The organism is Bacillus luti, from assembly GCF_009739945.1.
Taxonomy (GTDB): Bacteria; Bacillota; Bacilli; order Bacillales; family Bacillaceae_G; genus Bacillus_A; species Bacillus_A luti.
On record NZ_CP040336.1, the window covers coordinates 3,831,391 to 3,889,061 of the forward strand.

At 36.4% G+C, this 57,671-nt stretch carries 57 protein-coding genes, 1 tRNA gene and 2 other annotated features (2 of these 60 only partly in view); of the genes, 21 read left to right on the top strand and 37 right to left on the bottom strand.

The annotated features are described in order from the left end of the window. A protein-coding gene (locus tag EUC40_RS19440; RefSeq protein WP_156576307.1) for a CAP domain-containing protein crosses the window boundary here: on the top strand, positions 1–15 show its end. The gene continues 822 nt to the left of window position 1, outside the view; 15 of the gene's 837 nt are visible here — the last part of the coding sequence; its start codon lies beyond the left edge, outside the window; its stop codon occupies positions 13–15. 40 nt (positions 16–55) lie between these two features. Here EUC40_RS19440 and EUC40_RS19445 read toward each other — a convergent pair whose 3' ends face one another. The 11 genes from EUC40_RS19445 to inhA1 form a co-directional block, all read right to left on the bottom strand. Continuing rightward, positions 56–661 (bottom strand): DUF1648 domain-containing protein, encoded by a 606-nt coding sequence (locus EUC40_RS19445; protein ID WP_151625551.1) that lies wholly within the window; start codon positions 659–661, stop codon positions 56–58. 91 nt (positions 662–752) lie between these two features. Further along, entirely contained in the window at positions 753–1,676 is a 924-nt protein-coding gene (locus EUC40_RS19450) for an RluA family pseudouridine synthase (protein ID WP_156576308.1), read from the bottom strand. A gap of 98 nt (positions 1,677–1,774) precedes the next feature. Then, positions 1,775–2,191: a hypothetical protein gene (locus tag EUC40_RS19455; protein ID WP_000490298.1), complete on the bottom strand. Its 417-nt coding sequence runs from the start codon at positions 2,189–2,191 to the stop codon at positions 1,775–1,777. Positions 2,192–2,293: 102 nt separating this feature from the next. Beyond that, positions 2,294–4,486 (bottom strand): MMPL family transporter, encoded by a 2,193-nt coding sequence (locus EUC40_RS19460; RefSeq protein WP_156576309.1) that lies wholly within the window; start codon positions 4,484–4,486, stop codon positions 2,294–2,296. A 110-nt stretch (positions 4,487–4,596) separates the two neighbouring features. Next, a complete protein-coding gene (locus EUC40_RS19465; protein ID WP_071709915.1) occupies positions 4,597–5,244 on the bottom strand; it encodes a phosphatase PAP2 family protein in 648 nt (215 codons plus the stop codon). A gap of 59 nt (positions 5,245–5,303) precedes the next feature. Then, the gene (gene potD / locus EUC40_RS19470) at positions 5,304–6,353 is read right to left on the bottom strand and encodes a spermidine/putrescine ABC transporter substrate-binding protein PotD (RefSeq protein ID WP_000780035.1); all 1,050 of its coding nucleotides are present in this window, start codon (positions 6,351–6,353) and stop codon (positions 5,304–5,306) included. A gap of 38 nt (positions 6,354–6,391) precedes the next feature. Then, a complete protein-coding gene (gene potC / locus EUC40_RS19475) occupies positions 6,392–7,192 on the bottom strand; it encodes a spermidine/putrescine ABC transporter permease PotC (protein ID WP_071709916.1) in 801 nt (266 codons plus the stop codon). Positions 7,193–7,198: 6 nt separating this feature from the next. Beyond that, positions 7,199–8,047 (bottom strand): spermidine/putrescine ABC transporter permease PotB, encoded by an 849-nt coding sequence (potB, locus tag EUC40_RS19480; protein WP_071709917.1) that lies wholly within the window; start codon positions 8,045–8,047, stop codon positions 7,199–7,201. Further along, the gene (gene potA / locus EUC40_RS19485; RefSeq protein WP_071709918.1) at positions 8,044–9,027 is read right to left on the bottom strand and encodes a spermidine/putrescine ABC transporter ATP-binding protein PotA; all 984 of its coding nucleotides are present in this window, start codon (positions 9,025–9,027) and stop codon (positions 8,044–8,046) included. The genes potB and potA overlap by 4 nt, the downstream gene beginning before the upstream one ends. Positions 9,028–9,265: 238 nt before the next feature. Continuing rightward, positions 9,266–10,633, bottom strand: a complete 1,368-nt coding sequence (locus EUC40_RS19490) for an aldehyde dehydrogenase (protein WP_156576963.1) — start codon at positions 10,631–10,633, stop codon at positions 9,266–9,268. Between the two features lie 274 nt (positions 10,634–10,907). Continuing rightward, the gene (gene inhA1 / locus EUC40_RS19495) at positions 10,908–13,295 is read right to left on the bottom strand and encodes a M6 family metalloprotease immune inhibitor InhA1 (protein ID WP_156576310.1); all 2,388 of its coding nucleotides are present in this window, start codon (positions 13,293–13,295) and stop codon (positions 10,908–10,910) included. A 344-nt stretch (positions 13,296–13,639) separates the two neighbouring features. On the opposite strand from inhA1, the gene EUC40_RS19500 reads away from it, so the two are divergent. Continuing rightward, positions 13,640–13,774, top strand: a complete 135-nt coding sequence (locus EUC40_RS19500; RefSeq protein WP_000276216.1) for an anti-repressor SinI family protein — start codon at positions 13,640–13,642, stop codon at positions 13,772–13,774. Positions 13,775–13,864: 90 nt separating this feature from the next. After that, positions 13,865–14,188, top strand: a complete 324-nt coding sequence (locus tag EUC40_RS19505; RefSeq protein WP_000578876.1) for a helix-turn-helix domain-containing protein — start codon at positions 13,865–13,867, stop codon at positions 14,186–14,188. A 74-nt stretch (positions 14,189–14,262) separates the two neighbouring features. Here the strand turns inward: EUC40_RS19505 and EUC40_RS19510 are convergent, their stop codons facing one another. The 6 genes from EUC40_RS19510 to EUC40_RS19535 form a co-directional block, all read right to left on the bottom strand. Then, on the bottom strand, positions 14,263–14,856 hold the full coding sequence (locus EUC40_RS19510; RefSeq protein WP_156576311.1) for a CalY family protein: 594 nt from the start codon (positions 14,854–14,856) through the stop codon (positions 14,263–14,265). 289 nt (positions 14,857–15,145) lie between these two features. Beyond that, positions 15,146–15,982, bottom strand: coding sequence for a DUF4047 domain-containing protein (locus tag EUC40_RS19515; protein ID WP_156576312.1), 837 nt, complete (start codon positions 15,980–15,982; stop codon positions 15,146–15,148). 117 nt (positions 15,983–16,099) lie between these two features. After that, positions 16,100–16,687, bottom strand: coding sequence for a TasA family protein (locus EUC40_RS19520; RefSeq protein ID WP_071709923.1), 588 nt, complete (start codon positions 16,685–16,687; stop codon positions 16,100–16,102). Between the two features lie 62 nt (positions 16,688–16,749). Further along, on the bottom strand, positions 16,750–17,319 hold the full coding sequence (gene sipW, locus EUC40_RS19525; RefSeq protein WP_071709924.1) for a signal peptidase I SipW: 570 nt from the start codon (positions 17,317–17,319) through the stop codon (positions 16,750–16,752). 196 nt (positions 17,320–17,515) lie between these two features. Then, positions 17,516–18,802, bottom strand: coding sequence for a D-alanyl-D-alanine carboxypeptidase family protein (locus EUC40_RS19530; protein WP_156576313.1), 1,287 nt, complete (start codon positions 18,800–18,802; stop codon positions 17,516–17,518). A gap of 153 nt (positions 18,803–18,955) precedes the next feature. Then, complete coding sequence (locus EUC40_RS19535) at positions 18,956–19,183, bottom strand: hypothetical protein (RefSeq protein WP_000251865.1); 228 nt, start codon at positions 19,181–19,183, stop codon at positions 18,956–18,958. Between the two features lie 436 nt (positions 19,184–19,619). Between EUC40_RS19535 and EUC40_RS19540 the strand changes: the two genes are divergently transcribed. The 3 genes from EUC40_RS19540 (at position 19,620) to EUC40_RS19550 (ending at position 21,157) form a co-directional block, all read left to right on the top strand. Next, on the top strand, positions 19,620–20,375 hold the full coding sequence (locus tag EUC40_RS19540; protein ID WP_156576314.1) for a class I SAM-dependent methyltransferase: 756 nt from the start codon (positions 19,620–19,622) through the stop codon (positions 20,373–20,375). A 295-nt stretch (positions 20,376–20,670) separates the two neighbouring features. Continuing rightward, positions 20,671–20,895: a hypothetical protein gene (locus tag EUC40_RS19545; protein WP_156576315.1), complete on the top strand. Its 225-nt coding sequence runs from the start codon at positions 20,671–20,673 to the stop codon at positions 20,893–20,895. Between the two features lie 189 nt (positions 20,896–21,084). Next, a tRNA-Val gene (locus EUC40_RS19550) sits at positions 21,085–21,157 on the top strand. Positions 21,158–21,516: 359 nt separating this feature from the next. Here EUC40_RS19550 and EUC40_RS19555 read toward each other — a convergent pair. From EUC40_RS19555 to EUC40_RS19575, 5 genes are all read right to left on the bottom strand, one after another. Then, positions 21,517–22,818, bottom strand: coding sequence for a PDDEXK-like family protein (locus EUC40_RS19555; protein ID WP_156576316.1), 1,302 nt, complete (start codon positions 22,816–22,818; stop codon positions 21,517–21,519). A gap of 231 nt (positions 22,819–23,049) precedes the next feature. Next, positions 23,050–23,409, bottom strand: a complete 360-nt coding sequence (locus EUC40_RS19560) for a hypothetical protein (protein WP_156576317.1) — start codon at positions 23,407–23,409, stop codon at positions 23,050–23,052. A gap of 133 nt (positions 23,410–23,542) precedes the next feature. Further along, the gene (locus tag EUC40_RS19565; RefSeq protein WP_001178304.1) at positions 23,543–23,725 is read right to left on the bottom strand and encodes a DUF3976 domain-containing protein; all 183 of its coding nucleotides are present in this window, start codon (positions 23,723–23,725) and stop codon (positions 23,543–23,545) included. Positions 23,726–23,753: 28 nt separating this feature from the next. Next, entirely contained in the window at positions 23,754–24,131 is a 378-nt protein-coding gene (locus tag EUC40_RS19570; RefSeq protein WP_156576318.1) for a permease, read from the bottom strand. 2 nt (positions 24,132–24,133) lie between these two features. Next, complete coding sequence (locus EUC40_RS19575; RefSeq protein ID WP_000428506.1) at positions 24,134–24,343, bottom strand: helix-turn-helix transcriptional regulator; 210 nt, start codon at positions 24,341–24,343, stop codon at positions 24,134–24,136. Positions 24,344–25,149: 806 nt separating this feature from the next. Between EUC40_RS19575 and odhA the strand changes: the two genes are divergently transcribed. The 6 genes from odhA to EUC40_RS19605 all read left to right on the top strand — a co-directional run bounded on the left by odhA (position 25,150) and on the right by EUC40_RS19605 (position 35,638). After that, positions 25,150–28,017, top strand: coding sequence for a 2-oxoglutarate dehydrogenase E1 component (gene odhA, locus EUC40_RS19580; protein ID WP_156576319.1), 2,868 nt, complete (start codon positions 25,150–25,152; stop codon positions 28,015–28,017). A 131-nt stretch (positions 28,018–28,148) separates the two neighbouring features. Beyond that, positions 28,149–29,408 carry a 2-oxoglutarate dehydrogenase complex dihydrolipoyllysine-residue succinyltransferase gene (odhB, locus tag EUC40_RS19585; RefSeq protein ID WP_156576320.1) on the top strand — a complete coding sequence of 420 codons (1,260 nt, stop codon included), beginning with the start codon at positions 28,149–28,151 and terminating at the stop codon, positions 29,406–29,408. Between the two features lie 125 nt (positions 29,409–29,533). Continuing rightward, positions 29,534–31,453: a putative thiazole-containing bacteriocin maturation protein gene (locus EUC40_RS19590; protein WP_156576321.1), complete on the top strand. Its 1,920-nt coding sequence runs from the start codon at positions 29,534–29,536 to the stop codon at positions 31,451–31,453. Next, entirely contained in the window at positions 31,450–33,399 is a 1,950-nt protein-coding gene (locus EUC40_RS19595; RefSeq protein WP_156576322.1) for a TOMM precursor leader peptide-binding protein, read from the top strand. The genes EUC40_RS19590 and EUC40_RS19595 overlap by 4 nt, the downstream gene beginning before the upstream one ends. A 15-nt stretch (positions 33,400–33,414) precedes the next feature. Next, positions 33,415–34,956: a SagB family peptide dehydrogenase gene (locus EUC40_RS19600; RefSeq protein ID WP_156576323.1), complete on the top strand. Its 1,542-nt coding sequence runs from the start codon at positions 33,415–33,417 to the stop codon at positions 34,954–34,956. A 91-nt stretch (positions 34,957–35,047) separates the two neighbouring features. After that, a complete protein-coding gene (locus EUC40_RS19605) occupies positions 35,048–35,638 on the top strand; it encodes a class I SAM-dependent methyltransferase (RefSeq protein WP_071709936.1) in 591 nt (196 codons plus the stop codon). Positions 35,639–35,667: 29 nt separating this feature from the next. Here the strand turns inward: EUC40_RS19605 and EUC40_RS19610 are convergent, their stop codons facing one another. Further along, on the bottom strand, positions 35,668–36,078 hold the full coding sequence (locus EUC40_RS19610; protein WP_156576324.1) for a DUF3908 family protein: 411 nt from the start codon (positions 36,076–36,078) through the stop codon (positions 35,668–35,670). 158 nt (positions 36,079–36,236) lie between these two features. Then, entirely contained in the window at positions 36,237–37,571 is a 1,335-nt protein-coding gene (locus EUC40_RS19615; protein WP_156576325.1) for a CoA-disulfide reductase, read from the bottom strand. Positions 37,572–37,770: 199 nt separating this feature from the next. On the opposite strand from EUC40_RS19615, the gene EUC40_RS19620 reads away from it, so the two are divergent. Further along, on the top strand, positions 37,771–38,199 hold the full coding sequence (locus EUC40_RS19620) for a hypothetical protein (RefSeq protein WP_156576326.1): 429 nt from the start codon (positions 37,771–37,773) through the stop codon (positions 38,197–38,199). A gap of 77 nt (positions 38,200–38,276) precedes the next feature. Here the strand turns inward: EUC40_RS19620 and EUC40_RS19625 are convergent, their stop codons facing one another. Further along, entirely contained in the window at positions 38,277–39,062 is a 786-nt protein-coding gene (locus EUC40_RS19625) for a zinc-ribbon domain-containing protein (RefSeq protein WP_156576327.1), read from the bottom strand. Between the two features lie 201 nt (positions 39,063–39,263). Between EUC40_RS19625 and EUC40_RS19630 the strand changes: the two genes are divergently transcribed. Then, the gene (locus tag EUC40_RS19630) at positions 39,264–40,097 is read left to right on the top strand and encodes a hypothetical protein (RefSeq protein ID WP_156576328.1); all 834 of its coding nucleotides are present in this window, start codon (positions 39,264–39,266) and stop codon (positions 40,095–40,097) included. 14 nt (positions 40,098–40,111) lie between these two features. Here EUC40_RS19630 and EUC40_RS19635 read toward each other — a convergent pair whose 3' ends face one another. Continuing rightward, positions 40,112–40,795, bottom strand: a complete 684-nt coding sequence (locus EUC40_RS19635; RefSeq protein ID WP_156576329.1) for a DUF2278 family protein — start codon at positions 40,793–40,795, stop codon at positions 40,112–40,114. 248 nt (positions 40,796–41,043) lie between these two features. Here EUC40_RS19635 and EUC40_RS19640 point away from each other — a divergent pair, with 248 nt between their 5' ends. Then, complete coding sequence (locus tag EUC40_RS19640) at positions 41,044–42,159, top strand: RNA-guided endonuclease InsQ/TnpB family protein (RefSeq protein WP_156576330.1); 1,116 nt, start codon at positions 41,044–41,046, stop codon at positions 42,157–42,159. 263 nt (positions 42,160–42,422) lie between these two features. Here the strand turns inward: EUC40_RS19640 and EUC40_RS19645 are convergent, their stop codons facing one another. The 9 genes from EUC40_RS19645 to trpE form a co-directional block, all read right to left on the bottom strand. Continuing rightward, positions 42,423–43,922 carry an L-lactate permease gene (locus EUC40_RS19645; RefSeq protein WP_156576331.1) on the bottom strand — a complete coding sequence of 500 codons (1,500 nt, stop codon included), beginning with the start codon at positions 43,920–43,922 and terminating at the stop codon, positions 42,423–42,425. 113 nt (positions 43,923–44,035) lie between these two features. Next, a complete protein-coding gene (locus EUC40_RS19650; protein ID WP_156576332.1) occupies positions 44,036–44,395 on the bottom strand; it encodes a DUF4029 domain-containing protein in 360 nt (119 codons plus the stop codon). A 73-nt stretch (positions 44,396–44,468) separates the two neighbouring features. Beyond that, a complete protein-coding gene (gene trpA / locus EUC40_RS19655) occupies positions 44,469–45,245 on the bottom strand; it encodes a tryptophan synthase subunit alpha (protein ID WP_156576333.1) in 777 nt (258 codons plus the stop codon). Positions 45,246–45,248: 3 nt separating this feature from the next. After that, positions 45,249–46,442, bottom strand: coding sequence for a tryptophan synthase subunit beta (trpB, locus tag EUC40_RS19660; RefSeq protein WP_071709946.1), 1,194 nt, complete (start codon positions 46,440–46,442; stop codon positions 45,249–45,251). Then, positions 46,439–47,053, bottom strand: coding sequence for a phosphoribosylanthranilate isomerase (locus EUC40_RS19665; protein WP_156576334.1), 615 nt, complete (start codon positions 47,051–47,053; stop codon positions 46,439–46,441). Before EUC40_RS19665 ends, trpB begins: the two co-directional genes overlap by 4 nt. Then, positions 47,050–47,811 (bottom strand): indole-3-glycerol phosphate synthase TrpC, encoded by a 762-nt coding sequence (trpC, locus tag EUC40_RS19670; RefSeq protein WP_156576335.1) that lies wholly within the window; start codon positions 47,809–47,811, stop codon positions 47,050–47,052. Before trpC ends, EUC40_RS19665 begins: the two co-directional genes overlap by 4 nt. 1 nt (position 47,812) lies before the next feature. Then, positions 47,813–48,838, bottom strand: a complete 1,026-nt coding sequence (gene trpD, locus EUC40_RS19675; RefSeq protein ID WP_156576336.1) for an anthranilate phosphoribosyltransferase — start codon at positions 48,836–48,838, stop codon at positions 47,813–47,815. Next, the gene (locus EUC40_RS19680) at positions 48,835–49,422 is read right to left on the bottom strand and encodes an aminodeoxychorismate/anthranilate synthase component II (RefSeq protein ID WP_156576337.1); all 588 of its coding nucleotides are present in this window, start codon (positions 49,420–49,422) and stop codon (positions 48,835–48,837) included. The genes trpD and EUC40_RS19680 overlap by 4 nt, the downstream gene beginning before the upstream one ends. After that, positions 49,419–50,837 (bottom strand): anthranilate synthase component I, encoded by a 1,419-nt coding sequence (gene trpE / locus EUC40_RS19685; protein WP_156576338.1) that lies wholly within the window; start codon positions 50,835–50,837, stop codon positions 49,419–49,421. The genes EUC40_RS19680 and trpE overlap by 4 nt, the downstream gene beginning before the upstream one ends. Positions 50,838–50,889: 52 nt before the next feature. Next, positions 50,890–51,134, bottom strand: a binding site (T-box leader). Between the two features lie 42 nt (positions 51,135–51,176). Continuing rightward, positions 51,177–51,414: a binding site (T-box leader), on the bottom strand. A gap of 306 nt (positions 51,415–51,720) precedes the next feature. Between trpE and putP the strand changes: the two genes are divergently transcribed. Together putP and EUC40_RS19695 are read left to right on the top strand one after the other, a co-directional pair. Continuing rightward, positions 51,721–53,193: a sodium/proline symporter PutP gene (gene putP, locus EUC40_RS19690; RefSeq protein ID WP_156576339.1), complete on the top strand. Its 1,473-nt coding sequence runs from the start codon at positions 51,721–51,723 to the stop codon at positions 53,191–53,193. 163 nt (positions 53,194–53,356) lie between these two features. After that, a complete protein-coding gene (locus EUC40_RS19695; protein ID WP_156576340.1) occupies positions 53,357–53,752 on the top strand; it encodes an Ig-like domain-containing protein in 396 nt (131 codons plus the stop codon). Positions 53,753–53,776: 24 nt separating this feature from the next. Here EUC40_RS19695 and EUC40_RS19700 read toward each other — a convergent pair whose 3' ends face one another. After that, positions 53,777–54,172, bottom strand: a complete 396-nt coding sequence (locus tag EUC40_RS19700) for a PH domain-containing protein (protein ID WP_156576341.1) — start codon at positions 54,170–54,172, stop codon at positions 53,777–53,779. Between the two features lie 76 nt (positions 54,173–54,248). Continuing rightward, a complete protein-coding gene (locus EUC40_RS19705) occupies positions 54,249–55,160 on the bottom strand; it encodes a DMT family transporter (RefSeq protein ID WP_000808236.1) in 912 nt (303 codons plus the stop codon). Positions 55,161–55,362: 202 nt separating this feature from the next. Between EUC40_RS19705 and EUC40_RS19710 the strand changes: the two genes are divergently transcribed. The 4 genes from EUC40_RS19710 to EUC40_RS19725 all read left to right on the top strand — a co-directional run. Further along, positions 55,363–56,094, top strand: coding sequence for an alpha/beta hydrolase (locus EUC40_RS19710; RefSeq protein ID WP_071709955.1), 732 nt, complete (start codon positions 55,363–55,365; stop codon positions 56,092–56,094). 94 nt (positions 56,095–56,188) lie between these two features. Next, the gene (locus EUC40_RS19715) at positions 56,189–56,707 is read left to right on the top strand and encodes a YjcG family protein (protein WP_071709956.1); all 519 of its coding nucleotides are present in this window, start codon (positions 56,189–56,191) and stop codon (positions 56,705–56,707) included. A gap of 1 nt (position 56,708) precedes the next feature. Next, positions 56,709–57,131, top strand: coding sequence for a GNAT family N-acetyltransferase (locus tag EUC40_RS19720; protein WP_156576342.1), 423 nt, complete (start codon positions 56,709–56,711; stop codon positions 57,129–57,131). 100 nt (positions 57,132–57,231) lie between these two features. Next, positions 57,232–57,671, top strand: the beginning of a protein-coding gene (locus tag EUC40_RS19725) for an ATP-dependent helicase (RefSeq protein WP_156576343.1). It continues 1,627 nt past the right edge of the window; only the first 440 of its 2,067 coding nucleotides appear in the window; it begins with the start codon at positions 57,232–57,234; its stop codon lies beyond the right edge, outside the window.

The following is a 57,671-nucleotide window of genomic DNA, read 5'->3' on the forward strand; positions in this document are numbered from 1 at the left end:
TTTATTACGAAGTAAATAGATTAAAAGAGTCTTCTCATAACGAGAAGACTCTTTTTTAAGTTTCATAACTTTCTATTATATATGAGTATAAAATGTAGAACATAAACAAAATAGAACCACAGCTTATTACACTAAGTAACACATAAAATCCCCATCTCAAGTTCAAAAACAATGAAAATAATATACCACATGCCATTCCTTGAAAAATCCGCCTACTCACTAAACGAATCTTTTGTAATTTAATTGGATCTTTCTCCGTGCTCTTCACCTTTTTAAACTCTTTACTAAGCATAAAAAGAAACATACTAATCCCAATCGTTAGTCCTGTCTGAAAAGATATAATGCTTCCAAAATTAATAAAGAGAATGAGCATATGGATAAACAACATAAATAAAGTAATCGTTTTTATAAATCCACTTATAATGAAATGCTCTCTTTCATTAAACTTATATATATTATGTGAAATAATATACACGAATCCATGTAAGAAAATAATAAGACAAGGAATAAATAATACTACAACTTGTTTACTCATAAACTCGTTCGGCCCACCATTTTCATTCCAATGCACTGCCATACGGTTTGGTAAATATGGATAGAGGCATAGAGTAACTAAGAGACAAGCGCAACATATGCCTAGTATATATTTATATTTGACCAAGTGATTCTCACCTCTCTTTTCTCTTAACGGCTTCGCTTCTTTTAGAGAAATTCCTGCAAAAATCTACTTTTCTCAACTTTAAACTTACATTTTACGCATTCACTCTTTGAAATTCTTTCATCGTATTGTTTAATTTTGTAGGAAATGGTACATCAACTTCTATCTCTTCTTTCGTAATTGGATGTAGGAAATTAATTCTCATTGCATGTAACGCTTGCGCTGACATATATTTCGTTTGTCCACCATATAATACATCCCCAACTAACGGGTTACCATTATAGCTCATATGAACACGAATTTGATGTGTTCTACCGGTTTCTAATTGTAACGTGACGAATGTTATATCTTGCTTCTTAAAGTATTTTTCTACTTTATAGTAAGTGATAGCTGCATCTCCCTTTGGAGACACACGACGTCTCGTAGCATGATGTCGATCCCTTCCAATGGCTGCATCAATTGTTCCCTGCTTCTTTTTTACTTTCCCTTCAACAAGCGCCGCATACGTTCTCTTAATTTTCCGTTCCATTAATAAACGATCCATAATTGCACCCGCAATTCTATGTTTTGCGAATACAACACCACCTGTTGTATCTTTATCTAAGCGATGAATATGACGAACCTTCGTCTCTAAACCTTGCATTTGAAAATGAAAGGCAACAAGGTTTGCAAGTGTTCCCGTTCCACCTTTTTCAGCAGGATGCGTATCCATTTGCTCTGGTTTATTGACGATGAGTACGTGATCATCTTCAAATATTACATGTAACTCACCATATTCGGGATCTACACCGTACTCCTCCTCCATAAACATATGAACTTGCAATTTATCACCCTCTTTTAAAGGTTCATTCCATCTTCTCTGTTCCCCGTTAACAGTAACACCTTTTTCCATACGAAGCTGATGTAATAATTTTTTCGGTATTTCCCATTCTACTTTTAATAACGATTCGATACTTATACCATTCCATGTAGCTGGAACAGTCATTTCGCACCATTCGCCCTTTTTCTTTGTTTCCATATTGTATCACCTTATTTCTATTGATTCTCTCATTGTAACGGAAAACACACTTTGATGCACCGCCAAAAATAGAGGACAGTCTTATAGTAGACTGTCCCTCAAGCTCTAAGCCTTTTCATTTCTTGCAACACTTCTTCAGCTTTCTGTTCATACGTTAAATCTTTAAAGAAATCCGCCAATCGTTTATAGTCGTTATACGTATCTAATAAATCATCCATCTTTTCCACTTTCATCACTTGGTGTTTTTGCTTCATTTTTACTGGATAACGATAGCCTGATACTTCTTGTATTTTATAATACTCGTCCTCTACTTGAATAACCTTTACAAGTTCCTCTTCTTCTGCATCCATCGTGTACCCGTCAAATTCTCTAAGCAGTTCATAAATAATATGAGTCCATTCATCCTTTGGATAAAATCCTTTTTCTAACCGATAACCGACAATGCGATACATATGCCCATCGTTCTCAGCAAACTGTACTGTATCATTTAACTTAAACTTAAAATAACGAAACATTGCCTTCACCTACTTGTATGTATTGTTCTTATCACATACTATTTGCAAAATGTGGGCTTTGCTATTCATAAAAAAAACGCTCATCAATATGATGAGCGTTTTTCACGATGATTTTTCTCGTTTTTTTCGAAATGGTAGCCACCAGTTCCAGTCTCCAAACAACTTCATCAAGCTTGGTACGAGCATAAGGCGAATAATTGTTGCATCAAGAAATATCGCTAATGCAACACCCAGCCCCATTTGCCTTACTGGTAAAATATCAGTAAATGCGAACGCACCAGTTACAACAATCATAATTAAAGCAGCTGACGTTATAATTCTACTCGTTGAAACGAGGCCTTCTAACGTTGCTTGATCATTATCTCCTGTTTCTTCATAGAGCTCATGAATACGCGAAATAAGAAACACTTCATAATCCATGCTAAGCCCAAATACGAGGCCGAAAATGAAGATCGGTAATACAAAAAGAACAGGACTTGCTTCTAAACCAAAATGACCACCTTCAAATAACCAAACAACGATTCCAATTGTTGCGCTTAAACTAAGTATATTCATAATAATAGCCTTAATTGGAATGAGTATAGAGCGAAATGCAAATAATAATATAACAAAGGTCGATCCAAATATAACAGACATACCAATTACCACATTATCTTTAATTTCATCTTCCAATTCTTGTTGGAACGTGGTCATTCCGCCTAGATAGTACGTAACACCTGTTTCTTTATAATTCTTTTTAAAATCACGAACCCACTGTTTAGCAGTTTCCGTACGTGGTTTTGTTTTCAAAAAGACTTCTATCGTTGTCTTATTTTCTTTCGTGTATGCTTCAAACACAGGAGCTAGTTTCGCTGATTCTGGCGACTGCAATATTCCAGCAACTTGATCTGCTTTCATTCCCGTTAATCCGTCATATAAACTTCTTACTTCATGTACTTTTTTATCATCTTTTAACTTTAGAACAACTTCTTCTAGCTGTTCTAAACTTTCTTTTTCTTTCATATCTTTTTTCGTTTCTACTACTAACGTAACATCAGCGTGGGTTTTAACAGTTTTATTAAATGCTTCTTCATACTTTTCATATGCAATCCTTGTATCACTCTGTTTAGGTAAAGCTTCCACGTCAGGGAACTGCAAATTTGCAGTACGTAACGGCAATAAGCAAATAACAATAAATGTTGTAACAACAATAATCATTGCGATTGGATGTTTCATTACAAATTGCGCAAATGTGCGCCACGCCTTTGCCGGCGTATGTGCTACTTGATTTTTTTTTAATATTCGTTTACCGATTAACGATAATAGTGCTGGAAGAAGTGTGAGTGAGAATACAATACTCATAATCACAACAATCATTCCGCTAATGGCAACAGATTGAATATAATCTATCTTAAAGAAAAACAAACCAGACAGTCCGACAAATACACATAATCCCGAAAATACGATAGCGCGACCTGCTGTCTGATATGTAATTGCTATCGCTTCTTTTACCGTTCGTTTTGCAACTTCCTCTCGAAAGCGATTTACAAATAATAGAGCAAAATCAATAGATAGTGCAAGTCCAATCATCGGCGCAACATTTAATACGAAAATAGACAATTCTTTATCGATACCTATGAAATATAAAATGCCCATTGTGCTAATAACACTAAGTGCCCCATTTAAAATTGGTAAAATAGATGCCAAAAGACTACCAAATGAAAATAGTAATACGAGGAATGCAATTGGTAAGCCAATCATCTCTGCTACTTTCAAATCATTTTGCGTTCTTTCATTAATCTCTTGATTAATTTTAGGGAACCCTGTAGGTGTTACCTTTAGCGTCTTATTACTTTCTTTCTCTATTTTATCAGCGAATTGTAACGTCTGTTCCATTCGTTCTTTATTTGTTTTCCCGGAAAATAAAATCGTCGCATAACCGATATCCTTTTGTAACATTTCTTTATTTTGTATTGGGTGATGGAAAGATTCATACGTCTCTTTCTCTTGAATACTCTTTACAATTTTCTCTATTTCCTTTTCGAATTCCTCATGTGAAGCATTCTTATTTTTTTCAAAAACGAGTAGGAGTGTATCTTGAGACCTTTTAAAATCTTTATCTAAAATTTCTTTCGTTTTTTGATAGTCCCCTTCTGTTTGAAAACCATCACCGCCCAATACTCCTGGAAGCTTTGGAGCGAAAATACCGAGTGCTATTGCGAGTAATAGTAACGCCACAATTACCGTATAACGAAACTGGTATAAAAAAGAGCCTAACTTCCCCCACCTATCAACTTTATGTACATTTGTCTTCACACATTTTCACCTACTTTAAAGAATTCAACTTTCATTTATACTGTATCACATCTTCACACAAACAAAAAACGTCTAGAAAAACTATAATGATAGTTTTTCTAGACGTTTTTCTATCTCTCGTTATTAAGCCCAAGCCTCTCGGTGAGCAAACGATGAAAATAAATTGCTATGATGAGCAAAATACCACCGAAGCAGTAGCCCGCTAAAATATCAGTTGGGTAATGTACATTTAAAATGATTCGACTTAATCCAATCAATACGATTAATATACCTAGCAAAATCGTTATAACATATTTCCCCGTTACACTCTTCAAATTTGCAGCAATGATATAAGCAAGAAAACCGAATGTCATAATAGATAGCATTGCATGTCCACTAGGGAAACTATATCCAAGTGCATCTAGCGCTTCATTTAATGACGGACGATCTCTTTTCACAATTTCTTTAATCCCTTTATTAACAAGGTGTGTTACTAAAATACCTAATGGATACACAATCATCGCAGCATAATAACGCTTCTTCCAAAAAACGAGCAAACTTATAACAAGCGTAGTTATTATCCCAATCTCAGACCCCATCTTTGTAAAATATGAGAAAAATGTAAGTGAGCCTTCTGTCTGTAACCCTTTTACCAATCCACGGACATATGTATCCATCACTGTAACGCCACCTGTATGTACGCGCCAAGCAATAATACTAAATACAACAAGTAATAAACCGATACACATTACCTCATATTGATGTAACTTCTTCTTCAAACGATTTCCTCCTACTATGAAAAAATGCGATTTCTACGTTAGAAACCGCATTTCCTTACTTATTTACCTTTTGTTTTTAACTCTGTCCAATAACGATCGTAGTCTTTTAACTTATCGTCTACATCAACAAGCCATTCTGTACGATCTAATTCTTCTTTCGTTAAGAAGATCATATGGTTATCACGATATTCTTTACTGTGAAGAGGATGAGCTTTTTCATTCGGATTACTGTAACCAATTGACTCGTAGTTTTTCACACTTACTTTTTCATCTAATAAGTAGTTCATAAACTTCTCTGCAAGTTCCTTATGTTTCGCACCTTTTGGAATTGCTAACGTATCAGCCCAAATCGTGCCGCCTTCTTTTGGTACAACGTATCCTACATCTTTATTGTCTTTTGCAATAAATGCTGCGTCTCCAGACCATACAGTCCCAATCCAAGCATCTTCTGTAATGAATTTCTGTTTAATATTATCTGTATCGAATGCTAATAAGTTTGGAAGTAGCTTCTGTAAATCATTTGAAGCTGTCTTTAACTCTGCATCAACTTTCGTGCTATTTGAGAATCCATTCTTTTTAAGTCCCATTCCTAGAACTTCACGAGAATCGTTTAATAAAGTAACATGCCCTTTATATTTCTCATTCCATAAATCTGCCCAGCTTGTAGGTACTTCTTTCACATACTTTTTATTGTATGCAATGCCTGTTACACCCCAAGTATATACTAGAGAATACTTATTCTCTGGATCAAACGCAGGTGTTTTAAAGTTAGAAACAAGGTTCTCAATGTTCGGGATGTTCTTCTTGTCTAAAGGCTCTAGTAAGTCCATCTTCGCCATTGTTTTCACCATGTAATCAGATGGCTGAATTAAATCATACGTTGCGCCACCAGCTTGTAATTTTGCAAGCATTTCTTCATTACTTGCATATTTGTCATAATTGATTTTCACGTTATATTTCTTTTCAAAATCTTTTAAAACCTGCTCATCAAAGTTGTCAGCCCAACTATAAATATTTAATTCTTCTTTCTTCTCACCACAGCCCGCAAGTACACCTGCAACAAGGCCGAAGCTAATAGCTGCGCCAGCTAATGTCTTCACTAATTTCATCGGTTTATTACCTCCTCGTACTTTCTATATCATTCGTATTATAAAGGAAGGTGTCCTCCAGAGTTTTCTTCACCATCTGCACCTTTGTTACGGAAGATTTCAGATAAAACCATTAATCCTACGATAACAACAATTAAAATTGTAGAAAGAGCATTAATCTCAGGTGATACTCCGCGCTTAACCATACTGTAAATGTATAATGGCAATGTTGTTGATCCTGGTCCTGATACGAAGAAACTAATTACAAAATCATCAATTGATAATGTGAATGTTAATAACGCTGCCGAAACAACTCCCGGCGCAATTGCTGGAAATGTTACATAGCGAAACGTTTGCCACGGTGTTGCACCTAAATCATTTGCGGCCTCTTCTAAATCACGTCCCATACTAGACAGACGCGCTGCTAAAATAACAACAACAAATGAAATACTAAATGTAATATGCGCAATAATAATCGTTACTTGTCCAAGTTCCATACCTAATTGACTAAATAAGATTAGTAAAGATAATCCCATTAAAATATCAGGAATTAAAATTGGTAAGTATACAAGACCATTAATTGCCCCTTCAAAACGATATTTATAACGATGTAAGGCAAGTGCAAAAAACACACCAAGAATTGTCGTTACAATCGTCGTTATAACTGCAATCGTCATACTATTTATAAACGCATCAATAACATCTTGTTTTTGAAATAAATCTGTATACCAATGGAATGTAAAACCTTCCCATTCTGCATTAATGCGCGAATCGTTGAAGGAATATACCATTAAAACCATCATTGGAAAATACAAAAACAATAAAATTAACCAAGAATAAGAAACTAAAAACTTCTTCATCTTTGCCTATTCCCCTCCGTTTCCATCATATTTATATACTTTCGTTGCACGATAATATAAGTAAATTAACAGAACAGAGAATAGAACAACAATCATAGATAACGCAGAACCAAACGGCCAGTCACGCGATCCTAAGAATTGATTTTGAATTACGTTTCCGATTAACGCTACTTTCGATCCACCCATAACGTCTGATACAACAAACATTCCGATAGAAGAGACGAATACTAAAATAGAACCAGTAACAATCCCTGACATCGTCATTGGTACTGTTACATTCCAAAATGCCTTTACTGGTGTTGCCCCTAAATCATAAGCTGCCTCTAGCTTACGCTTATCCAGCTGCTCAATAGCCGCATACACTGGTAAAATCATAAATGGTAATAAAGAATATACCATTCCGAGTATTACAGACGGTGTATTATATAATAAATTTAAAGGTTCACTAATAATACCTAATTTCAATAACAATGTGTTTACAAGACCTTGTGAACGTAAAATAACAATCCATGCGTATGAACGAACAAGGAAGTTAATCCAGAACGGGATCGTTGCCAATAATAAAAGGATAGAACGATATTTGCGATCAACAATTGTAATTGTATAGGCAAATGGATAACCAATTACTAAACAAAGTACCGTCGTAATAACCGCAATTTTCACTGTTTCCCATAATGTCCCCATATATAATGGATCAAACACGCGCACTATGTTATCTAGTGTAAACTTCATTTCCACTGTCCCGTATGCTCCGCGCTGCATGAAGGCAAATGCGAGTACGAACAGAAGTGGAATTAGGAAGAAGAGTAACAGCCATACGACTGTAGGTAATGCGAGTAATTTCCCTTTCTTCAATTTAAGGTCACCTCGTCCTCTTGCTCCCAGCCTACATATACATTATCTCCAATGCTCCACTGTGCTGCTTCTCCAGCAGTTTGATATGCCATTAGTAATTCTGATGTTTTCTCATCACGTACATAAAGCTTTTCCATATTTCCAACAAACTCAATATCTTCAATATGTCCAAGATGGTATTCTTTTAAAATTGGCTCTTCAACCGAACGAACCTTTACATTTTCAGGGCGAATTGCTACGTAGCTTTCCCCATTTTTCACAATATTATTTTCACCGATGAACGTCGCAACAAACAATGTTTTCGGTTGATTATAAATTTCTTTCGGGGTGCCGACTTGCTCTATATGCCCTTTATTCATAACGACAATACGATCACTCATACTCATCGCTTCTTCTTGATCGTGCGTTACGTATATGAACGTAATTCCTAAATTACGCTGTAAGTTCTTCAATTCACGTTGCAAATCTTTTCGTAACTTAAAGTCAAGCGCTCCAAGTGGCTCATCTAATAATAATACGCGTGGGTTATTAACAATCGCTCTCGCAATTGCGACACGCTGCTGCTGTCCACCAGAAAGCTTCGAAGGTTTACGATTACGAAACTCAAGTAACTGTGTTAAACGCATTGCCTCTTCAGCACGTTCTTTCTGCTCTGCTGCTGGTACTTTTTGCATTTTCATACCGAAACAAATATTTTTCTCCACACTCATATGCGGGAATAGTGCATAATGTTGAAACACTAAGTTCATATGACGCTTATATGGCGGCAAATCGTTAATTCTTTCATCATCTAATAAAAGATTTCCTTTAGTTGGCGTTTCAAAACCTGCGATCATACGAAGTAACGTCGTTTTGCCGCAACCACTCGGTCCTAAAATTGTTAAAAATTCTCCTTCTTTAATATCTAAAGAAAGAGGTGGGATAATCACTTGATTTCCAAAATGTTTTTCTACTGCTTCAACTTTAATAATCTTTTTCATTTTCCCGTCCTATCTACCTTAAATTTTAATTTTTATATTCATGAATAAATATTTATGTTTTATAGACTATTTTTTGTTTCGATCCAAACAAAAATGATTATTTAACAAGCGTTCGCTTCTATTCTTTATGTAGTATGTTTGATTCATTTTCGCACGATACATAACGTCGAACAGAAAAACCCCTTCCATTGCGAAGGGGCTATTATCATACGGCTACGCCTACTGATAAACACCATCATCATTTTAACAACTTTCGTATGAATTTTAAAGCACTTTTTGTAGAAGAGTAACGAATTTTCATGTCGAATGCTGTAGATTGGGCTAAAATGCTTTTATAATGTGAAAAAGTCCGAAAACTTTCTTCCCCATGATAACTACCTAAACCACTACTTCCGACGCCTCCAAAAGGTAAATACGGCGTTGCAAGATGATAGACAACATCATTAATACAACCTCCGCCATATGAAATATTACTCGTCACCTTCTTTTGTACTTCTTTATCTTCAGAAAACACATATAAAGCTAACGGCTTCGGATGTTGCTGAATTGTATCAATGACATCTTCTATTTTGTCATATTCTATAATTGGTAAGATTGGTCCAAAAATTTCATCTTCCATAACAGTACTTTGCCATGTAACATTTGTTAACACTGTCGGTTCAATATGTAACGTTTCTTTTTTATAATTTCCGCCGATTTCAGTTTTACCATCTTTCAAAAATGTACATAATCGTTCAAAATGTCGCTCGCTCACAATTCGTACGTAGTTGTCATTATTGAGCGGCTCTTTTCCATACTGCTCCGCAATTTCATGTCGCAGTGCCTCAATTAACTGTTCTTTCACAGAAGAATGCACATACATATAATCAGGCGCTACACACGTCTGTCCAGCATTTAAAAACTTGCCCCAAACAATTCGTCTTGCAGTTACATCTACTTTTGCATCTTTATGTACAATACAGGGGCTCTTTCCTCCCAGTTCTAACGTAAGTGGCGTTAACTGTTTCGCTGCTGCCTCCATTACAACTTTCCCTACGCCAACACTACCTGTAAAGAAAATATAATCAAACGGTTCCCCTAGCAAATCTGTACTTTCTTTAACGCCACCTTCTACTACCGCTACAAGCTCTTCTGGGAATAATTCCTCTACTATTCTCACAATCACTTTTGAAACGTTTGGCGTTAACTCTGATGGCTTTAAAACGACTGTATTGCCAGCTGCCAGCGCTCCTACAAGTGGTGCAATTGCTAATTGAAACGGATAGTTCCACGGCGCAATAATTAGTGTCACACCATACGGTTCTGGTAATACTTTTCCCTTTGACCCGAAATGAGTAAGTGCTGTTCGAACACGCTTCGGTTTACTCCACGCTGAAATATGTTTTAATTGAAAAGAAATCTCTTTTAATACGTATCCTATTTCTGTTGTAAACGATTCGTGAACTGACTTATTTAAATCTACTTTCAATGCTTGAAATATCTCATCTTCATAACGCTGAATTCCATCATAAAGCTTCTTCAAATTCATTTTTCTTGTTTCTATACTTCTTGTATGTCCATTATAAAAATATTCCTTTTGTTTCTTTACAATAGAAGAAATGCTCATCCATTCACCTTCTCCCACTAGTTTTATCTCGCTATTAACGAGCATTTAGACTCTCACCTCAAAATCCAGCGAATGCAAGGATGTTAGACGCGAGCCGAACTAATAATCAGTCAAGATGCCTCCTGATTACAAATTCACTTTATCCAATTCTTTCATTATTTATATAGAACTTTTTTATTCGTAAAATTACATTATATATAATTTTTTCTTTTTTATAAAATTCATTGCTCACAAAAAAACTACCGAAAGAAAATCTCCCGGTAGTTTTACAGTATTAACGATATAAACGAACAGCACCTGCAGAATTATCATCAGCTTGTCCTACTACTTCAAACTTCAGACCAAGCTTCGGTAAAATACGTCCTGCATCTGGAATTTGTTCATTGATATACTTTTTAGAGTCATCAAACTTCGGTACACCTGCTAAACCATTATACGTAAACGTTCCACGCGTTGGAGATACAACTTTCCAAGATGGCGTTTTATCGAATGAGAACGCCGCATCAGCGATTTGGAATCGTGTACTACTCTTAACTGTCGGTTTACCATTTAAAGTTCCTACAATTGCTTCTGGATGAGAATCAACTACACCAAGGAAACCGTGTCCTGGATGTACGCCAACCCAGTTATCTGTGTACTCTGAGTCCGCATACCATACAACCATACCAGTGTTATATTGTGGACCGCGAGCAAATTTCAACGCGTTATCTGAACCAGCGTAGTTTCTCCACTCTACATAGTAGTTATGTTTTTTCTTCTCTGTTCCGTTAGAAACAGCGAAACCATCTAATTTGAATTGTGGTGCACCTTCTGCATCATCAGAGAATGCAACTTTACCATCTACTGTTAATGACGCATTATCAAGAGCGAATCCGTTTAACGCTAAGCCACCATCAGTAATGTAATCAAATGTTAATTTCACTTTCTTACCTTTGAACTGACTTAAATCATATGATTTATCAATCCATTTTCCGCTTGTTGTAGCTGCATTTCCACTATTTGCTTTCTCACCAATTCTTTCAAGTAACGTTTGTTGACCATCTTCTGTTACAGCGTGTACTTCAAGGAAATCGTACTCTGCTTCGATTTCATACAATGATTTGAAATCAAATTTCGCATTCGTTGCATTTGTTAAATCAAACAGCGGTGTTTCCATCTTTGTATGTAGATCGTCACCTTTTGTGCTGTAGTAATACTGTTTACCAAATGCTGGAGCAATCGTTTTTACATCTTTATCCGGTAAGTTAACACGAATCAAACCTGGTCGATCAGATTTCGTAACACTTTGGTCTAAATATGTTGCTAGACCGATACCTTTATTTAATTTCTCGTAATCTACTTCTACGATATTTGCCCAGTTACCACCGATTGTCTTTTGGAAAAACTCTTTATTTTGTGGTGATAGGCTCGTCGGTGTTGTTCCTGCAATTTTACCAGCCCAGCTTCCGCCACTCATAATAGACCAAGCTTCAACCGGCTCACCTTGACCGCTATATTGTGTATCATACTCATCTGGAAGACCTAGATCATGACCATATTCGTGTGCGAATACCCCAACTGCTCCATCTTCTGGCTCAATTGTGTAGTCGAATGCTGCCATCTTTCCGCCCCAATATGGAACTTTTGCTTGTGTACCTTCAATTTGGAATGGTTTTGGCCCAACTGTCCAGCGATGTGACCAAATTGCGTCATCACCTAATTTACCGCCGCCAGCTTCTTGTCCAACACCCGCATGAATAATCATTAAGTGGTCGATTAAACCATCAGGTTGATTTTGATTTCCATCACCATTTACATCGTATTGATCGAACTGATCAAACTGTGATAAATCAAGACCGCTATCTACAGCTGCTTTTAATGCATCTTTTACTAGATCACGTGGTCCTTTTGGTCCTTTATTATCATGACCTGTAGCAGCATCAGCACCGTAATCAGCAGCTTTACCTGGAACTGTTAACCATTTTGTAACTGTTCCATCTACAGTATAACTACCACCAGATTGCTCTTCATAATATTGTTTAAACGTTTCGATTTTACTTCCGTCATCTAACGTAAACGGCTCGTTACCAAATAACATTTTTTCATAATGTTCTTGATTAAAATCGTTGGAATACATGTAACCAGGTTCTTTATCAATATTGTTATGTTTGAAATCAGCATACTCTACAAGTAAAACGAGTACTTTATCTTTACGAACTTCACCGTTATATCCTTTTTGTTTTGCTGGTGAAGTTGGTACTTTACCATTTAGGGTACCTTTAGCTGGCCCTGTCGCTGCTGGTGTACCTGTTGCAGGTTGCTCTGATTTTTCTTTCGTATCTGCTTTCGCATCTTTCACTTTCTTTAAAAAGTCAGATGCTTCTTTCGTAAGTGGGTCCCCATTTGTTACTTCTTTCCCAGGATTTTCACCCTTTTTGTTCTCTACGTATTTTTCGACAGCTTTCTTTGTTTCTGTCTCTGAAGCTTTCGAATCAATTACCCCACGTTCTTTTAGCGCATTTGCTAAACGCTCCTCTGGAATTAAATGATCATCAACTGGGCTCGTAGCCGTCTTATTCACAGGTGTTTCAGCATAAGCCGATTGAGTACCAGCGCTGAATGAAATACCTAGAACAGCTGTTAAAGCAATTGATGATAACACTTTAAATGGTTTCTTTTTCATCCCTTATTTCCTCCCCTAATAAATAATATGTATTACAAATTGAATTTTATTAAAAATTCAATATTTTTTCAATATTTAGTTATATTATGTAATTTTTTTAATATATTTGTAAAAATTCCATAGTTAGTATACGAATATATCACAATTCAACAATGTTTTCTGAAAATATTGAAAATATTTATCGAACAATTTATAATTATTTCCATTGAGGGAGTTTAATGGGGATTTTATCTTTGTTTTATCTACACAATAAATGATAATTCGATACATAAAATACAAAATTCGATTCATTATCATTTATTCTGTAGCAGCAATTATGACCGATAATTAGGGAGGAATTACACTTGTACAAAGATAAGACAGACGCACTGGACCAAGAATGGATTGATTTAATACTTGAAGCTCTAGATGCTGGTATCGCCCTGCAAGATATTGAACACTTTTTCCAACGTATGAAGCCATCAAGTCATGCTCAATAGCTTTGTTCTTTTTAACGAAGTTTATGCTATAATAATGTTATAATAATGACATCATAAGACGACTACATATTGATAGAAAGGTGCGCAAATATGATTGGAGAACGTATAAAACGCCTTCGTTTACAAAAAGGCATTTCATTAACTGAACTTGCCGAAAAAGCTGGTGTTGCTAAATCTTACATTAGTTCGATAGAACGAAATTTGCAAAAAAACCCTTCCATTCAGTTTCTTGAAAAAATCGCAGCAGTTCTACAAATTCCAGTTGATACTTTACTTCATGATGAAACAACAAAGGAAGCTAATCTAGACTCCGAATGGACACAGCTCGTCAAAGATGCGATGAACTCCGGTGTCTCCAAAGAACAATTTCGTGAATTTCTTGAATTTACAAAATGGAAGCAAGATCACAAATAATACATAGAAAGAAGTGCTTACAACCGGCACTTCTTTTTCTTTATAAAAAAAAGCGGGGGATACCCGCTTTTTTATTATCTTTCTTCGCCATCTTTTTGCTTAGCATTAAATGTCCATTCTAAGTTTAATGAATCACCTTGGAATTTATTTTGATCCTCTTCATTCTCTACGAACTCAAATTCCACCCATAAGTAATCTTGATCACCAGCTGCTAAACCACCGTTTTCTGACCACTCAGGAGCAAAGATTTCTTTCGCTACTACATCTGGACTTTCATCTTTTAAGTCTGCTAATGTTGTTTCATATACAGGCTGACTTCCTTTATCCCAATTCCAAATGAATTTCACATTAATGTGCTTAGCAAAATCTTCTCCTGCGTTATCGTTTTTAGCATCCGTTACATCATACTTTGTCAATAGTTTAATCTCTTTAATATCTAACGTGCCATCGTTCTTTAATAAGAACTCTTTCTTAACAGAATCCCCTGGTTTTAAATCTTTAATATCTACAAGCGTTTTAGGGTTTAATGTAAGATCTAACGTCCCAGCTGCAAATGTATTGTTTGATACTTCTTTATCGCTAAAGAATGCAAATGTTCCTCCACCAATTAAAGATAACCCCAATGCCGCTGATGCAACTCCCATACCTAATTTCTTTTTCAGACTCACAATCAATTCCCCCTAGCTGTTTTTTGTATTTTTATATTGTTATCTCTTATTTCGAAATAAGAGGTGTAACTAAAAATAGATTGGTATAAATAATGTTTGTTCTTTTTTAAAAACCTTAAGTTCATTATAACGAACAAAACTGTATAAATACAACACATATTTATTAATATTTTCAGTTATTTTTATTTCTCAATATTATTCTGATTTTTCTGTTTATGTAAACACATAGACAATAAGTGCGAGGGCAAATACTCCCTCACACTCCTATGTATCTTTCTGTTGCATGAGCTCACTGCTCAGGATGTTTAGCTGTTTCTACTTGCTTTTGTGCGTCTGCTTTTTTCTGATCCTCTATTTTCTTCTGTTCTTCTGCTTTTTTCTGCTCTTCTATTTTCTTCTGCTCTTCTACTTTCTTCTGTTCTTCTGCTTTTTTCTGCTCTTCTGCCTTTTTCTGATCCTCTATTTTCTTCTGCTCTTCTGCTTTTTTCTGCTCTTCTGCCTTTTTCTGATCCTCTATTTTCTTCTGTTCTTCTATTTTCTTCTGCTCTTCTGCTTTTTTCTCTGCATCTATCGCATCTTTTAATTGTTTATCAAGAGCCTGAATTTGTTCATCAATCACTTGTAAACTAATTTCTTTCTCAATATAATCACGCTTATCTTTTATACTATGAAAGCCTTCATTCACATATAAAGCTACTTGCTGAATTGACTTACTTTTATTCACTTTTAATTCTTCCTGTATTTGATTGTAAGGACCTTCTATTTCAGTATATACATTTTGCAAGGCTTCCTTCTCAGAAACAATTTTCTCACGCCCTTGTTTCCATATAGTAATTGCCTGTTCTATTTCTTTAATAGAAGTTACTGCTAATTTCTCCTTCATCGCTCCATACTCACGCTCAATAAACTGTTTATGTTGCTCAGCCTGCTCTTTAAACGTATTTACTGTTTTCGGAAATATAATTGCTGTAGAAAGGGTCGCTTCTACTTTCGTTTCATGAATGAATGCCGCTTCTGTATGCGTCATAATTTGAGATCCTAAATAAAACGTAATAGAGCACATACACGGCAATATAAGCATCTTTTTTAAATTACGCGGTCTTTTCAGCATCTTAATCTCTCCCATCGAACGTTACGTTCTTTATACAGAACACTATCTTTATTATAATAAAGAACTATACAAAATGATAGCTATATACTAGAAAAATAGAAAAAGGACTATCTATTTGATAGCCCTTTATTATTATCTTTCTTCACCTGCTGTTTGTTGTGCCTCAAACGTCCAATTTAATTGTAACTTATCGCCTTGGAATTGATTTTGATCTTTTCCATTATCAACAAACTCGAATTTCACTTTGAACGTATCAGACTTACCTGCTGAAATACCTTTTTCATCCAAAATCCAAGCTAATAAATCGTTATCAACCGCTGTAAGTGTATCCTTCTTCAATTTATCTAATGTAGTTTTCTTAACAATAGTCTCCTGCTTATCTACATTTCTTAAGAACGTTACTTCAATATGTTTACCGAAATCATCGTTATTATCTTTTTTCGTATCCTCTACAGTATAGTCTGTTTTTAGTAGAACCTTTTTAATATTTAAAGAACCTTTATTTTCTAGTTTAAATTCCTTTTCAATTTTATCCCCAGGTTTTAAATTTGATACATCCACTACTGCTTTTGGGTTTGCCACTAAATCAAGTGTACCCGCCGCAAATGTATTGTTTGACACTTCTTTGTCACTGAAAAATGCAAATGTTCCTCCACCAACTAATGCTGCCCCTAACATTGCTGATGCGATACCCATCCCTAATTTTTTCTTTAAAGTCATGTCCATATCCCCTTATTCTATATATTTGTCAACTTCCTAACCGGAAAGTATAACCAAACGAACTAGACGGATTGCTCTACCTTTTTCTCTTTCTTTTCTCCGTCAATACTGCGAATCGCACTAAAAATAGAAATCGCGGAATAGCCTAATAAAAAGACTCCTGGAATAATAAGAAGCAAAGCAGCTCCAGCCTTTGAACTAGCATAATTTAATGCATATCCTGCATAAGGAACTGTAATATCTGCATATTTTCCAATTACATTCTCCGCAAGTACTGGTTCTAAATCTGGACCGTTATTGTTATCCCCTTTTGTTTCATACATGACTTTTCCATTTGTATCTTTCACACCGATAATACGGTGAGTGATAATTTTTTGATCTTTCTCTTTAAAGGTAATCACATCACCTTTTTGATATTTAGAACCATCTTTCTTTGGCTCTATCGCAATGATTGATCCTGTTAAAAAAGTCGGTTCCATCGATCCTGATAACACTGATTTAAATTGATACCCCATCACCGTCGGATCCCCACCACTCGCTTTTGACGAAATAACCACAAAAGCTAAAAAAACCATCAATGCAAATAAAACAAATGAGATAGCGTTGCTAATAATCTTCCAAACGAATTTCATAGTCTCTCTTCCTCTCCGTTGTTTTATATTTGTTTAAGTATGCAAAACCTCTTATGTTCTTTAACAAGAACATAAGTAAATGATATAACGAACTTTATATAATTGCAATAAGAAAATTTACAATTATTAGTTAATTTTCTTTTTAATCATAGGAATAAGACTGTGACGAAATTTCTTCACAGTCCTCATGCTTTTTTTACTTTTCTTCTGATTTTATCCCTTGTCTATTTCGGCGCAACACTACGTATAAAATGGCTCCCAATAACACAATCGCGCCTATCCCAACACTTATCACTTTCACATTTGATTCCTTTACTTCCGGCGCAACTGTATCCTTTTTAGGCATCGCAAAAGTAACATCTTCCTTTGAAAGAACATTTATCGTCGCAATTGTTTGATTATTTTTCGTAATATCAACTGCACCAACTACCTCACCACGATGGATCCCCTTATGATACAAAGAGTCTTTATCTAATGAAGCTGCTCGGAAAATAGTTCTCACATTTTTCCCTTCATCTTTCTTAAGCATAAGCTCTGCACTTTTTTCAAGTTCGCTATCAATATCTTTATTTAAATAGGTTGTCTTTTGATGCCAACTCTGTTTATCTAGCACCGTTTGCTTCACAAATTGACCAAAAGAATACTCCGCCATCTGCTTTAAATCTTCATAAATTTCAGGTCTTTGAGAAGCCATTACTACATTTATAATACGATTTCCATCTTTCTCATTTAATAAAACAAGTGTATTACGCGCTTCATTCGTAAATCCCGTCTTACCACCCATGCTGTATGGATTTTCAAAATAAGTAGATTTATTAAAAATAGAAACTGTCTGCCTAGATGTCGTAACACTTATTCTTTTCGTATTCATCGCTTGCAAAATCTCAGGATACTTTTGCACACCTCTCGTAATCATAGCCATATCATACGGCGTCGTATAATGATTTGGATCATGTAATCCATTTGGTGTTACAAAATGACTATCTGTCGCCCCTAATTGCTTCGCCTTTTCATTCATCATATTAGCGAAATTCTCAACGCTCCCGCCAATATGCTCCGCAATCGCAAACGATACATCATTCGCACTCAGCACCATTAAAATCATAAGTGCAGTATTGCGGTCAATCGTCTCACCAGGCTGAAACTCAATTTGATAATTACTCTTCTCCTGATCTAACGCTAATTGCGAAAACGTAAATTGATCCTCAGGCTTCGTATGCTCCATAAGTAAAATTGCTGTTAACACTTTCGTCATACTAGCAGGAAATGCACGATGACGTGCGTTTTTGTCATACAACATATCTCCCGTTTTCGCATCAACCGTAGCTGCAAACTGACTAAAAACATTTGGTCCTTCCGCAGGTGGTGGTGCTACTTGTTCTGGATTCACTCCAATATTCGTCTCAGCGTGTAATGTCATAGGTGTCAAAAAAAATAAACAAATAACTGTAATAAAAGCCAAAATCTTCTTAAAATTTACCATATGACTCTCCCTTTTCAATTTACTCCCCTAACAAAAATATGAATCTACCAATCTCTATGTAATTTGTATTAAATTGGAAGAACATTAACTATTTTTTACTATATCATACTTTTACGATAGAGAACATAAATATACAATAAAAATAAGAAGGAATTACTCTTTCTTATCCTTCTCATCAATCAACGAATCTATTAAATTTTGACTAGCTTCCTCGGGCGTAATCTCATCCGTCATCCCCATAAACGACCAACCTTTAGAATCGACCCACTCAACAAACTCTTGCAAAAACTCATCATGTGTAACATCCACATCAAGAATCGAACCATTAATCGAAATCGTTCTATTTCTAGACACACGCATCTTGAACGTTTTTCTCACCATTACAATAATTCTCCCTCTACTCCTGAATATTTATAAAATAATCTTGTATCTCTGTTATACATGATTTTAAGTAAATTGTAAAAAGGATATATTGGCCAATTTGGATATTAAAAATGGAAATCTCTTATCCTACATAATCCTCGTGCGATATACAAATGGTCATACATTACTAAATAGATCCTTAAATGTGTACAGTTTTAAACATAATAAAGTTGTTTAAAAAACGCTGGTCATGTTATTCAACAATTGGACCGTTTAGTTAAGTAAGGAATTATAGCCTTTTGGAAGATATCATGTAAAATAGTATAATTTGAATAAGGGAACTAAGGCAGCTCCATTTAGCTGGACTCTTACATTGTAGACTTAGAGACTGATGCGGAATTTACTATTTGCTTCCTATTTCTATACATAATATCACTGGAAAGAAGGTCGTACTGTGAAAACAACAGAAAATTTTACTGACAAGGCCGATATATATGCGAAATATCGCCCTAGTTATCCTAAAGAATATATTGATTATTTGCTTTCGGCTAACGAACTGAATGAGGATCAGATTGTGGCCGATATTGGTTCAGGTACGGGGATATTTAGCCACCAGCTGCTTGAAAGTGGTTTACATGTTATTGGTGTTGAGCCAAATGATGACATGAGAAAGATGGCAGAGCAATCGTTAAAACGATATCCTCTTTTTAAATCAATAAAAGCAACTGCCGAAAATACCACTTTAAAAGAACATAGTGTGGATTTAGTAACTGTTGCTCAAGCATTTCATTGGTTTGATAAAGAAGCTTTCAAAATCGAATGCCAACGAATTTTGAAACAAAAGGCAAATGTTACTCTTGTTTGGAATAGTAGAGATGTAACTAGTCCGATTATTAAAGAGAATGCAGAAATTTGCCAGAAGACCTGCCCGAATTTCAAAGGATTTAGCGGTGGAATCGAGGAAACACCAGAAATTTTTAACAGCTTTTTTAAAGATGGAAAGTATGAGTTTAAAGAATATCAAAATGATTTACTTTTTGATTATGAAGGTTTTTTGGGAAGGAATTTATCAGCGTCCTATGCTCCGAAAGAAAATGACGAAGAGTATAAAAACTTTGTTCTCCTCCTATCAGAGTTATTCGAAAAATACAGTAAGAACGGAAAAATTGTTCTCCCAAACTTAACACGAAGTTATATGGGCAATGTGTAAACAGCCGGACATAAAGTGAAACTTTAATCAGCCCTCACCAATCGGGCACGATCATTGAATAAACCTTAGCTATATTGGTATATGTTGAGTACAATGAAATACACTATATCGAAAATTAAGCGAGCATACTCCTGTCCTAAATTCAGAACGGGGGTATGCTTGTTTCGTGTGATGAAATTTAATAGTTTTATTATCTTTTTACAAAAAACTCACATTTTATCACTTCAAATACACTTGACTGTCGTACAATAAAATGGAACATATTAGAAAACAACTTAAAATAAGGAGGAAATCCATGGCGTGTTGTACATATTGTAAAACGAAGTGGAAAGTAAAAGAGGTTTGGTCGATACTCACGACATTTGAAAAAGATTGTCCATATTGCTTTGGAAGGCAATATTTATCAAAGAAAACAGTGAACGCTATGCCAGAACTTATAAGCTTACCTTTACACTTCTTATTCCCTTTTCTAGTTGATTTGAGTGATGAGGGGCCTTTGGATTGGTATCGGAAGCCATAACACCTCAGTATCTTCTATTTATTAAACATAAAAACATACATACTAATACACCTCTAAAATAAAGACTATTTTCTATTACACTACCTCTTCAAAAACTTACTACACGAAAAATATTGTAAATTTTCAGTTAATTATATATAATTACTTTAACTTAATGATTAAAAGTGCAAATACATAATCATTTTTGAAGATCCCGTAGCTCAGCAGGGAGAGCGCCACCTTGACAGGGTGGAGGTCGTGAGTTCGAGCCTCTCCGGGGTCATAAATCCTAATAGTATCAAGGATTTTGAGAATATTCTCAAAATCTAAAACTGTGGAGGCCTCCATCAGACACCACGAGTTTAAAAGAGGAATACTTCTAGTCAGCTAATCAAGCTGACTTAGAGGTATTCCTCTTTTTTGTTTGCTGAGGCAGGAAGCTATCTAGATATACCTCTGTTGGTACTTTACTCAAAAATGAGTATATCAAGACGGGATTTTAACTATACAGCGACCTTTCTTATAAACGTTTAATCTACGATTCATAAGTAAATGGCTACACTTATTGTGACCGAGAGAAAATAATAGCTAAGAATATATAATACGGAATGAAATTCATTAATTGGTTCACCGTGGAAAATATTACTCTTCAAAAAGTTCATTAATTACAGCAAAGACTTGATCATTAATATGAGAGAATCCATTAATATATAAGTCCTCCAATATTGAGTAAATAACCTCCTGACTTGACCATGGTGGTACCTCTCTACTGTCACTATACAATTTAACCCACTTTTTAGTGTTAGCTCTTGGAGATAAATCGCTCCATTCTCCCGTCTTATCTTTTTTAATAAAATTCACTAACTCATCTCTATTCGATACCTTTAAGGATTTTTGTAAAAAATTCACTGGACCTAGCTCAACATGAAGGGTTATTTTATCCCCCTCCTTAATAAAGAAGTATGCAAAAGGAACTGGTGATTTCCATTTATTGCTACTCAGCTTTTTATCTTGTTCTTGATAAATTGTTACAGGAGCAAACCAGAATTCTGTCTTTCCTTTAGTGAATCCATATTCATGTACAATTTCATTTTTATTTTCATTAAAAACATCTTGGTTATCCTGTTCAGAATAGGTGCTCAGAAATCTTTTATACGCCTTTTGAAAGTAAAAATACGGAACTGTTTTCATGTGATCCCGAATAGTTTTTAGTGCTTCAAATTCTAATTCAGTAAAAATATTTTTATAATTTTCTAAACTCTCTATAATTAATTTATATTTTCCATATAAATCTTGTCCATATTTAATAATTTCATCATCTAAATAGAGATGTTTACTTATAATGTCCTTATAATCTTTAATAAAATTACAAATGCGGTTTGATACCTCAAAATTGTTATTCTCAATGGCTCTTAATAAATTAGAAATAGCATAGAGGATATTTCCATAAGATAAAACCATATACCAATCATCTTCTTCCTTTGGAACATCACCAAATAATGTTAAAAGAAAGGGATAATAAGTATATTGTGATTGTGGATACTTAGTTTCTATCGCTTTTCGGTAGCTAGTTAATTGACCTGACCTCTGGGAAGCGTTTACTTTGTTTTCAATAACAATTACAAATTTATTTTTATCTGAGACACCCACAATATCAATTTTTTTTTGGTTTTCCTCCACAATCCATTCTGTATATATCCTAATATCAGAAATATCTATCCCTTGAAAATCATCTACGTATTTTTTAATAACATTACCTAATAGATGCTTTGAAAAAAAATTAGATAATTCATGACCTGCGCTAGGATCTAACAACCACGCAATTACCCTAGAATGCCTTATTTCATAATCCGAAATTCCAATAATGTTAAATGGATTTTCATAAAGGTATTTAATTAGATTTTTAAAACTTTCTTCTCTTTTAATATTAGTGACCATTTGCATATATATCCCCCTTATACTATATAGCCATCATTTTTAATGATTAGGAAACTTTTAACCTTAAAAATATTAAATTAACTAATTTCATTCTCATAGACATTTAAGGGCTGGCTGTCCGTTCATAAATCATTTCATTTTATTATCAAAAGACTCATTTCTAGTACACGGATTAATGAAAATTCAGTTTTCTCCCCAGATATAGAGCTACTGTCGCATACGAGTCTCCTCTTCACCTTATAATACTTTCAACATCGGCCTTACTACCCTATACTCCTCACTATAAGGCTCCTTTATAATTAAAGCTGAGTGAGGATCTTTTTCTTCTTCTCTCATTGTGAATACTTCTGTTTTTTCTTGTAATGTGTTGGATTCACTATTTTTAGTAGGTCTTTTACTTAGTTTGATTTTCTTTGTTACTTCTCCAAGTTTTTGGTCAATTTCTTCTGCTTCGGCAGGTTCATCCGTAACGTAGTACTCCCGTTCCTCCCATACTAACATAGGTGGCACTGGTTCTCGTTTAGTGCATATCATATAAGTAATACTAGCTACAAGTAGTAGACAAGTTAATATAAAGAAGATAGTTTTTTTATTCATATACTATTCTCCTTACCCATCATTTTATCGGATTATATAATATAGCATATAGATAGTAAATGGTTTTTATGGTAATTTTTGTTTTGTTATCAAAAAGAAAAACCTTACCGAAGTAAGGTTCCATTTTTCAATTTTACAGTGATTGCGTTATTAAAACGATCATGACGATAATCGCTATAAACATAACAACTAAACAGCCGATCATTTTATAAAATCCTCTTTTCGTTAACGTCCCGCCTTGCACGTCTTTACGAATAAATAAGAATACGGCTAAAAATAATACAAGCCCAATGCCAAAAGCATACATCATTTGCATATGTTAATCTTCCTTTCTCTATTACATCTTAATATCTTTTCGATAAAACAACAAATGAGATAAAGACGATACTCATTGTGAGTGCCATAAGTATGTTCAATAGTTCAGTAGCAGATAGTGTAATTACGTTTAAGTTTAAGCCAATAGAGAAAAGAAGATAATATGCTGTTAATGCAAAAAAGCTGAAGAATATCCCTTTATAACGAATGAGTTTCATGCGCTCGTCTTTTTCTTTAAATTGTGGGTGTAAATAGCTTAAGCAAAAACACATGATCATCATCGCAAGCAATGTATACGTCGGAGCTGGCGGTGCAGAATGCGTCATTATACCTGTTAATATCATAAATCCACTCATAAATAGAAAAATAATTCCCATAATAACAAAGTACTTTTGTGAATAATTCATCCCTATTCCCCCTCTTCTTTCCCTTCATAAATGAATACGTGTTCTATCGTTGTTTGAAATGTTTTCGCTATTTCAAATGCTAGCGGAAGTGATGGATCGTATTTCCCTTTTTCAATTGAGATAATGGTTTGCCTGGAAACTCCGAGTTTCTCAGCCAATTTTTCTTGAGATAGTCCAAATTTTTTTCGGTATTCGACCATTTTATTTTCCAAGGAAATTTCTCCCTCTTTCCTTATATCGAATATAAATGTAAAGGTAACTTTACATTTATTCCATTTGTTTTTCACACTATTTATATAGAAGAAACTTTTCAATTTCAACACGTCTATTTTGAAACGAAACATGGAACAATGTATATATCCGTTACTATATCCCCTCCCGATTTTTAGGGGAATTTAATATCTCCATATTTGTTTTATCCTTTTAAAATATTTCATTCTCCTCTTTATTCCATGAAATGCGTTATTAGTTTTACGGTGTTTTTCGGCATATTGATAGAAACTAACGGATTATGAAGCATTTTTTATGTTTAGCCACTTTTTTTGTAGAAATCCTTCATTTTCCTTTCGTTATTTAACACTATCGAAATAAAGTTTACGATAAATTCATAATTTTTTATTTTTTATACTATATTCCGTTGTATTGTTGTATAATATCAATGAAAGCGCTTATTATTTCAATATACATAATTCGAACTACATTTTATCGAAACATTCTAACTATTATGCCTATATTTAAATGCAACAATTATAGTTATTAGTATAGGTATACCAAATATATCCACCCCATTTTTCTGTAAAATTACTTTATAACATGAAAGATTAACTTGGGTGATAAGTTATTGTGAATGTTTTTTTACAAAACAGATAAGTAATAGTGTTTGGTATTATGTAAATTATTGTAATAACATAAGAGTAAAGAAAACAATTACATTATTTATTAGTTAATCAATTATTGAAAAAGAGCAAAATGCACCTTTGTATGGAAAAGGATTATATGCATTGGGAGGTTTAAACAAATGACGAGGAAGAATACAACGACAAACCCTTGGGCCAAGTTCCACGGTCCGAACCTTGGTTATGTTATTGAGCAGTATGATCTTTACGTAACTGGAGCAGGTTCTGTTGATCCGGAATTACAAGAGCTTTTTGAAATTTTTGGAGCTCCTTCGTTTCAAGATGATGTCGTAACAGGGGACAACACAGCAACACATTTTTCTCCTCAAAACACAGGGAACATTGAAAAGATTCTTAAAGTCGTTCAACTTGTTGAGCAGATTCGTTCTTTCGGGCATACGTTGGCTCACATCAATCCGATGGAAGATGCTGCAAATGGACAATCTCTTCTTGAGAAAGCAATGAGTGAACTGAGCGATGCTGACTTGAAAGCGATTCCAGCGAAAACAGTATGGCAAGATGCACCAGAAGGTATTCACACTGCACTTGATGTAATTCATAGATTAAAAGACGTTTATACAAAATCTTTAGCTTATGAATTTTCTCATATACAAGATAGTGAAGAACGCGCGTGGTTGCATCAAATGGTGGAATCAAATTCATTGCGTCAACCACTATCAAATAAAAAACGAACTGCTCTTTTAAAACGTTTAACAGCTGTTGAAGGTTTCGAGCAATTCTTGCATAAAACATTCGTTGGGCAAAAGCGTTTCTCTATCGAGGGCGTTGATATGCTTGTACCTGTTCTAGATGAAATTGTTCTAGAAGGTGCGAAGAGCGGCGTAGAAGATGTCATGATTGGTATGGCTCACCGCGGTCGTCTAAGCGTACTTGCACACGTACTAGAAAAACCATATAGTCACATGTTTGCTGAGTTCAAACATGCAAAAATAGAAGGTGCAGTAGCAAATGCTGGCTGGACTGGCGATGTAAAATACCATTTAGGTAGAGAACAAGTCGTTAGTAATGAAGAAGTTAGCACTCGCGTTACATTAGCAAATAACCCAAGTCATCTTGAGTTCGTTAATCCTGTAGTAGAAGGTTTCGCACGTGCGGCTCAAGAAAACCGTAAAAAATCTGGTCTTCCAGAACAAGATACTTCAAAATCATTCGTAATTTTAGTTCATGGTGATGCTGCATTCCCTGGTCAAGGTATTGTGTCTGAGACACTTAACTTAAGCAGATTGAACGCGTATCAAACGGGCGGAACAATTCATGTTATCGCAAACAATGCAGTTGGTTTTACGACTGATAGCTATGATTCTCGTTCTACTAAATATTCAAGTGACCTTGCAAAAGGTTTTGATATTCCAATCGTTCACGTGAACGCTGATGATCCGGAAGCTTGTCTTGCTGCGGCTAACCTTGCGATTCAATATCGCATGTTGTTCAAAAAAGACTTCTTGATCGATTTAATTGGTTACCGCCGCTACGGTCATAACGAAATGGATGACCCAGCAGTTACGCAACCACAAGTGTACAAAAAGATTAAAAACCACCCTACTGTACGAGCAATTTATGCAGATCAATTACAAGCTGCTGGTGTTCTAAATGCAGATGAGGTTGAAACGATTACACAGTTTATACAAGAGCAATTAAAATCTGACTATGCACAAGTACCACCAGCTGATACGAGCGCTGCAACGATTCACGTTAAAGTGCCAGATGTTGTTGCAAAAGGTATTCAGCCGATTGACACTGGTATTGAGCTTGACTCACTTCGTGCAATTAATGAAGGTCTACTATCTTGGCCAGAAGGCTTTAACGTATATCCGAAGGTGAAGAAAATTCTTGAGCGCCGTAAAGATGCTCTTGAAGAGAACGGTAAAATTGAATGGGCACTTGCTGAGTCATTAGCATTCGCTTCTATTTTACAAGAAGGTACGCCAATTCGTTTAACTGGTCAAGATTCACAGCGTGGTACGTTCGCGCATCGTCACATCGTATTACACGATACGGATACAAATGAAACATATTCACCACTACATCGCTTACCGAACATTAATGCTTCATTCTCTGTTCATAACAGTCCGTTATCAGAGGCTGCAGTTGTTGGTTACGAGTATGGTTATAACGTATTCGCTCCAGAAACTCTTGTTATGTGGGAAGCACAGTACGGTGACTTCTCAAATACTGCGCAAGCATTATTTGATCAATATGTTTCAGCGGGAAGAGCAAAATGGGGTCAAAAATCTGGTTTAGTTCTTCTATTACCACACGGTTATGAAGGTCAAGGACCAGAACACTCTAGCGCACGTCCAGAGCGTTTCTTACAGTTAGCTGCTGAGAACAACTGGACAGTTGCAAACTTAACTAGCGCGGCACAATACTTCCATATTTTACGTCGTCAAGCATCTATCTTAGGAACAGAAGCTGTTCGACCATTAGTACTTATGACGCCGAAGAGTTTATTACGTCACCCACTTACGCTTTCAACTGCTAGTCAGTTAAGCGAAGGACGTTTCCAACCTGCTTTAGAACAAGAAAACCTTGGCATGAAACCAAACAAAGTAAAACGTCTCGTTTTAAGTACAGGTAAGATGGCGATTGACTTAGCAGCAGAAATCGAGTCTGGTAAACATGAGTACAACTTAGATGAAGTTCATGTTGTTCGTATTGAACAATTGTACCCATTCCCTGCTGAGAAAGTTCAATCTATTATTAAACGCTTTAAAAACTTAGAAGAAATCATTTGGGTTCAAGAAGAACCTCGTAATATGGGCGCATGGCATTACATGGCTCCAATTCTGTTCGAACTAGCTGGAGATAAAGTGAAAACAGGTTACATTGGACGCCCAGATCGTTCTAGCCCATCTGGTGGCGATCCATTCGCTCACAAAGCTGAGCAAGAACTAATTGTTGCACACGCTTTAGATGTGAAGTATAACTTCCGTCAAGATAAACAAGAAATTGAAGTTTACAGCAACTAAAAAGTAAGAATGAAGGTTTCTAGCTTGCATTGGGCAGAATATCTGCCCAATGTCAGGCTAACAAATGGAGATTACCGAAGTTAAAAGAAGAAAAAACACACCGTTAGGCAAATAAGGGGAGGACATTTAAAATGATCGAAATTAAAGTACCTGAGCTTGCAGAATCTATTACAGAAGGAACTATTTCACAATGGCTTATCAACGTAGGCGACAAAGTCGAGAAAGGTGGCAGCGTTGTTGAGCTTGAAACTGATAAAGTCAATGTAGAAATCATTGCAGAAGATTCAGGTATTGTATCGAAGTTACTAGGCGAACCTGGGGATACAGTTGAAGTTGGCGCAACTATTGCAATTTTAGATGCAAACGGCGCACCAGTTGCAGTAAGTACACCTGCACCAGTGGCTGAGCAACCAAAACAAGAAACAGCTGAAGCACCGAAAGCAGCAGCTCCAAGTGCTGAACAAACTACGACTCTACAAGGTTTACCAAATACGAACCGTCCTATCGCATCACCAGCTGCTAGAAAAATGGCTCGTGAATTAGGAATCGACTTAAACGACGTACGTAGCACAGATCCACTTGGACGCGTGAGACCACATGATGTACAAGCTCATGCTGCAGCACCAAAAGAAGCACCAGCTGCTCCAAAGAGTCCAGCTCCTGCTCCAGCTGTAAAAACTGAATTCGAAAAACCAGTTGAGCGTGTGAAAATGTCCCGCCGCCGTCAAACAATTGCAAAACGTCTTGTAGAAGTTCAACAAACATCTGCAATGTTAACAACATTTAACGAAGTTGATATGAGCGCAATCATGGAATTACGTAAAGAACGCAAAGACGCTTTCGAGAAAAAACATGATGTACGTCTTGGTTTCATGTCATTCTTCACAAAAGCAGTTGTTGCAGCATTAAAACAATTCCCATTATTAAATGCTGAAATTCAAGGTGACGAGCTTATCATTAAAAAATTCTATGATATCGGTATTGCAGTAGCAGCTCCAGATGGATTAGTTGTTCCAGTTGTACGCGATGCTAACCAATTAAACTTCGCTGAAATCGAAAGCGAAATTCGTAATTTAGGTATGAAAGCACGCGATAACAAACTTTCATTAAAAGAACTACAAGGTGGTACATTTACAATTACAAACGGTGGTGTATTCGGTTCTCTAATGTCAACACCAATCCTAAACAGCCCACAAGTAGGTATTTTAGGAATGCATAAAATCCAAGTACGCCCAGTTGCAATCGATAACGAGCGTATGGAAAACCGTCCAATGATGTACATCGCTTTATCTTATGATCACCGTATTGTTGATGGTAAAGAAGCGGTTAGCTTCCTTGTTGCTGTTAAAGATATGCTTGAAGATCCAAAATCATTATTATTAGAAGGTTGATAGACTAATAGTCTATTCAAGGCTGTAGAATGAATTATTCTACAGCCTTTTTTTATTGCGTTCATACGGGACAAATCACATGACATACGTTAATAATGTATGCCTACAACGTAAGGAGGATTAAAATGAATAACCTTCCAGCTCATGCAAAACTTAAAGCAAATAAGGATACTTTCTTTCTTCCCGATTCAAACGGGGGTGTCTATTTTCGAAATAACGCCAGTTCATTCCGCATGGACGGTGACGGGATTTATAACTGGATTGAAAAATTAATGCCCATGTTTAATGGTACTTATTCGTTAGCAGAAATAACAGATGGACTCCCTCTCCCTTATCAAAATCGTGTATTTGAAATCGGAGAGATTTTATATGAAAATGGTTTCGTTCGTGATGTAAGTCAAGATGCACCTCATGAATTAAACAGCGTATTACTCGATAGATACGCTTCGCAAATTGAATTTCTAGAAGCTGATTCTCATTCAGGTGCTTTAAAATTCGAAACGTACCGCGCTGCAAATGTCCTTATAGTTGGTTCAGGATATATGCTTACTTCCTTAGTTTCGTCTTTACTTGAATCTGGTTTACCTACATTTCATTACCTCGTTACAGATCGTGCTGAAACAAATTATGCCCGAATTCAGGAGCTAATAGAACGTGCACATGAAGTTGATGACAATGTACTTATTCAAGAAATAGATACGACAATTGATCGTCCCCTGCATGAAGTATTCGAACCTTTCGACTGGATTTTGTACGTTTCTCAAGATGGAGATATTGAAGGCTTAAGAGCAGTTCACACTATTTGCAAGGAACTAGGAAAAAACTTCATACCTGCCATTTGTTTAGCAAATTTCGGTTTAGCCGGTCCTGTCGTAACGGCAAATCATGAAGAATGCTGGGAATCCATATGGCATCGACTACATGAAACAACTTTGCAAAATGAAAATTCACCAGATTCCTTCTCTTCTATTACACCTGCAATGTTAGCAAATATAATTGTTTTTGAATTATTTAAACATGTCGCTAATGATTCTTACCGAGAAAAGGAACCACAATTCTTTTTATTAAACTATGAAACACTCGAAGGAACATGGCATCCTTTTATAAAACACCCTCTTGCTACTGATGAAAGTTTTACAATCGATACGATAGAAAATCTTTCCGAAAAACTTGAGCATCGGTATGGCCAACATACTTCAACTGAATTGTTCCGTTTTTTCGATTCATTAACTTCTAAAGAAGCTGGTATATTCCACGTTTGGGATGAACAAGATTTATATCAATTACCGTTATCACAATGCAATATTCAAGTAGCTAATCCACTATCAGATGGCCCGGCCTCCCTCCTGCCCCTTATGACTTGCGGCGGATTGACCCATAATGAAGCACGCCGTGAAGCTGGTTTAACAGGAATTGAAACATATGTAGCAGAAATTATTCATCGCCTTATTCCTGAACATAACGATATCGGTATCGGCGCTGGGGAAACGATGACAGAAGGTGTATACCGGGCACTACAACAACATGTAAACAATAAACTGTATGAACGGCAGTCACATATGCTAGAAGAAATCACAACGATTGACGTAGCAGAAATTCATGATAAACATTGCAGGTTTTATTACGATTCCCTTTCTACAATCCACGAAACACCTATAATAGCAATGGGTGAAGAGATTCTAAGTTTTCCAGTCGTTTGGGTCGGTATAAATGATAGATGGTATGGCGCATCGAACATTAATATGACGTTAGCGTTACGAAGCGCACTACAACTATCACTTCTTCACATTCAAACTGAAGAAACTCCTTACCGAGCTAATATTTTGCCTGACTCCTCTATTATTTTATATGACGCTGATTCCTTCAGCTTAGAAATACAAAGGGAAGAAGACATTCCAGGTGTGCAATCTTTACAGCTTGCTTTACAGCATTTATCGGAACATAATTTTTATCCATTCGTATTTGATTTAGCGATTGAATCATTTTTGAAAGAAAACCTAGACGGTGTGTACGGATTATTAATTGCAAAGGAGGACAGTCTATGACTCAAAATATATTACTTATAGGAGACGGCCTACTTGCAGACTATGTACATGATCAATTATGCGAACAATATTCCATCATTCGCCAACATACTATTACAGAAGAGCTCCCTGAAAATATCGACCTCGCTCTCGTATTACATGACGGCTCTCCTTCTACTATTCATCATGATGCTGAGCTAATTTTTCGTTCCAACGACATTCCGTGGCTACGTGCATTTACTTCATTTGGTGAAGGTATTATCGGCCCTTACATTCATCCTCTTGCAGCTGGATGTACCCATTGCGCCGATGGGAGACGCTTTATTGCTGGATTTGACCAGAAAGAAATGTGGGAATTACAGCGGAAATATGCGCTAAAAGCGGATAATGTGACGAGACGTGATGTACGTGCTACCCAAAATGGTATGCTGCAAATGTGCCAACTCATTCATGCTGAAGCGGAAAAAATATTAGCTAACGGAAATTCTTCTTTAGAAAATGAACTCATTTTACTAAACTTACAAACATTGCAATGTACACGGCATTCTTTTCTTCCTGATCCTCTCTGCCCTATGTGTAGTAATTTACCTGATGATACGGCGGATGCGGCAGAGATTTCTTTACAACCGAGTTTAAAAACAAGTAATGAAACGTATCGCTGTCGTTCCATACATGAGCTAAACACATTTTTAACGAGAGATTATTTAGATTACCGAGTTGGTATTTTGAATGGAAAAATGCAGCATTCTTTATTACCATTTGCTGACGTCATTATAAACATGCCGTTAATGTTTGGAAATGAAGGTGTTGCAGGTCGAACTCATTCATTTGCAATGAGTGAAGCAACTGCTATTTTAGAAGGTTTAGAGAGATATTGCGGTATGTCACCTCGAGGGAAAAAGACTAATGTACACGGTAGTTTTCATGATGTAGCGGATCACGCATTGAATCCCCTCTCGCTCGGTGTACATACAAATGAACATTATAATCGTGATAGTTTTCCATTTAAACCATTTGATCCTTACTATGAACAAAACTGGGTATGGGGCTATTCTTTATTACAAAACAGGTCACTTTTAGTTCCTGAATCAATCGCTTATTATAGCCTCGGTCATCGAGACGCCTTCGTGTATGAAACATCAAATGGATGTGCAATTGGTGGTAGTTTAGAAGAAGCCATTTTTCACGGCATTTTAGAAATTGTAGAGCGTGACGCCTTCCTGCTCACTTGGTATGCTGAATTACCTCTTCCCCGCCTTGATCTTAGTTCAGCAAATGATACAGAATTACAATTAATGATCCAGCGGTTACACACGATTACTGGATATGAGCTACATGCTTTTAACGCGACGATGGAACACGGCATCCCGAGCTTATGGGTAATTGCGAAAAATACGCGTGAAAATGGGATGAACGTTGTCTGTGCAGGAGGCTCTCATTTAGATCCAATCCGTGCTCTAAAGAGTGCCATTCACGAAATAGCAGGTATGTTACTTATAACAGATGATGAACTTGAGCAAAAAAGAGAGTACTACGAAAATTGCTTACAAGATCCTTATCTCGTTAATAAAATGGAAGACCATAGTATGCTGTACGGATTGAAAGAAGCGGAAGAACGTCTTCACTTTCTTTTACGTGAAGATGCTCCAGTCCAAACGTTCCAAGAAATGAATGCATTGCAATCATTGGATATGGATTTGACATCCGATCTTCATCAACTGTTAAATCGTTTGCATCAATCTGGACTCGAAGTAATCGTTGTAGATCAAACTGTACCCCTTATAGAAAAAAACGGATTACATTGTGTAAAAGTCATTATTCCAGGCATGCTACCGATGACGTTCGGGCACCATCTTACTCGAGTTACAGGACTGGACCGAGTATATACTGTACCGATGACACTTGGATATACAGATGAACCTTTAACGAATGAAAAATTAAATCCACATCCGCATCCGTTTCCATAGTAAAGGAGGGATTTCATGCAGCTAAATACTTTTTTACATCATCTCCATTTCTCTATTGATGAAATTATGCCGAATCATGAGGTGGACTGGAAAGACGCACCACTTCCTTATAAATTATACCGAAATTTACCTGTTATCCCTCTCTCTTTAGAAATCTCATCGTCTTTGCCGGACTCTTCTACTACACCTACTTTGGATGCGATTGGTCATTACCTTTTGTATTCATTTGGTTTAACCGAATTATGTCAGCTAAATAGCGGAAGAAATTTATTACGAAGATCTATTCCTTCAGGCGGCGCTTTATATCCGAATGAATTGTATATATATTTAAAGATTGACGATTATCCAGACGGTATTTACCATTACGATGCCGCACATCATCGACTTATCTTACTTCGCGAAGGAAATTTCGATTCTTATCTTACAGACGCACTCGGTAATCGCTGTAACTTACATTCTTGTTTTGGTGCTGCATTTGTATCCACCGTTTTTTGGAAAAATTTCTTTAAATACAATAATTTTTCCTATCGTCTCCAAGGATTAGATAGTGGTGTTCTCATCGGTCAATTACTTGAATGTGCCAAACAGTTCGGTTATACGAATGGCGTATATTTTCAATTTCTAGACCGGGCAATGAATCATTTACTCGGATTATCTGAAGGTGAAGAAAGTGTGTATGCAGTTGTTCCTTTAAGTACAGAATCGCAAACTGATTGGTTTCACAATGATTATCGTGAAAATAAAACAGTTAATTCTCATGAGTTGGTGCAGCAAATTCCGCCGTTAGCACATGAACATTTCATTCGCTCAAAACATGTTGATGAATATCCGATGATAACAAAATTAAATGAAGCCTCTATGATCAAATCGACCGAACACTTCCAAACATTCGCTCATGAAGAATACTATCAACATAGTGCTCATGCTATACAGCTACCGAAAGTAGATCGTTTATCATATGATTTCTTACAACTTTGTAAAAAGCGATATTCACCTGATGCTGACTTTATTTTAACGAAATGGGATACAGCGGGACTCGCTACTTTACTGCAAGAAGCAAGCCTCTCCTTCCCTTATTACAACGATCTTGATGGTAAGTATGTAAATGAAAATGCACGCGTCTCATTATATGGATGTTTTTATAACGTAAAAGATATAGAAAACGGTGCTTACGCTTATAACAGTAAAACGCATTCCATACAACCTATTCGATATGGAGACCTTCGTTATCCCCTTCAATCTAGTATGACGATGGATAATGTAAACCTTTTTCAAGTACCACTTTGCTTCCATGTAGTCGGAAAGAAAGATTACTATACAAATGCATTAGGCTATAGAGGATACCGTATTCACCAAATGGAAGCTGGTATCCTCGTTCATAAACTCGTTTTTGCTGCAACCGCTATGGGGATAGGCGGGCATCCGTTGCTTAGCTTTGATACAAATTCATGCGATCAATTGTACGGGATAGATGCTGGAAATGAAACGTCTCTCATTCAAATTCCTGTCGGGGCGTATCGGGCGCGGGATTGGTTAAAAGGGGCTTTGAATAATTAGAAGCACGCCGTCTATCGGCGTGCTTTTTTAAAGGAATTAATTTATAAAAAACGAAATGAGTATATATTCTTACATAAAAGGAGAGTTTGACTTGAGCATTTTACAACGATTAATTCAGCAAGCAAAAAATCCTCGCGGGACAATTGGTTCTTCCATGCTTTGTATTATGAACGCTGCACATACGAGACTCACAAGTTGGGGATTACAGAAAGTACATATAAAGACAGATGCAATCATATTAGATATCGGTTGTGGTGGAGGTAAAACAATACACACTCTTTCAAAACGAACTCCACTTGGGAAAATATATGGGATTGACTATTCAGATCAAGCTGTTGAAAACTCAAAGAAAGCCAATATACAGGACGTAAAAAAAGGAAAAGTCATCATTCATCAGGCAAGTGTCTCCTCTATTCCTTACAATACAAACTTCTTCGATCTCATAACCGCTTTTCAAACACACTACTTTTGGCCCGATGTGGAACAAGATATAAAAGAAGTATTTCGCGTCTTACAAGCGAATGGATCTTTTTTATTAGTAGCTGAAACTTTCAAAATTCAATATCATATGGAAAAGTGTAAAACGAATGAAGAATTAGTAAACCTTTTTTATAAAACAGGATTTACAAGTGTGAAATGTTATGAAGAAAGAGGATGCCTTTGTGTAATAGGAATTAAGTAAAAAGCAGACCCTTTGAGGTCTGCTTTTTACTAGATTAATTTAAAGATACTCTTAATTTGTCTTGCAAATAACCAGTTTTTCGTACCGTAGTTATCATTTAAGCTATCTAAATTAATAGATTGTCCGTTAGCAAACTTTAATTCTAACGTTGTATTTTTATCATTTGTTTTTAAATTGCTATGTGTAATGGCATCATACTTTAATTTTTCAATTTCAACATATTCGTCTTTTTCTTGTCCGATCACGACATGGTCTTGGAAGAAGAACAACACTTCTACTTTCTTACCGAAACAAAATACATTTTTCGTATAGATTAACGTCGCGTTATCAAGTCCGACACATACTTCTTTCATCTCTTCCACAACGTGTCCAAAGTCTTCTTCTTGTCTTGCGTTTGATTCCGCAATCCATTCTTCGATTGTTTTCATGTTAATTGCCATACTGCGCCCCCTGGTTCGTTCATTGCTTTGTTTTAAAATAAATACTATATGAAAATATAAGCGATACGTACTACGTTTTCAAGGGTGAACGCTATATTCAAAATAAAGTGAAACTTCAATTACTCCGCCTTCACAAAAAAATAGCACTTTAAAAAGTGCTATTCTGCTCTCCTTGCCGCTTGTTGAATCGGATCCCAAACGCTGTTATATGGTGGTGCGTAACTTAAGTCGACGTCTTCTAAATCGTGAATACTCATTTTATTGAAAAGCGCCATTGCGATCACATCAATACGTTTATCTACGCCTTCTTCTCCAATTACTTGCCCGCCTAATAATTGTTTCGTATCAGAGCGATATAGTAATTTCAAGTGAAGTGGTTTGGCACTTGGGTAATAGCCCGCCATATTTGTGGAATCTACTTTGACTGTTTTATACGGGATGTTTAGTCCTTTCGCTTCTTTTTCATTTAATCCCGTTCTCGCGAGCGTCAAATCCATAAATTTAATAATTCCTGTACCTAGCGTACCTTTAAATGCTCTTCGCTTATCAACCATATTGAGTCCAGCAAGTCGCCCTTGTTTATTGGCAGTTGTTCCGAGCGGGATATGATCATGAATTTCCTTTATAACGTGGTAATGTGTTGCACAATCACCAGCTGCATATACGTCTTTTACATTCGTTTGCATATATGCATTTACCTCGATTGCCCCTTTATCATTTGTACGTATATTCGTTCCTTCAAGAAAATCACTATTCGGTTTCACTCCGACAGATACTAAAACAAGATCCGCTTTATATGTACCTTTATCCGTTTCAATTTGTTCTACTCGCTCTTTTCCGATAAACGATTTTACATTTTCATTCGTTAAAATTTCAATATGATGTTTATCCGCTTCTTTATGTATATATTCCGCCATATCTGCATCATAGATCGTACCGATATGATCATTTCGCTCAATCATTCTTACTTTCTTACCAAGTTCTACGAATGTTTCTGCCATCTCAAGTCCAATGGCACCGCCGCCAATAATAATTACATCCTCAATTTTATTCGTTTCTAGCGTTTTTAATATACGCTCAGCATCCGGAATTGTTTTTAAAAGATGAACGCCTTGTAACTCTCGTCCTTCCCACTCTGGCATAACAGGGCGCACGCCAGTTGCAATTAATAAGCGATCGTACGGAAATTCAAACATATCTTTCGTTTTCGTATGCTCTGCGTACACAATTTTCTTTTCCGTATCTACTTTTGTAACTTCATGACGCACTTTCGCATCAATTCCATATTTATCACGAAATGTCTTCACATTGCGCGCGATTAATTTTTCAGTTGAAGCGATAGCACCACTAATTACATAAGGTAAACCGCACTGAGCGTATGAATAGATTTCACCTTTTTCTAACGTCACAACATTTGCAGTTTCGTCGTTTCTAACAATTTGCATTGCTGCGCTCATACCAGCTGCATCTCCGCCAATAATGACATAATTCACTTTACCACTCCTTCTATTTTCCATATTCTTTACGATTTCCATATTTTATAGAAATAACACCTATCCCCATTGTAAAGAAAGACTATTTCATCTACAAATTTGATGCACACACCTATACGTGGATAGGTAACCGTCGTGTCTTATAAACAACATGTTTAATATGCTATAACAGTTACTATTGAAAGTAGGTGAAACATACATGTGCGCCGGCCTTCTCGTCCAGCTCCCAGAAGAACCGAGAGAACCAAAACCCGCCCTCCCGCTTGAACAAGAGTTTACCATTAATACAACTTTATACAGTGCTCGCGCTTGGCTATCTGACGATGACACTTTCTCACAAACTATTTGGAAAGCCTCTCGTTTCTCTTCTGCATCACACGCTAATAAATCCATCTTCCCAGTCGGAACTGTTAAAATTATGAATTTTTCTGATGATACAATAACAGTTACTATATCCTCGGAATCAGATGATGCTCTAAAGATAATCGTTCCTCCTCATTCTGAAGCTGCTTTAACATCTAGTGCATTATCCGATGTGCAAGCCAGTACATCAGGTAGAGCAAGTAAAGTCACATTCCTCTTTCACATCTTCTTCGCTAGGGATCCTGGTCCAGATAAAAAACCATAGAAAAGGTACAGTTATATACACTGTACCTTTTTCACGTACTCTATTCTCTTGATTGAATTCGTTCAACAACCTTTTCCTTAGAATTCCGTAAATCCTCCAGTAATCGTTTGGATTATCGTACTAATGTAAGACCAAAGTACAATACATGTTACGATTCCGATTAAAACATTTGCGATAAGAAGAGTGTAAACAAGATCTAATCCACCGCTATCTAGTTTTAATATAGCTACGATAATACTAATTAACATATACGTTGTAGCCAGCCCTAATAATATTGGCAAGAAAAAGATCAGTAGGAAACTAAACAGAAAAGAAAGAACTAATATAACAATAGCTGGAGTCGCTATCGTTCCCCATATGCCAAATGCTTCAAGAAAAGAAAAAGAAGATTTCATCATCTTACCACTTACAAAAATAATAAATCCGACAAATAAAGTTAAAATTAATAAAAATAAAAAGACCGTTACAGAGTCCCAAAAGAAATTAGGAGTCGTTATATCTGGTGCAAATGTCCTCGTAACAGCAGCTGCTGTGCTCATCACTCTATAAAAAATACATGCTCCTAAAAAACAAATAAGAACAAGACTTACAATTCCATTTCGTACTTCAACCTTGCCGCTTTTCATAATCGCTGTCGGTGCTTTTAAAGCATATTTAAAAAACTGAAAATAGCCGCTCGCAAATCGTTTCGTTTGCTTTACCGTTTCATTTTGCCGAGGTTCCTTTACTTGTGCTACGCCTGCTTGTTGCTCTTCTTCTTCCCGTGCACCACTTACTACTAATTCTTCCGTTAACGAATGTCCACAATTCAAGCAAAACTTTGCCTCTGCTGCATTCTCCGTATGACACTCCGGACATTTCATGCTCTTATCCCTCCTTAAGCGTATACCTGATAGAGTGTTACAAATTCAATATATGAATTTGGACATAAAACATGACTACAAGAAAAGGATTATGAAATCCTCTTTTTAAAAGAAAATATATGTGCTAGCAATCTAGAAAAATAATGCTATTATGAAACAGAGCAAATAAAGTGAACCTTTAAACAGATTGGATGAAAGACAATGGAATTTGTAAACTCTATTTTTCAAATACTCCTTACAAGTGTGCTCCAACTACTCTCTTTAATTGGAGTCATCATTGTAATCGGATTTATATTAGGTTATTTAGAATCACTAACAAGAATGTATTGGGCGAGAGCTTTCGGAAGAAAAGGATTCCTTTTGACTGCGTGGATTGGTGTTCCTATTCACGAACTTGGACATGCCATTATGTGCGTACTATTCCGTCATAAAATTGTAGCAACGCAGTTCTTCCCAACAGATACAAGTCAAGGAGCTTTAGGTTACGTACAACATCAATACAATCAAAAAAGTGTATATCAACGAATCGGGAATTTCTTTATCGGCATCGGGCCTATTATTTCAGGTATTACTGCATTAATCCTTTTAATGCGCTATTTCGTACCCGAATCTTATTCTTTATTTAATACAACTCTCGAAACAACTGTTGCCTCCACTTCTATTAATTTAGAAATGGTTCAGAACATGCTCTTGTCAACGTTCGTATTATTGAAAAGCTTATTTACAATAAGTAATTTATTGAATCCTTCCTTTTGGTTATTTTTATTTATCGCCATTTGTATTTCTGCTCATATCGCTTTAAGTAAACCAGACATTAAAGGATCAATAGACGGTGTTATCGTCATGTTTATCGTGTTATTTTTATTCAACATCATAGCAGGGCTTTTCCAATACGACAGTAATCTGCTAATCGGACAGGTTATGAAATATAATATGTATCTCATTGCATTTTCTAGTGTGGCACTGCTGTTCTCTTGTATTTCTACACTTGTTAGTTTTATGTTTTCTAAAATAAGAGGAGGGCGTTCGTTTTGAACACCCTCTTCTTATTAATTACTTCTCTTATAATCACACTGCTCAACCGGAACACGAGCATGCCCCTCTTCATCGGTACACCATGACTGTGACTGGAATGCAAGGAAGATACCAATCCATTCTTCTTTCTTCTCAAAGTGAATGAGTATTCCTCCGTCTTGCCATACACCATTATCACCTTTCCATTTCTCTACATTCCCTTGGTTCATATGAATATCGTGTATCCCGTTTCCTGGTTCGAAATGAAAGTAAGAATCGGGTGTATTTTCTTCTGGTCCCCATCTTTCGCCAAACGCGTAAATAATTGCTTTTTCTTCTATCGCTCGTTTTATATAACGCTCTATTTTTTCATTTAAATCATTATCAATTCCATCTTTTTCAGCAGGTAAAGGAATCATTTGCTTCGAATCAAATAAATTACCTCTTACATAATCTAAAGCGACTTTCGGTTCATTGTTTTTTATTTCTGTAAAACCGAATGGTAATGTCGGTAAAATATGAATCGCCTCTGACCGAATATCGTCGCTCGCAAAATATAAAACTTCTGACGGATAACTTTGCGACTTTACGTTAATTGCAATGCGATAATTTACTTCTGCTTCGCCTTGTAAATGAACTTGATAATGAGGTGTCCTCCCTTTTCCGATTTTAGATTGTATAACAGTACCTTTTAACACACCATAATTTTTTAAGGGCATACATTTCATCTCCTATTCATCTAAAATCGGCAAGGATACCCCCTACTTCAATCGTGTGAAGGGCGATAGCCCAACGATAAGCGGGGGAGGAATTGCCGGCAGATACGGTATGGTACGTTAAAAATCGTAAGATTCTGTACCATATCAAGTATCTGAAACTTCCACCTTGCCTCCTACTTTCTCTACTTAAGTTGTTTGCTTTCACTAAAAATCTGTTACAATTTAATTAGTGAGAGGCGGTGAACATAATGCCTACAATTACTGCAAAAATACAAATCCATGTTTCCGATAATCAAGCTGAAAGTCTAAAGATAACAACGAACGCTTACCGCAAGGCTTGTAATTGGTTATCAAAACACATATTTGAAACAAAGAACCTTAATCAAGTAAATCTCAATAACTTATATTATTCTGATTTACGAAATCAATTTAGGTTAAAAAGTCAAATGGCTCAATCTGTGATGAAAACTGTAATTGCTCGTTACAAGTCGGCTAAATCAAATGGACATGAATGGTCTTTGATTGACTTCAAACTTGCAGAATATGATTTAGTCTGGAATCGAGATTATTCACTAACCAAAAACCAATTTAGTGTAAACACGCTTGAAGGTCGCCTAAAACTAAATTATGAGCGTAAGGCTATGAAGAAATACTTCAACAGCACTTGGAAATTTGGTACTGCTAAATTAGTGCATAAGTACAAAAAGTGGTTCTTACATATCCCGATGACAAAAGAGTACCAAATATTAGATTTCGCAGATGTAAACAACATCGTTGGTGTTGATTTAGGAATCAACTTCCTTGCAACCACTTATGATAGTCAGGGCAAAACAACCTTCTACAACGGAAATATTGTTAAACATAAGCGTGGTAAATTTAAAGCTACTCGTAAGCAATTACAAACACGACAAACACCATCTTCTCGTAAGAAAATAAAACAAATTGGCTCAAGAGAAAACCGTTATGTAACTGATGTAAACCATCAAATTACAAAGGCACTCGTTGAGGCATACCCTAGAGGTACTATGTTTGTTTTAGAAGACTTAACAGGGGTTCGTTCTGCGACAGAGAAAGTACGAGTGAAAAACCGCTATGTTTCTGTATCTTGGGCTTTCTATCAGTTCCGTCAAATGCTTGAGTATAAAGCTGAATTGAATGGACAAAAGGTAATTGTGGTAGACCCCAAATATACTTCCCAAACTTGCCCTAAGTGCGGAAACATTGAAAAAGCGAATCGTAATAAAAAGCTACACACTTTTAAGTGTAAAAATTGCCAATACCAATCAAATGATGACCGTATTGGTGCGATGAATCTACACCGTAAGGGAATTAAGCATATCAGTGTAGTTACCACAGGAGTATAGCTCTTGTGGTAGGGGCGAAGTCAACCGTCCTTATGCTCCACCATACTAAGGTAGGAGAGCATTGCTCGTTCGTACTACTGGGTAGGAATAAGCGTAGTTGCTCTCTATGAGGATAGAAGCACTGTCGAACTCCGACAGACGCAAGCCCCCACTTCAAACGACCCGTAAGGGTGTTAAGTGGCGGGTTGTTGACTTAGTAGAAGCTTTTCATATTTAAAACATTATCCAATCGTACAAAAAATCCTCCTATGTCAGGAGGATTTTTAATTTCTCAACATATACCAAACAACAACCTCTACCACTATAAGCAACACCGCACCAGAAATCATTAACGTCGTTTTCTTTAATAGTTCATTTTCGCGATGCGGTATATTACATAAATAAGCACCTAGTGTAATCCGTGATGGGCAAGCAATTGTCGCTACTGATGACGCGGTGTTTTGAAGCGTTGTGACATACTGCCACGGGAGTGCTACATTTTGTGCTGTTTGCATTTGTAGTTTTATAAACATCGCATTTGATCCTGCGTTACTACCTGTTAAAAATCCACCGATTCCGCCGATGAACGGAGCAATGAAAACGAAAAATGTACCAAATGTTTCACCAGCTGTATTTGCAAGTAATGAATGCATGCCAGATGCGCCCATTAGTTCTGAAATCGCGATAAACATTGTCGTTGTAATGGCAAAAGGAATCCATTGTTTTATCGTTTGCGAGAGTGATTGTTTAATAATATGAGACGGAATACGGAAGGAGATAATCGTAAATAAACAAGTCATACCGAGCCAAAATCCCGGTGAATAGAGCATTTCTAATTTGTAAGAATACGATTGTAAATCCAGAACTGCATATGATCTGAATAAATCATGTAATGCTGGAACGAGACGCGAAAGTAAAATACAAACGGTTAAGAATATATAAGGACTAATAATTTTTAGAATAGATACTTCCCTCTCCGTTGCCGCAGCATGTTCTGTTATTAGTTTTTGCTCACTTTTTCCTTTTAGTTTAATGATAAGGAAACCAAATGTAATTGTAACGATAGAACTTAGTATCCCTGCCAATTCCACACTTACATACGCATTAGAAAGATAGATTCCGAGAGAAAATAATAGAAAGAATCCTACTCCTTCCTTCCACTTTTCAATAACAGCCTGCCAGCCGCCAACAACGTGTAAAGAAAGAATGACGAAATAAGCAAACATCGGAATGCTTAATAGTGCTGTACTTGTACCGAGTGTTGTAAGTGGCATATTAATAAGTTGCGAACCGATAATCGTGCCTGTTGCCATCGCGCCCCATGAACTAGCTAGTAAACCGATAAATGAAAGCAGTACAGCTTGAAATGGTTTATAGCCTAACGAAAGAAAAATAGGTGCTGCAACCATAAAACCAATACCGAATCCACTTACTGATTCAATAAGCGGACAAATACCAAAACACATAAGAAGCATTTGTAATAGGCGATCGTGAGTAACTTCTTCTAGAAAACGTGCCACCTGATCGATGTATCCCATTTTGTTCATGAGGTGAAATAAAAAAATACCGAAAAATAAAACGTACCCGACAATAAAACAAATTAACGAACCTTTAATCGTTGCGTGTACAGTTTCACTTATCCCTAACCGAAATGTTGGCGAGAGTAAAACAATTCCAACAGAAACGGCATAAGAAATTAATGAGGACCTTAATGACGTTTGTTTAAATAAAAATAAACAAATGAAAATCATCATAATCGGGATAAGTGCCAACAATATGGCCATGTTATCATCTCATTTCGTTAAAAATACAATTTTTTAACTATTATATAACAGATGCCATATTTTTCAATTGTTTTTACAACAGATTAAAAAAGAGCTGTTGGGCTCTTCTTTAATCATTCCCATTTTCTTTTATCCTGAAAAACCGTCTGCTGCCTGATTATTTTGTCTAACATAACAAACACAATATAAGCACATACTACTTGCAATACAATATTCCCAAGTTTTATTAATTCAAATGAATGGATCCATTGGAATAATTCATTTAATAATACAATCGAAACGATACTAAATAGTTCTATGCTAATCGAAAATATACATACTTCTAAAATAGATTGCTCTTGAATGCGATTTAGGTTGGAAAAGATGAATACATATCCTAAAAATAGAGCCATCACCTCTATTTTCGTCATGCTAATGAGCCAAGCGTATAGTGGTACAGTTAAAAGAAGATATAGTAGTTTCCGTCTTAGCATGCTTCCTCACCTCTAAATTATATGTATTTTCTGTATATTTTAACATTTATTACACAAAACAAAAAGAAGAGACTTACGCCTCTTCTTTTTGTTTTGTTGCCTGTATTAATTCACATATTTCTTCTCGTTTTTCATTTTCTAACAGCTCAATAACTTTACTTCCAACGACAACTCCGTCACATATTGTAATCATTTCTTCTACATGTTCCTTTGTTGAAATACCGAACCCTGCCACTACCGGTAAATGCGTGTGTGATTTTACTTTTTCTAAGTAACTATGAATCTCGCCTTTAAAGTTTTGACGTACTCCTGTTACGCCTGCTACTGTAACTGCGTAAACGAATCCTTCTGATTCACTCGTAATTTTTTTAATTCTTTCAACAGGACTCGTTACAGTAACGAGTGGAATGAGCGCAATGTTTGCCTCTCGAAGTAACGGAGCAATAATATTTTGTTCTTCATACGGTAAATCTGGAACGATGATGCCATCTACACCTGCTTCGATACAGTTCTCAATAAATTTTTCTTTTCCGAATGCAAGTACCGGATTTAAATATGTCATGAGTGCAAATGGAATTTGTACTTCTTGCCTTACTTCTGCTAATGCTTGAAAAATGCCTTTTAATGTTACACCACTATCTAACGCTCGCTTTCCCGCTTTTTGAATCGTTGGGCCGTCCGCGACTGGATCTGAAAACGGGATACCAATTTCAACAATACTTGCTCCTGCTTCATCTAGAAAACGAATTCTTTCTTTTAGTTTTTCCAGGCCACCATCTCCGCCCATTACGTACGGAATAAATGCCTTTTTCCCATTTTCAAATGCTGCTTTAATTTTTGCTACTCCCATTTTTTACACCTCTTCCATATAACGTTTTATACTCTCTACATCTTTATCACCACGGCCAGATAAACAAATAACAAGCCCTTCGTCTTTCTTCATCTTCGGTGCTAATTTTAAAGCGTATGCGACAGCATGTGAACTTTCTAGCGCCGGGATAATTCCTTCTTTTTTCGTTAATAGTTGAAATGCCTCTAGTGCTTCATCGTCTGTGATTGAATGATAAGAAACGCGGCCAATATCTTTTAGTAAACTATGTTCTGGCCCAACGCCAGGATAATCAAGTCCTGCTGAAATAGAGTGTGCTTCTTGAATTTGTCCTTCTTCATTTTGCAGAAGGTACATCATCGATCCGTGTAAAACACCGACGCTTCCTTTCGTTAATGTCGCTGCATGTTTCTCTGTATGAACGCCTTTTCCAGCTGCCTCTACGCCGTAAAGAGCAACATCTTCATCGTGTACGAAAGGATAAAACATTCCCATCGCGTTACTACCACCGCCAATGCAAGCAACGACTGCTTCTGGTAACTTCCCTTCTAACGCTTCATATTGTTTTTTCGTTTCTTTCCCAATTACACTTTGAAAATCACGAACAATTTGCGGGAATGGATGCGGTCCAAGAACGGATCCCATAATGTAGTGCGTATCATGCACATGTGAAACCCAGTAGCGAAGCGCCTCATTCACCGCATCTTTTAATGTGCCGCTACCTGCCGCTACGCTTTCTACTTTCGCTCCGAGTAATTCCATTCGGAACACGTTTAATTTTTGACGTCTTACATCTTCTTCTCCCATAAAGATGACACATTCTAACCCGAGAAGAGCACATACTGTCGCTGTTGCAACACCGTGTTGTCCCGCTCCTGTTTCAGCGACAACTTTTTTCTTGCCCATTCTTACTGCAAGAAGTGCCTGACCAATCGTATTGTTAATTTTATGAGCTCCTGTATGATTCAAATCTTCACGTTTTAAATAAATCTTTGCCCCGCCGCAATACTTCGTCATATTTTCAGCGAAATAAAGCGGTGTTTCTCTTCCGACATACGTTTTTAAATAATGATTTAATTCTTTTTGAAACGCTTCATCTTGCATTGCTTCTTTATATGCTTCTTCTAGTTCTAATACAGATTGCATTAACGTTTCTGGAACGTATCGTCCTCCGTATATGCCGTAGTGACCTTTTTCATCTGGATATGCGTAATTCATTTGGAACACTCCTTCGCTTTTTTAATAAATTGTTTTATTTTCTCTACATCTTTCTTTCCTTCTGTCTCCACTCCGCTGCTCACATCAACCATATAAGGCTGGACAGTTTGAATTGCTTCTTCTATATTAAGGGCGTTTAATCCACCAGCTAATATCGTTTTCTCTCGCAACTCTTTTGGCATATGTGCGAGTAGTTCCCATGAAAATTTCTTTCCATTTCCTCCGTGAAACTTTTCTTTTGGGCTATCAAACAATATATAATCCGTTTCATATGCTTGAGCATTTTTCATATCACTCTCTGAAATTACTCCGAGTGCCTTTATAGACGGAATATTCAATCTTCCAATTTGATAATTATCTTCATCCCCATGTAGTTGCACATGTGTTAACCCGCATTCATCTGTAATTTTCTGGATTACTTCTACTGATTCATTTACGAAAACACCGACCTTTAACACATTTGCTGGAAGCTCCTGAATGATTTCTTTCGCTAGCCCTGGAGTGATTTCCCGCTTACTTTCTGCAAAAACAAATCCGAGTGCATCTGCTCCATATTCGCAAGCACGTTTTGCTGTTTCCATATCAGTGATCCCGCAAATTTTCACTTTCATATGTTTACCTTACAATCTTCGAAAAAGTTACTTATAGAAGATGATGTCATAAGCGCTTCTCCGACTAATACGCCTTTTGCTCCGGCTCGTTTGACACGGATGATATCTTCTTTTGAATGAATCCCGCTCTCGCTAATCCACAGTAATTTCTCCTCATTTAATCGTTTTCCGAGCTTTTCCGTTTGGCTTAAATCGACTTCGAATGTTTTTAAATTACGGTTGTTAATACCGATAACGTGCGGATTTAATTGGATCGCAATTTCTAATTCCTGTTCATCATGAACTTCAACAATTGCTTCTAATCCTTTTTCTAGTACGTAGCTATACAGCTCTTTTAACTTCTCTTTCGTTAACGCCGCTACAATTAATAAAATAATATCTGCCCCAGCTTCATACGCTCTATCAATTTGAATCTTATCGATTATGAAATCTTTACATAAAAGCGGAATGTTACTTTCTTCTCTTGCCGTTTGCAAATCGTGAAACGATCCTTTAAAAAATTGACCATCTGTTAAAACAGAAACAGTACCAGCGCCGCACTCTTCATATGTTTTCACTTGCTTTCGTACATCAACGTGTAAATTAATATCTCCTTTTGATGGTGATGCTCGCTTTACTTCTGCAATGACAGTAAATTGATCTAAAGCTTTTACAAGTGAGTATGTTTTTCTGTTTTCTTTTACTGGTGTATACGTTTCATATAACGCTGCAACTTCTATTTTCTTCTGCTGTACAATTTTGTCTAAAATCGTCCCCATTTTAATTCACCCTTTCTAAATTTTCATTACTTGCTGCAATTAATAAGTTTAGTTTCGCTAAAGCTTTTCCAGAGTCAATGCTATGCGTCGCTAGTTTAATTCCTTCTTCAATCGTTTCTGCTTTTCCATTTGCGAAAAGAGCAAGACCTGCATTTAATAAAACGGTATCACGATAAACACTCTTTTCTCCGCTTAATACTCCAAGCGTAATCTTTGCATTTTCTTTTGAATTTCCGCCTCTAATTTCTTCATTTTTCACTATTGAGAAACCGTATTTCTCAGGTTCAATACTCGTTTCTACTATTTCATTATTTTTTAAAATGACAACATGATTTTCTCCTTGCAATGATGCTTCATCTAAAAAACCACTTCCATTTACAACAAGCGCTTGTTTTCTTCCTAGCTTTTGTAATACTTGTGCAACTGGTAGTAACATATCTCGTTTATAAATGCCGACAAATTGTGTTTCTAAATTCACCGGATTTGTTAAAGGACCAATTAAGTTAAAGATTGTCGGCACGTTCAATTCTTTTCTTATTTTCATAATGCGTTTTAATGCTGGGTGCATCGCTGGCGCGAATAAAAATGCGATTCCGACATGCTCTAATAAATAATCAATTTCGTTTGGCGTACTACTAATATTTACACCGAGTTCTTCTAATAAATCTGCACTTCCTGTTTTACTAGAAACAGCACGATTACCATGTTTGGCAACCTTTACGTCAGCTCCTGCCAGTACGAATGCCGATGTTGTACTTATATTGAACGTTTGGGCACCGTCACCACCTGTCCCGCAATTGTCCATCGCACCTTGTATATGATTCGAAAACGGTAATGCCTTTTCACGAAGGGCACGAACGAGACCGTATATTTCTTCTGCTGTTTCACCTTTTGCTTTCAGTAATACTAGGAAAGCTGCAATTTCACTTTCTAATAGGTTTTCACTTAATAAAAGAAGTCCCGCCTTATACATTTCCTCTTCTGTTAAATGTTGCCCCTCCATTAATTTGCGAAGAAAGTTATTCATACTCTTTCCTCCTCTTTCACTTCTGCTAAAAAGGCACGTACTAACTTTCCGCCTTCTTCTGTTGCAATTGATTCTGGATGAAACTGTAACCCGAAGAGCGGATAATAATTGTGACGAACTGCCATTATTTCTCCGTCGTCCATCGCGGTTGCAAGTATGTCAAAACACTCTGGCAAGTTTGTTTGCGCTGCAACGAGAGAATGATAGCGCATCGCTGTAAGCGGCTGCGTCACGTATGAAAAGATTGACGTTCCATTATGTTTCACACGCGATGTTTTTCCATGTTTAATGCGCTCTGCTCTTACAATGTCTCCTCCAAATGTGGATATAATTGCTTGATGGCCAAGGCAAATACCTAATATGGGAACGTTCTTATAAAAATGACGAATGACTTCGATACAAATGCCAGCATCTTCTGGTTTTCCAGGTCCTGGTGAAAGTACAATTCCTTTTGGATTCATCGCTTCTAATTGTTCCATTGTTATTTGATCATTTCTTACGACGACAATATCTTCTTCGTATTCACCTAGCAGTTGATACAAGTTGTATGTGAATGAATCGTAATTATCAATCAGTACAATCATTTCATTACCTCCAAAAGTGCTCTCGCTTTATTTAATGTTTCTTCATATTCAGCTACTGGATCTGAATCGTAAACGATACCTGCCCCTGCCTGAACGTACGCTTTTTCATCTTTTACAACCATCGTTCGAATTGCAAGTGCCATATCAAGGTTTCCTGAGAATGAAATATATCCAACTGCTCCGGCATATACATTTCTTTTTTCATGCTCTAATGTATTGATAATTTCCATTGCTCTAATTTTCGGGGCGCCTGAAACTGTCCCCGCTGGTAAGCAATACGCTAATGCATCAAATCCACTCATTCGTTTTCGCAATGTTCCGTAAACTTCAGATACAATGTGCATAACATGAGAGTATTTTTCTACTTTCATATATTTATCTATTGTAACTGAGCCGATTTCACTTACTCTGCCAATATCATTTCGCCCAAGATCCACGAGCATCATATGCTCTGCTCGCTCTTTCTCATTTTCTAACAGTTCTTTTTCGATTTCCTCATCTTCCTTCTTCGTTTTCCCCCTCGGTCTCGTACCGGCAATTGGGTTCGTCATCACTTTATCGTCTCTTACTGATAGCAAACTTTCCGGTGAAGAACCGAGTACAACATACTCTTGGAAATCGATATAGAACATATATGGCGATGGGTTCGCAATTCGAAGCTTTCTGTATAACGCGAATGGATCACCAATACATTCACTTTGCAAACGCTGGGATAATACGACTTGGAATATGTCCCCGGCTCGTATATGTTCTTTCGCCGTTTCTACCATCTCACAAAATTCTTTTTCCGTTATAGAAGAGGTGAATGATAATGTTGATCGTATTTCATTTCCTTCCGCTTCTTCTCCCTTAAGCACTTCTTCTTTGTATACTTGCAATCTTTCATATACTTCTTCATAATCTGCTGAATCATCTTCCCTGCATACGTATACAAACGACAACTTTTGGCGTAAGTGATCGTAAACGATAAACTCACGATATAGTAAAAGGTGGACTTCTGGAATATTTAATGGATCGTGTAAATCTGCTCCAATGTTTTCATATTGCCGAATAACATCATAGCCAATATAACCAACTGCTCCTCCGCAAAACGGGAATGGACTGCCTACTTGCGCTGGTGCAATTACTTCTTCTAACACTTGCAACACGTTACCTTCCAGCTTTTCTGCCCGGCCGTAAATCGTTCGTTCCACTTCTGTACCAACGCTTTTCACTTCACCATACGGATTACAACCTAAGTAAGAATAGCGTCCTTTATCTTGATGAAGTTGTGAGCTTTCTAATAAAAATTTCTTCTTACCTTTCATACGTCTATATAAAGAAATTGGCGTAATGCTATCTCCTTCTTCTTCAACAATTACTAAAAATGGTTTTCCTTGTTCTTTTTGCTTCATAAATTCTTCTTTCGTCATCATGTCCTTCACCTCGCCCTGAAAAATAAAAAAGTCCTCTACATATCGAAAATATGTAGAGGACGATAAATATACCGCGGTACCACCTCATGTTGGATGCAAAAGCATCCCGCTTTATTCAGGTACAAAATTTATACCTTATCCTTGTAACGGCGGAACCCGGGTTGCCTACTGAAAATAATTGTTCAGCATACCTCTCGTAAGCCCATTCCGTATATGGCACCGCACCGGGCTCCCACCTATCCCCAGCTCTCTGAAACGTCTCCAATATACGTACTCTTCTTACTTAAACGATTTCATTTATTTAATTTTTTGTATACAAAAAGGGAGTACTCATCCTATAAAAAGGACGGGTACTCCCGTGGTGCCACCTTAATTCGTTACGACTGTAACGCACTTTACCGTATCAAAAACAATACGTGTCTCTTGTATCGATGAGATCATGTCGCCAAAGCCTACTTCTTTCGTTTCGGTTTGGAAGCTCCGAAGCCCATTCCACATCAATCCCATACTGATTCGCACCAACCATCAGCTCTCTGACATGTTCATCATGTGTACTCTTCTTCATCAACGCTTGCATTTTTTTAAGTTGCACTCATTATAGACCTAACTTTTTTCACAAGTCAATACTTTTTTTGAAATTTTATTTTTCTTTCCTTTCAATATTATATTGACAAAACAACCTCTTTTTATGTAAATATAATAAATACTCTATTAAAAATAAGGTTTTTTGTATGAATATTATATATTAAAAAAGTAAAATGACTTCAAAAAACGCTTACATTTCTGAAAATTCATATTTCTGTATGGATTTTTCAGAATAATCATGATAGATTATAAATATGCATAACGCATCAAAAGACATGACAAAAGGAAGGGGAACTACATGAGTACGCAGATGTTAACTTTAACTTCTATCTCTATTTACATGCTCGGGATGTTAGTAATCGGCTATTTCGCCTACAAACGAACATCCAACTTAACAGATTATATGCTTGGCGGGCGTACACTAGGCCCCGCAGTAACAGCATTAAGTGCTGGAGCATCAGATATGAGTGGCTGGCTTTTAATGGGATTACCCGGTGCAATGTTTAGCGTTGGATTAAGTAGTAGTTGGATTGCGATCGGCCTGACACTAGGCGCATACGCAAACTGGCTATATGTCGCTCCTCGCTTACGTACCTACTCTGAAATGGCTAATAACTCTATTACTATCCCAGAATTTTTGGAACACCGTTTCCACGACAAATCTCACATGCTACGCTTAGTATCCGGACTTGTTATTATGATTTTCTTTACTTTCTATGTAGCTTCAGGATTAGTTTCAGGCGCTGTATTATTTGAAAATTCATTTGGCATGAACTATCATGTTGGATTATTCATTGTTGCAGGCGTTGTTGTCGCTTACACATTATTTGGTGGTTTCTTAGCAGTAAGTTGGACAGACTTCGTGCAAGGGATTATTATGGTAGTTGCTCTTATTCTTGTTCCTATCGTAACAATTATGAATTCGCACGGCCTTGGACCTGCATTTGATACAATTCGTTCTGTAGATCCAACACGTTTAGATATTTTTAAAGGTGCCTCTACTTTAGGAATTATTTCTTTATTTGCATGGGGCCTTGGTTATGTTGGACAACCTCATATTATCGTACGCTTTATGGCGATTTCGTCTGTAAAAGAAATTAAAAGCGCACGAAGAATTGGTATGAGCTGGATGATTTTCTCTGTTGTCGGAGCTATGTTTACTGGTCTTATCGGTATTGCTTACTATTCACAACAAGAGTTAACATTATCTAATCCAGAGACAATTTTCCTTGAACTTGGAAAAATATTATTCCATCCACTTATTACTGGATTTTTATTAGCCGCTATTTTAGCAGCAATTATGAGTACAATCTCATCTCAGTTACTCGTTACTTCTAGTGCTGTAACGGAAGATTTATATCGTACATTCTTTAAACGTTCTGCTTCTGATAAAGAGCTTGTATTTGTCGGTCGTATGGCTGTACTTGGTATTGCATTAATCGGATGCGCTTTAGCGTTTAAACAAAATGATACGATTTTAGCTCTTGTTGGATATGCTTGGGCTGGATTTGGTTCTTCATTCGGACCTGCTATTTTATTAAGCTTATATTGGAAACGTATGACGAAATGGGGCGCACTTGCTGGTATGATTTCTGGTGCTGCGACTGTTATTATATGGACACAATTTAAATTCTTAAAAGACTTCTTATATGAAATGATTCCTGGTTTCGCTATTAGTTTACTAGTGATCATAATTGTTAGTTTACTAACGCAACCTTCAAAAGAAGTTGAAGAACAATTTGAGGATTTTGAAAAACAACATAAGCTATAAAGGAAAAGCTCTGCTGTTATCGTATCAGCAGAGCTTTCTTTTTATCAAAGTTCGACAATCTTCTGCTCGAATTTAACAATTTCTTTATGTTTCGTTAAATTTGGCGTAACACTACTCCTTTATAGTAGTACTATCAGCACTTATACAGAAAGGGGACTCCAATATGTTAGCAGCTTTCCAGCAACAACAAATACGAAAATTTTCACCTATTACAAACGCTTCTACTTCTTGTTTAAACATACAACCTAAACCTACAATTTCCATTGCTCCTTCTGTTATTCCAGTTATTGGTGTTCATATGCAAAAAAATAAGTTAAAAATAAAAACTGGGCAAAGCACTGAATTATCAGCTTCCATTTTGCCCATGCGAGCGACAAATCAAGAGCTTAGTTGGACAAATATGCACTCTGATGTCATCACAATATATACAAAAGGTGATAAGGTAACGATTACTGGAAAAAGTGCAGGAAGAGCAGTCATAATTGTCACAACTGCTGAAGGAAAGTTCCGTGACCTATGCGTCATTCATGTACAACCTTATATGACAAATCCAAAATAAAAGAGTGGCTTCGTAGCCACTCTTTTACTTGATTTCAATGTGTGGATTTTTACTTTTAACGAGATTGATGAATTGCTCTTTACCTTTAGGAGAAATAATCTCTGTTTTATGTGCGCCGTAAACAATTTCAATTCGGTCGAATGATAGAGCATGAGCTGCTATTGGATTTTTCGTATTTGAAATTTGCTTTATATCTTGTATAAATATGCGCTTTTTAATGAAGCCTGATCTAATAGTAATTGTTTCTTCCCTGACAATATATTTTGTCGAGAACCAACTCCAACTAAACAGGATAGCTAATGGAATTGTAAAAAATAAAAGAAAATATTCTCTACCTGCAAATATAGGAGCAAAACAAGCACCAATGACAACGAAAAAAATTGGATATAGCCATACATCTTTTTTGGATGGAAATTCCATTCTCCTCCCCCTTCTTCACCTACATTTCTACAAAACAAAAAGAGAAGCATCACAACTTCTCTTTTCTCCCCTAACATTATAATTCCTGTGTATACACCGGCTCGTTCACCACATTTTTTGCTGTTCGTTTTTGTTGCTGTAGTAAGAAAACAGATACACCAAACAATACGAGCATGCTACCGATAATTTGCATTGCATTTAATTTCTCTCCAAGCAAGAAGAACGCTAATATAGATGCCCCAACTGGTTCTCCTAAAATACTCATTGAAATCGTTGTTGCATTCACATAATTCAACAGCCAGTTATTAATTACATGTGAAACTGTCGGTACGACCGCAAGTAAAAGAAAAACAGTCCAGTCCCACTTCGTATAACCTGTAAAAGGCACTTGCAACACTATATTATAAATTCCCATGAAAATACCTGCGAATGCAAAGACCGTAAAGCTATAAATCCAATGTGATACTTTTTTTACTGTCGTTTGACCAATAAATAAATAACCAACCACCGCTATTACACTTAAAAAGGATAATATATCCCCATAAATCGCTTGTTCACTTAACCCTAAATCTCCCCATCCAATACACATTACACCTAGTATCGCAATTCCCATTGTCGCAATGGCTGAGTATGTCGTTCTTTCTTTAAATAAGAAGAAACCTCCAACTAAAGATACGATCGGTTGAAGTGCTAATATAATCGTCGAACTAGCAACTGTTGTATGCTTTAAAGATTCAAACCATAAAAGAAAATGAAGCGCTAAAAAGAATCCAGACCCAATTAAAAATCCCCAATCTTTTATTTGAATCTTATGAAACTCTTCCCGTTTTTTCCAAACGATTGGCAGCATAATAAGTACGATAATCCATAATCGATACATACTTAAAATAGAAGATGGTGCTGAGGACATCTTTACAAAAACTGCTGCGAATGAAATGGCTATAATAGAAATTGCTAATGGTAGTGCGATTGATCTTTCTTGTTTCAAATCCTGTCTCCCCTCTCACCTGTAAAAATCCCACTTCATTATATCCGTTTTCTTTCCTAACTTAAATACTAATTTTTTAGATTCTTCGTACCATTATGGTAAAATAGAAACGAAAGCACCTATTAGTGAATTTATCTTTCTTTTTCACTACAAGCGTCGCTCTTACAATCGTTACAGTAAATTTTTATTTAGGGGGATCTACATGAATCAAACAATAGGGAGAATTGAAGAAATTTCATTTTATAGCACATCACTTCAAGAAGATGTGACGCTTCTCGTTTACTTGCCAGTAAATTACACACCACTGCACAAACATACAGTTGTAATTGCACAAGATGGCAGAGATTATTTTCAGCTCGGTAAAGCACACCGTGTGATTGAAAGTCTTCGTGAAACTGAAGACATTGACCGTACAATTATTGTCGGTATTCCATATAAAAATGTACACGATCGTAAAGAAAAATATTTCCCAAATGAAGTGAAAAATGCTGCGTATATTCGCTTCCTTGCTCATGAACTTGCACCATATATTGATGAAAATTATCCAACATATCAAATGGGAAAAGGACGTGTTTTAATCGGGGATTCTCTTGGCGGAACCGTTTCCTTTATGACTGCACTTATGTATCCGCATACATTCGGTAAAGTCGTTATGCAATCACCGTTTGTTGATGAAACAGTGATGAAATTAGCAAAAGACTTCAAAGATCCACAGGCGTTAGAACTTTATCACGTTATTGGAACAGAAGAAACAGCTGTAAAGCGCACTGATGGACAAGTATCTGATTTCGTAGAGCCGAACCGTGAGCTTAATACGCTTCTTACAGATAGAAACTTCATCACGCATTACGAAGAATTTGAAGGAAATCACACTTGGAAGTATTGGCAAGCTGATTTACCGAAAGCTTTCTCTCATATTCTATCAATGAAATAATAGAGAGCAGTATTCAGAATAATTTGATATAATAGATAGAGAGATTTATTTTTTCTCAAAATCTAACTAGACTTACAAAGGGAGGAATTGGAACATGAAATTAGGCATTGTAATTTTTCCATCTAAAATGATTCAAGATAAAGCGAACGGATTGCGTAAGCGTTATGATCCGCACTACGCATTAGTTCCGCCACATATTACATTGAAAACACCCTTTGAAACGCAAGATGATCAACTAGAATCGATTGTAAACGAGTTACATACAATCGCAGGTAAAACGAACCCTTTCACCCTTCATGTTGGAAAAGTTGGTTCATTCGCACCTGTTAATAATGTTCTTTATTTTAAAGTAGAAAAAACACCTGAACTTACTTTCTTAAATGAAGAAATGCATAATGGTTTCTTTACACAAGAACGCGAATACGCTTTCGTACCACATTTAACAATTGGACAAGGCTTATCAGATGCAGAACATGCTGATGTATTAGGTCGATTACGTATGAAAGATTTCTATTATGAGCAACCTATTGATCGTTTCCATCTTCTATATCAATTAGAAAATGGAACGTGGACTGTACATGAAACATTCCACCTTGGAAAGGGGAACAACTAATTTGCATGCACAAATCGTACAAACAGATGAACAACTAAGAGATGCATTCTCTGTACGTAAGCAAGTATTTGTGAACGAACAACGTGTTTCTGCTGAAGAAGAGTATGATGAGTTTGAAGAAACTTCCACACACGTTGTTATATATGATAATGATGCTCCAGTTGGCGCGGGCCGCTTTCGCATCGTTGATGGGATAGGAAAGATGGAACGCATTTGCGTACTAAGTTCCCATCGCAAAAAAGGCATCGGAAAAATTGTTATGGATGCACTTGAAATACATGCGAAGGAAAACTCGCTACCCAAATTGAAACTTCATGCCCAAACACATGCTGAAGATTTCTATACAAAACTTGGATACGTAACGACTTCTGATGTATTTATGGAAGCGAATATCCCGCACGTCGTAATGATAAAAGAATTGTAATTTGAAAACAGGAGGTAACCCCTCCTGTTTTTTTACATTGCTATTTTCTTTTTCTTCCGCTAAAGTTAAATGTTGATGCTATAGTTTTGAAGGTGAATATATGACACAAGAAAAATTTTCACAAAAATCGTTAACACACGCTGACATTCCACGAGCAACGTATCATATTCCGAAAACATCTACTCATTTAATTATGGAAGAAGATACAGATGCGGCGTATTTCCGTGCTCTCGAACAGCAGAACGTTTATTTAAACGAAAAACAATTAGAAGCAGTACGAACAACAGAAGGTCCTGTCCTTACATTAGCTGGTGCCGGAAGCGGGAAAACATCCGTTTTAACAACTCGCGTAGGTTATTTAGTAAATGTAAAACAAGTTCATCCGCGAAATATTTTACTACTAACGTTTACACAAAAAGCAGCTGAAGAAATTCGAACTCGCGTAGCGAACTTACCTGGCATGAACCATGCTGCAAGTAGCTATGTTGTCGCTGGTACGTTCCACTCTGTCTTTTTAAAATTGCTTCGTAGCCAAGGATA

Excerpts from the sequence above, each read along its gene's own strand:
- EUC40_RS19450 (WP_156576308.1), bottom strand. The coding sequence starts at position 1,676 with ATGGAAACAAAGAAAAAGGGCGAATGGTGCGAAATGACTGTTCCAGCT.
- EUC40_RS19455 (WP_000490298.1), bottom strand. The coding sequence starts at position 2,191 with ATGTTTCGTTATTTTAAGTTTAAGTTAAATGATACAGTACAGTTTGCT.
- potD (WP_000780035.1), bottom strand. The coding sequence starts at position 6,353 with ATGAAATTAGTGAAGACATTAGCTGGCGCAGCTATTAGCTTCGGCCTT.
- potC (WP_071709916.1), bottom strand. The coding sequence starts at position 7,192 with ATGAAGAAGTTTTTAGTTTCTTATTCTTGGTTAATTTTATTGTTTTTG.
- potA (WP_071709918.1), bottom strand. The coding sequence starts at position 9,027 with ATGAAAAAGATTATTAAAGTTGAAGCAGTAGAAAAACATTTTGGAAAT.
- EUC40_RS19490 (WP_156576963.1), bottom strand. The coding sequence starts at position 10,633 with ATGAGCATTTCTTCTATTGTAAAGAAACAAAAGGAATATTTTTATAAT.
- inhA1 (WP_156576310.1), bottom strand. The coding sequence starts at position 13,295 with ATGAAAAAGAAACCATTTAAAGTGTTATCATCAATTGCTTTAACAGCT.
- EUC40_RS19505 (WP_000578876.1), top strand. The coding sequence starts at position 13,865 with ATGATTGGAGAACGTATAAAACGCCTTCGTTTACAAAAAGGCATTTCA.
- EUC40_RS19515 (WP_156576312.1), bottom strand. The coding sequence starts at position 15,982 with ATGGGAGAGATTAAGATGCTGAAAAGACCGCGTAATTTAAAAAAGATG.
- EUC40_RS19520 (WP_071709923.1), bottom strand. The coding sequence starts at position 16,687 with ATGACTTTAAAGAAAAAATTAGGGATGGGTATCGCATCAGCAATGTTA.
- sipW (WP_071709924.1), bottom strand. The coding sequence starts at position 17,319 with ATGAAATTCGTTTGGAAGATTATTAGCAACGCTATCTCATTTGTTTTA.
- EUC40_RS19530 (WP_156576313.1), bottom strand. The coding sequence starts at position 18,802 with ATGGTAAATTTTAAGAAGATTTTGGCTTTTATTACAGTTATTTGTTTA.
- EUC40_RS19535 (WP_000251865.1), bottom strand. The coding sequence starts at position 19,183 with ATGGTGAGAAAAACGTTCAAGATGCGTGTGTCTAGAAATAGAACGATT.
- EUC40_RS19545 (WP_156576315.1), top strand. The coding sequence starts at position 20,671 with ATGGCGTGTTGTACATATTGTAAAACGAAGTGGAAAGTAAAAGAGGTT.
- EUC40_RS19555 (WP_156576316.1), bottom strand. The coding sequence starts at position 22,818 with ATGCAAATGGTCACTAATATTAAAAGAGAAGAAAGTTTTAAAAATCTA.
- EUC40_RS19560 (WP_156576317.1), bottom strand. The coding sequence starts at position 23,409 with ATGAATAAAAAAACTATCTTCTTTATATTAACTTGTCTACTACTTGTA.
- EUC40_RS19565 (WP_001178304.1), bottom strand. The coding sequence starts at position 23,725 with ATGCAAATGATGTATGCTTTTGGCATTGGGCTTGTATTATTTTTAGCC.
- EUC40_RS19570 (WP_156576318.1), bottom strand. The coding sequence starts at position 24,131 with ATGAATTATTCACAAAAGTACTTTGTTATTATGGGAATTATTTTTCTA.
- odhA (WP_156576319.1), top strand. The coding sequence starts at position 25,150 with ATGACGAGGAAGAATACAACGACAAACCCTTGGGCCAAGTTCCACGGT.
- odhB (WP_156576320.1), top strand. The coding sequence starts at position 28,149 with ATGATCGAAATTAAAGTACCTGAGCTTGCAGAATCTATTACAGAAGGA.
- EUC40_RS19590 (WP_156576321.1), top strand. The coding sequence starts at position 29,534 with ATGAATAACCTTCCAGCTCATGCAAAACTTAAAGCAAATAAGGATACT.
- EUC40_RS19595 (WP_156576322.1), top strand. The coding sequence starts at position 31,450 with ATGACTCAAAATATATTACTTATAGGAGACGGCCTACTTGCAGACTAT.
- EUC40_RS19600 (WP_156576323.1), top strand. The coding sequence starts at position 33,415 with ATGCAGCTAAATACTTTTTTACATCATCTCCATTTCTCTATTGATGAA.
- EUC40_RS19610 (WP_156576324.1), bottom strand. The coding sequence starts at position 36,078 with ATGGCAATTAACATGAAAACAATCGAAGAATGGATTGCGGAATCAAAC.
- EUC40_RS19620 (WP_156576326.1), top strand. The coding sequence starts at position 37,771 with ATGTGCGCCGGCCTTCTCGTCCAGCTCCCAGAAGAACCGAGAGAACCA.
- EUC40_RS19625 (WP_156576327.1), bottom strand. The coding sequence starts at position 39,062 with ATGAAATGTCCGGAGTGTCATACGGAGAATGCAGCAGAGGCAAAGTTT.
- EUC40_RS19630 (WP_156576328.1), top strand. The coding sequence starts at position 39,264 with ATGGAATTTGTAAACTCTATTTTTCAAATACTCCTTACAAGTGTGCTC.
- EUC40_RS19635 (WP_156576329.1), bottom strand. The coding sequence starts at position 40,795 with ATGCCCTTAAAAAATTATGGTGTGTTAAAAGGTACTGTTATACAATCT.
- EUC40_RS19640 (WP_156576330.1), top strand. The coding sequence starts at position 41,044 with ATGCCTACAATTACTGCAAAAATACAAATCCATGTTTCCGATAATCAA.
- EUC40_RS19645 (WP_156576331.1), bottom strand. The coding sequence starts at position 43,922 with ATGGCCATATTGTTGGCACTTATCCCGATTATGATGATTTTCATTTGT.
- EUC40_RS19650 (WP_156576332.1), bottom strand. The coding sequence starts at position 44,395 with ATGCTAAGACGGAAACTACTATATCTTCTTTTAACTGTACCACTATAC.
- trpA (WP_156576333.1), bottom strand. The coding sequence starts at position 45,245 with ATGGGAGTAGCAAAAATTAAAGCAGCATTTGAAAATGGGAAAAAGGCA.
- trpB (WP_071709946.1), bottom strand. The coding sequence starts at position 46,442 with ATGAATTACGCATATCCAGATGAAAAAGGTCACTACGGCATATACGGA.
- EUC40_RS19665 (WP_156576334.1), bottom strand. The coding sequence starts at position 47,053 with ATGAAAGTGAAAATTTGCGGGATCACTGATATGGAAACAGCAAAACGT.
- trpC (WP_156576335.1), bottom strand. The coding sequence starts at position 47,811 with ATGGGGACGATTTTAGACAAAATTGTACAGCAGAAGAAAATAGAAGTT.
- trpD (WP_156576336.1), bottom strand. The coding sequence starts at position 48,838 with ATGAATAACTTTCTTCGCAAATTAATGGAGGGGCAACATTTAACAGAA.
- EUC40_RS19680 (WP_156576337.1), bottom strand. The coding sequence starts at position 49,422 with ATGATTGTACTGATTGATAATTACGATTCATTCACATACAACTTGTAT.
- trpE (WP_156576338.1), bottom strand. The coding sequence starts at position 50,837 with ATGATGACGAAAGAAGAATTTATGAAGCAAAAAGAACAAGGAAAACCA.
- putP (WP_156576339.1), top strand. The coding sequence starts at position 51,721 with ATGAGTACGCAGATGTTAACTTTAACTTCTATCTCTATTTACATGCTC.
- EUC40_RS19695 (WP_156576340.1), top strand. The coding sequence starts at position 53,357 with ATGTTAGCAGCTTTCCAGCAACAACAAATACGAAAATTTTCACCTATT.
- EUC40_RS19700 (WP_156576341.1), bottom strand. The coding sequence starts at position 54,172 with ATGGAATTTCCATCCAAAAAAGATGTATGGCTATATCCAATTTTTTTC.
- EUC40_RS19710 (WP_071709955.1), top strand. The coding sequence starts at position 55,363 with ATGAATCAAACAATAGGGAGAATTGAAGAAATTTCATTTTATAGCACA.
- EUC40_RS19715 (WP_071709956.1), top strand. The coding sequence starts at position 56,189 with ATGAAATTAGGCATTGTAATTTTTCCATCTAAAATGATTCAAGATAAA.